Origin of the sequence: Streptomyces sp. NPDC001787 (assembly GCF_040297465.1) — a bacterium.
GTDB lineage: Bacteria > Actinomycetota > Actinomycetes > Streptomycetales > Streptomycetaceae > Streptomyces.
This window is the reverse complement of the sequence record NZ_JBEOZE010000007.1, coordinates 205,336-261,079: the sequence shown is the minus strand read 5'-3', so window position 1 is coordinate 261,079 and position 55,744 is coordinate 205,336. Positions and strand designations below refer to the sequence as shown.

At 72.4% G+C, this 55,744-nt stretch carries 55 protein-coding genes (1 of these 55 cut by a window edge); 14 read left to right on the top strand and 41 right to left on the bottom strand.

What is annotated here, in order from left to right; all coding sequences use genetic code 11:
• Both ABT170_RS13130 and ABT170_RS13125 read right to left on the bottom strand, forming a co-directional pair.
• Positions 1-477, bottom strand: the 5' portion of a protein-coding gene (locus ABT170_RS13130) for a methionine ABC transporter permease (protein WP_329945396.1). Its footprint begins 195 nt before the window's first position; 477 of the gene's 672 nt are visible here — the first part of the coding sequence; it begins with the start codon at positions 475-477; the stop codon falls past the left edge of the window.
• Complete coding sequence (locus ABT170_RS13125; protein WP_329945397.1) at positions 474-1,550, bottom strand: methionine ABC transporter ATP-binding protein; 1,077 nt, start codon at positions 1,548-1,550, stop codon at positions 474-476. Before ABT170_RS13125 ends, ABT170_RS13130 begins: the two co-directional genes overlap by 4 nt.
• 612 nt (positions 1,551-2,162) lie before the next feature.
• Between ABT170_RS13125 and ABT170_RS13120 the strand changes: the two genes are divergently transcribed.
• Entirely contained in the window at positions 2,163-2,522 is a 360-nt protein-coding gene (locus ABT170_RS13120) for a hypothetical protein (protein WP_266929263.1), read from the top strand.
• A gap of 2 nt (positions 2,523-2,524) precedes the next feature.
• Positions 2,525-2,953 (top strand): hypothetical protein, encoded by a 429-nt coding sequence (locus tag ABT170_RS13115; protein ID WP_351866564.1) that lies wholly within the window; start codon positions 2,525-2,527, stop codon positions 2,951-2,953.
• A gap of 87 nt (positions 2,954-3,040) precedes the next feature.
• On the opposite strand, the gene ABT170_RS13110 is transcribed toward ABT170_RS13115, so the two are convergent.
• From ABT170_RS13110 to ABT170_RS13100, 3 genes are all read right to left on the bottom strand, one after another.
• Positions 3,041-3,544, bottom strand: a complete 504-nt coding sequence (locus ABT170_RS13110; RefSeq protein WP_329945399.1) for a GNAT family N-acetyltransferase — start codon at positions 3,542-3,544, stop codon at positions 3,041-3,043.
• A gap of 46 nt (positions 3,545-3,590) precedes the next feature.
• On the bottom strand, positions 3,591-4,211 hold the full coding sequence (locus tag ABT170_RS13105; protein WP_351866561.1) for a sigma-70 family RNA polymerase sigma factor: 621 nt from the start codon (positions 4,209-4,211) through the stop codon (positions 3,591-3,593).
• Between the two features lie 133 nt (positions 4,212-4,344).
• A complete protein-coding gene (locus ABT170_RS13100) occupies positions 4,345-5,502 on the bottom strand; it encodes a glycerophosphodiester phosphodiesterase (RefSeq protein ID WP_329945401.1) in 1,158 nt (385 codons plus the stop codon).
• Between the two features lie 245 nt (positions 5,503-5,747).
• Here ABT170_RS13100 and ABT170_RS13095 point away from each other — a divergent pair, with 245 nt between their 5' ends.
• Positions 5,748-6,419, top strand: a complete 672-nt coding sequence (locus ABT170_RS13095; RefSeq protein ID WP_266929268.1) for a lysophospholipid acyltransferase family protein — start codon at positions 5,748-5,750, stop codon at positions 6,417-6,419.
• Between the two features lie 81 nt (positions 6,420-6,500).
• On the opposite strand, the gene ABT170_RS13090 is transcribed toward ABT170_RS13095, so the two are convergent.
• Together ABT170_RS13090 and ABT170_RS13085 are read right to left on the bottom strand one after the other, a co-directional pair.
• Positions 6,501-8,045 (bottom strand): MFS transporter, encoded by a 1,545-nt coding sequence (locus tag ABT170_RS13090; RefSeq protein ID WP_351866557.1) that lies wholly within the window; start codon positions 8,043-8,045, stop codon positions 6,501-6,503.
• Complete coding sequence (locus ABT170_RS13085; protein ID WP_329945403.1) at positions 8,042-8,593, bottom strand: TetR/AcrR family transcriptional regulator; 552 nt, start codon at positions 8,591-8,593, stop codon at positions 8,042-8,044. Before ABT170_RS13085 ends, ABT170_RS13090 begins: the two co-directional genes overlap by 4 nt.
• An 80-nt stretch (positions 8,594-8,673) precedes the next feature.
• Between ABT170_RS13085 and ABT170_RS13080 the strand changes: the two genes are divergently transcribed.
• Positions 8,674-9,198: an HAD domain-containing protein gene (locus ABT170_RS13080; protein WP_329945404.1), complete on the top strand. Its 525-nt coding sequence runs from the start codon at positions 8,674-8,676 to the stop codon at positions 9,196-9,198.
• A gap of 33 nt (positions 9,199-9,231) precedes the next feature.
• On the opposite strand, the gene ABT170_RS13075 is transcribed toward ABT170_RS13080, so the two are convergent.
• The 3 genes from ABT170_RS13075 to ABT170_RS13065 all read right to left on the bottom strand — a co-directional run bounded on the left by ABT170_RS13075 (position 9,232) and on the right by ABT170_RS13065 (position 13,052).
• Positions 9,232-10,203, bottom strand: a complete 972-nt coding sequence (locus ABT170_RS13075; RefSeq protein ID WP_351866554.1) for an aldo/keto reductase — start codon at positions 10,201-10,203, stop codon at positions 9,232-9,234.
• A gap of 127 nt (positions 10,204-10,330) precedes the next feature.
• Positions 10,331-11,770: an argininosuccinate lyase gene (argH, locus tag ABT170_RS13070; protein WP_329945406.1), complete on the bottom strand. Its 1,440-nt coding sequence runs from the start codon at positions 11,768-11,770 to the stop codon at positions 10,331-10,333.
• Positions 11,771-11,858: 88 nt separating this feature from the next.
• Entirely contained in the window at positions 11,859-13,052 is a 1,194-nt protein-coding gene (locus ABT170_RS13065; protein ID WP_329945407.1) for an argininosuccinate synthase, read from the bottom strand.
• A 148-nt stretch (positions 13,053-13,200) separates the two neighbouring features.
• Between ABT170_RS13065 and ABT170_RS13060 the strand changes: the two genes are divergently transcribed.
• Positions 13,201-13,824 carry a pyridoxamine 5'-phosphate oxidase family protein gene (locus tag ABT170_RS13060; RefSeq protein WP_351866550.1) on the top strand — a complete coding sequence of 208 codons (624 nt, stop codon included), beginning with the start codon at positions 13,201-13,203 and terminating at the stop codon, positions 13,822-13,824.
• 64 nt (positions 13,825-13,888) lie between these two features.
• The gene (locus tag ABT170_RS13055) at positions 13,889-14,590 is read left to right on the top strand and encodes a L,D-transpeptidase family protein (RefSeq protein WP_351866547.1); all 702 of its coding nucleotides are present in this window, start codon (positions 13,889-13,891) and stop codon (positions 14,588-14,590) included.
• Positions 14,591-14,616: 26 nt separating this feature from the next.
• Here ABT170_RS13055 and ABT170_RS13050 read toward each other — a convergent pair whose 3' ends face one another.
• The 7 genes from ABT170_RS13050 to ABT170_RS13020 form a co-directional block, all read right to left on the bottom strand.
• Entirely contained in the window at positions 14,617-15,153 is a 537-nt protein-coding gene (locus ABT170_RS13050) for an arginine repressor (RefSeq protein WP_266929278.1), read from the bottom strand.
• A gap of 25 nt (positions 15,154-15,178) precedes the next feature.
• Positions 15,179-16,375 carry an acetylornithine transaminase gene (locus tag ABT170_RS13045; RefSeq protein ID WP_351866543.1) on the bottom strand — a complete coding sequence of 399 codons (1,197 nt, stop codon included), beginning with the start codon at positions 16,373-16,375 and terminating at the stop codon, positions 15,179-15,181.
• Entirely contained in the window at positions 16,372-17,286 is a 915-nt protein-coding gene (gene argB, locus ABT170_RS13040) for an acetylglutamate kinase (RefSeq protein WP_329945411.1), read from the bottom strand. The genes ABT170_RS13045 and argB overlap by 4 nt, the downstream gene beginning before the upstream one ends.
• On the bottom strand, positions 17,283-18,437 hold the full coding sequence (gene argJ, locus ABT170_RS13035) for a bifunctional glutamate N-acetyltransferase/amino-acid acetyltransferase ArgJ (protein WP_329945412.1): 1,155 nt from the start codon (positions 18,435-18,437) through the stop codon (positions 17,283-17,285). The genes argB and argJ overlap by 4 nt, the downstream gene beginning before the upstream one ends.
• Entirely contained in the window at positions 18,434-19,462 is a 1,029-nt protein-coding gene (gene argC / locus ABT170_RS13030; RefSeq protein ID WP_329945413.1) for an N-acetyl-gamma-glutamyl-phosphate reductase, read from the bottom strand. The genes argJ and argC overlap by 4 nt, the downstream gene beginning before the upstream one ends.
• A 199-nt stretch (positions 19,463-19,661) precedes the next feature.
• Positions 19,662-21,203 (bottom strand): hypothetical protein, encoded by a 1,542-nt coding sequence (locus ABT170_RS13025; RefSeq protein WP_329945414.1) that lies wholly within the window; start codon positions 21,201-21,203, stop codon positions 19,662-19,664.
• A 428-nt stretch (positions 21,204-21,631) separates the two neighbouring features.
• Positions 21,632-22,330, bottom strand: coding sequence for an alpha/beta hydrolase (locus ABT170_RS13020; RefSeq protein WP_329945597.1), 699 nt, complete (start codon positions 22,328-22,330; stop codon positions 21,632-21,634).
• Between the two features lie 265 nt (positions 22,331-22,595).
• Between ABT170_RS13020 and ABT170_RS13015 the strand changes: the two genes are divergently transcribed.
• Complete coding sequence (locus ABT170_RS13015; protein ID WP_502970510.1) at positions 22,596-23,459, top strand: isocitrate lyase/PEP mutase family protein; 864 nt, start codon at positions 22,596-22,598, stop codon at positions 23,457-23,459.
• A 113-nt stretch (positions 23,460-23,572) separates the two neighbouring features.
• Here ABT170_RS13015 and ABT170_RS13010 read toward each other — a convergent pair whose 3' ends face one another.
• From ABT170_RS13010 to ABT170_RS12990, 5 genes are all read right to left on the bottom strand, one after another.
• A complete protein-coding gene (locus ABT170_RS13010) occupies positions 23,573-24,088 on the bottom strand; it encodes a DUF6630 family protein (protein WP_329945416.1) in 516 nt (171 codons plus the stop codon).
• Between the two features lie 203 nt (positions 24,089-24,291).
• Positions 24,292-24,789 (bottom strand): peptidylprolyl isomerase, encoded by a 498-nt coding sequence (locus tag ABT170_RS13005; protein WP_329945417.1) that lies wholly within the window; start codon positions 24,787-24,789, stop codon positions 24,292-24,294.
• A 56-nt stretch (positions 24,790-24,845) separates the two neighbouring features.
• Positions 24,846-26,033, bottom strand: coding sequence for a serine hydrolase domain-containing protein (locus ABT170_RS13000; RefSeq protein ID WP_351866534.1), 1,188 nt, complete (start codon positions 26,031-26,033; stop codon positions 24,846-24,848).
• A 95-nt stretch (positions 26,034-26,128) separates the two neighbouring features.
• Positions 26,129-26,704, bottom strand: a complete 576-nt coding sequence (locus ABT170_RS12995) for a histidine phosphatase family protein (RefSeq protein ID WP_351866531.1) — start codon at positions 26,702-26,704, stop codon at positions 26,129-26,131.
• 59 nt (positions 26,705-26,763) lie between these two features.
• A complete protein-coding gene (locus ABT170_RS12990) occupies positions 26,764-27,195 on the bottom strand; it encodes a GNAT family N-acetyltransferase (RefSeq protein WP_329945419.1) in 432 nt (143 codons plus the stop codon).
• Positions 27,196-27,590: 395 nt separating this feature from the next.
• On the opposite strand from ABT170_RS12990, the gene ABT170_RS12985 reads away from it, so the two are divergent.
• On the top strand, positions 27,591-27,800 hold the full coding sequence (locus tag ABT170_RS12985; protein ID WP_329945420.1) for a DUF1918 domain-containing protein: 210 nt from the start codon (positions 27,591-27,593) through the stop codon (positions 27,798-27,800).
• Positions 27,801-27,851: 51 nt separating this feature from the next.
• Here the strand turns inward: ABT170_RS12985 and ABT170_RS12980 are convergent, their stop codons facing one another.
• A complete protein-coding gene (locus tag ABT170_RS12980) occupies positions 27,852-29,132 on the bottom strand; it encodes a glycoside hydrolase family 10-like protein (RefSeq protein WP_329945421.1) in 1,281 nt (426 codons plus the stop codon).
• Positions 29,133-29,335: 203 nt separating this feature from the next.
• Here ABT170_RS12980 and ABT170_RS12975 point away from each other — a divergent pair, with 203 nt between their 5' ends.
• A complete protein-coding gene (locus ABT170_RS12975; protein WP_266929293.1) occupies positions 29,336-30,196 on the top strand; it encodes a 3-hydroxybutyryl-CoA dehydrogenase in 861 nt (286 codons plus the stop codon).
• Between the two features lie 98 nt (positions 30,197-30,294).
• Here ABT170_RS12975 and ABT170_RS12970 read toward each other — a convergent pair whose 3' ends face one another.
• The 8 genes from ABT170_RS12970 to infC all read right to left on the bottom strand — a co-directional run bounded on the left by ABT170_RS12970 (position 30,295) and on the right by infC (position 39,704).
• Positions 30,295-31,635, bottom strand: coding sequence for an NsdA family TPR-like regulatory protein (locus ABT170_RS12970; protein WP_329945428.1), 1,341 nt, complete (start codon positions 31,633-31,635; stop codon positions 30,295-30,297).
• A 423-nt stretch (positions 31,636-32,058) separates the two neighbouring features.
• Complete coding sequence (gene pheT, locus ABT170_RS12965) at positions 32,059-34,572, bottom strand: phenylalanine--tRNA ligase subunit beta (RefSeq protein WP_329945429.1); 2,514 nt, start codon at positions 34,570-34,572, stop codon at positions 32,059-32,061.
• Complete coding sequence (gene pheS / locus ABT170_RS12960; RefSeq protein ID WP_329945430.1) at positions 34,572-35,711, bottom strand: phenylalanine--tRNA ligase subunit alpha; 1,140 nt, start codon at positions 35,709-35,711, stop codon at positions 34,572-34,574. Before pheS ends, pheT begins: the two co-directional genes overlap by 1 nt.
• Positions 35,712-35,900: 189 nt before the next feature.
• A complete protein-coding gene (locus ABT170_RS12955; RefSeq protein WP_351866525.1) occupies positions 35,901-37,082 on the bottom strand; it encodes a sensor histidine kinase in 1,182 nt (393 codons plus the stop codon).
• Positions 37,083-37,282: 200 nt separating this feature from the next.
• Entirely contained in the window at positions 37,283-38,122 is an 840-nt protein-coding gene (locus ABT170_RS12950; RefSeq protein WP_266929298.1) for a TrmH family RNA methyltransferase, read from the bottom strand.
• Between the two features lie 115 nt (positions 38,123-38,237).
• Positions 38,238-38,621 carry a 50S ribosomal protein L20 gene (gene rplT, locus ABT170_RS12945; protein WP_003970214.1) on the bottom strand — a complete coding sequence of 128 codons (384 nt, stop codon included), beginning with the start codon at positions 38,619-38,621 and terminating at the stop codon, positions 38,238-38,240.
• Between the two features lie 106 nt (positions 38,622-38,727).
• Entirely contained in the window at positions 38,728-38,922 is a 195-nt protein-coding gene (gene rpmI, locus ABT170_RS12940; RefSeq protein ID WP_003970213.1) for a 50S ribosomal protein L35, read from the bottom strand.
• A gap of 119 nt (positions 38,923-39,041) precedes the next feature.
• Complete coding sequence (infC, locus tag ABT170_RS12935) at positions 39,042-39,704, bottom strand: translation initiation factor IF-3 (RefSeq protein ID WP_329945598.1); 663 nt, start codon at positions 39,702-39,704, stop codon at positions 39,042-39,044.
• Between the two features lie 387 nt (positions 39,705-40,091).
• Between infC and ABT170_RS12930 the strand changes: the two genes are divergently transcribed.
• On the top strand, positions 40,092-40,463 hold the full coding sequence (locus ABT170_RS12930; protein ID WP_266929299.1) for a DUF1844 domain-containing protein: 372 nt from the start codon (positions 40,092-40,094) through the stop codon (positions 40,461-40,463).
• 96 nt (positions 40,464-40,559) lie between these two features.
• Here the strand turns inward: ABT170_RS12930 and ABT170_RS12925 are convergent, their stop codons facing one another.
• From ABT170_RS12925 to ABT170_RS12910, 4 genes are all read right to left on the bottom strand, one after another.
• Entirely contained in the window at positions 40,560-41,273 is a 714-nt protein-coding gene (locus tag ABT170_RS12925) for an MIP family channel protein (RefSeq protein ID WP_351866520.1), read from the bottom strand.
• Positions 41,274-41,375: 102 nt separating this feature from the next.
• Positions 41,376-42,104: an SseB family protein gene (locus ABT170_RS12920; protein WP_329945435.1), complete on the bottom strand. Its 729-nt coding sequence runs from the start codon at positions 42,102-42,104 to the stop codon at positions 41,376-41,378.
• A gap of 90 nt (positions 42,105-42,194) precedes the next feature.
• Entirely contained in the window at positions 42,195-43,373 is a 1,179-nt protein-coding gene (gene mycP / locus ABT170_RS12915; RefSeq protein WP_351866517.1) for a type VII secretion-associated serine protease mycosin, read from the bottom strand.
• Positions 43,370-44,281: a hypothetical protein gene (locus ABT170_RS12910; protein WP_329945437.1), complete on the bottom strand. Its 912-nt coding sequence runs from the start codon at positions 44,279-44,281 to the stop codon at positions 43,370-43,372. The genes mycP and ABT170_RS12910 overlap by 4 nt, the downstream gene beginning before the upstream one ends.
• Before the next feature lie 807 nt (positions 44,282-45,088).
• Between ABT170_RS12910 and ABT170_RS12905 the strand changes: the two genes are divergently transcribed.
• Complete coding sequence (locus ABT170_RS12905) at positions 45,089-46,291, top strand: amino acid deaminase/aldolase (RefSeq protein WP_351866515.1); 1,203 nt, start codon at positions 45,089-45,091, stop codon at positions 46,289-46,291.
• Between the two features lie 71 nt (positions 46,292-46,362).
• Here the strand turns inward: ABT170_RS12905 and ABT170_RS12900 are convergent, their stop codons facing one another.
• From ABT170_RS12900 to ABT170_RS12885, 4 genes are all read right to left on the bottom strand, one after another.
• Positions 46,363-47,343, bottom strand: a complete 981-nt coding sequence (locus ABT170_RS12900) for a DUF2510 domain-containing protein (protein ID WP_329945439.1) — start codon at positions 47,341-47,343, stop codon at positions 46,363-46,365.
• Positions 47,344-47,385: 42 nt separating this feature from the next.
• Positions 47,386-48,174: a 3-oxoacyl-ACP reductase gene (locus ABT170_RS12895; protein WP_329945440.1), complete on the bottom strand. Its 789-nt coding sequence runs from the start codon at positions 48,172-48,174 to the stop codon at positions 47,386-47,388.
• Positions 48,175-48,180: 6 nt separating this feature from the next.
• Complete coding sequence (locus ABT170_RS12890) at positions 48,181-49,524, bottom strand: aldehyde dehydrogenase family protein (RefSeq protein ID WP_351866652.1); 1,344 nt, start codon at positions 49,522-49,524, stop codon at positions 48,181-48,183.
• Between the two features lie 100 nt (positions 49,525-49,624).
• Positions 49,625-50,986: a glutamine synthetase family protein gene (locus ABT170_RS12885; RefSeq protein WP_351866510.1), complete on the bottom strand. Its 1,362-nt coding sequence runs from the start codon at positions 50,984-50,986 to the stop codon at positions 49,625-49,627.
• Between the two features lie 74 nt (positions 50,987-51,060).
• On the opposite strand from ABT170_RS12885, the gene ABT170_RS12880 reads away from it, so the two are divergent.
• Positions 51,061-51,798 carry a FadR/GntR family transcriptional regulator gene (locus tag ABT170_RS12880; RefSeq protein WP_329945443.1) on the top strand — a complete coding sequence of 246 codons (738 nt, stop codon included), beginning with the start codon at positions 51,061-51,063 and terminating at the stop codon, positions 51,796-51,798.
• Between the two features lie 108 nt (positions 51,799-51,906).
• Positions 51,907-52,659, top strand: coding sequence for a gamma-glutamyl-gamma-aminobutyrate hydrolase family protein (locus tag ABT170_RS12875; RefSeq protein ID WP_329945444.1), 753 nt, complete (start codon positions 51,907-51,909; stop codon positions 52,657-52,659).
• A gap of 72 nt (positions 52,660-52,731) precedes the next feature.
• On the opposite strand, the gene ABT170_RS12870 is transcribed toward ABT170_RS12875, so the two are convergent.
• The gene (locus ABT170_RS12870) at positions 52,732-53,670 is read right to left on the bottom strand and encodes a LysR family transcriptional regulator (protein WP_329945445.1); all 939 of its coding nucleotides are present in this window, start codon (positions 53,668-53,670) and stop codon (positions 52,732-52,734) included.
• Positions 53,671-53,740: 70 nt separating this feature from the next.
• On the opposite strand from ABT170_RS12870, the gene ABT170_RS12865 reads away from it, so the two are divergent.
• Positions 53,741-54,925: a TDT family transporter gene (locus tag ABT170_RS12865; RefSeq protein WP_351866506.1), complete on the top strand. Its 1,185-nt coding sequence runs from the start codon at positions 53,741-53,743 to the stop codon at positions 54,923-54,925.
• On the opposite strand, the gene ABT170_RS12860 is transcribed toward ABT170_RS12865, so the two are convergent.
• Positions 54,864-55,571, bottom strand: coding sequence for a helical backbone metal receptor (locus ABT170_RS12860; RefSeq protein WP_351866503.1), 708 nt, complete (start codon positions 55,569-55,571; stop codon positions 54,864-54,866). The two genes, ABT170_RS12865 and ABT170_RS12860, sit on opposite strands and share 62 nt — an antisense overlap.
• Positions 55,572-55,744 lie beyond the last annotated feature (173 nt).

Sequence of the window (55,744 nt, the reverse complement as noted above, 5' to 3'; positions counted from 1 at the left end):
GATGAGCACGATGACGGTGGTGGTGACCCCGGAGACGAGCGAGGGCAGGGCCTGCGGCAGCAGTACCTTGCGGACGATCGTCGGGATCGATCCGCCCATCGACTGGACGGCCTCGACGAGCCCGTGATCGACCTCGCGGACCGCCGTCTCCACGAGCCGGGCGAAGAACGGGATGGCGCCCACGGCGAGCGGCACGATCATCGCCGTCGGCCCGATGAAGGTGCCGACGACCCAGGTGGTGAAGGGGATCAGGGCGATCAGCAGGATGATGAACGGCAGCGAACGGCCGATGTTCACGATCACGCCGATGACCTTGTTGACCACCGTGTTCCGGAGGAGCCCGCCCTTGTCGGTGAGGACCAGCAGGATGCCGAGCGGAAGTCCCACCAGCACGGTGACGACCGCGGACCACAGCACCATGTAGAGGGTGTCGACGGTGCCCTGGGTCAGCAGTGGCTGCATTTCGGACCAGGTCACTTGGCGACCTCCTTGGTGAGCGGGGCGGCGGCCTGTCCGGGTACGGCGTCCCGCGGTTCGGCGGCGGACTCCGTGTCCACGACCTCGGCACGCAGACCCTGCTCGCGCAGGAAGCCGATCGGGACGACGTTCTCCTCGAACCGGCCGGGCAGTTCGATGCGCATCCGGCCGATCTGGTTGCCGCCGACGGTGTCCATCGCCGCGCCGAGGATGGAGATGTCGATGTTGTACGTACGGGAGAGCTGGGAGATCACCGGCCGGCTCGCGGCCTCGCCGTGGAAGGTGACGTCGACGACCGTGCGGTCGGGTGCCGAGGCGCTGCCGCCGACCGGGAAGAGTTCATGGGCGAGTTCGGAGCCGGGGGTGGCGAGCAGTTCGCCGACGGTGCCGGACTCGACGATGCGTCCGCGCCGCATCAGCGCGGCGGAGTCGCAGACCGTCTTGACGACGTCCATCTCGTGCGTGATGAGCAGGACGGTGAGTCCCAGCTGCTGGTTGAGGTCGCGCAGCAGCGCGAGGATGGATCGGGTGGTCTCGGGGTCCAGTGCGGAGGTCGCCTCGTCCGAGAGCAGCACCTTGGGGTCGCCGGCCAGGGCACGGGCGATCCCGACGCGCTGCTTCTGGCCCCCGGAGAGCTGACCGGGGTAGGCCTTCGCCTTGTCGGAGAGGCCGACGAGGTCGAGCAGTTCGAGCGCCTTGCGGGTGCGGGCCCGGCCCGAGACGCCGAGGATCTCCAGCGGGAGTTCCACGTTGTCCTGGACGTTGCGCGAGGCCAGGAGGTTGAAGTGCTGGAAGACCATGCCGATACGGCTGCGCGCCTCGCGCAGTTCCCGGCCGGCGCGCCGGCCGCGGCCGGCGAGTGCGGTGAGGTCCTGGCCGGCCACCGTGACGGTGCCGGAGGTGGGCCGCTCCAGGAGGTTGACGCAGCGGATCAGGGAGGACTTACCGGCGCCGCTCTGTCCGATGACTCCGTGGACCTCGCCCTCGCGGACATGCAGGTCGACGCCGTCGAGGGCGGTGACCTCACGGCCGCGCGACTGGTAGACCTTCGTGAGGCCCGTAGTGGTGATCACAGGGGTTTCCGTCACTGTCGAGTGCGCGGCGCGGTGTCCGCCGGGCACGGGGCATTCGTCTGAAGAGACTCTTCGGGCTGGTCTGCCGGTGGGTCTCGGCATGGCTGGGCACGGCGGAGGGCCGGGCGGCGGCGCATGCTCGGGCGGGCTCGTTCCATTGGGTGCAAACGGCGCAGGCTCGGTCTCGCTTCGGGGCGCGAGGCTCAGGCGGGGGCCCTCAGAAGGCGCGCATTCGACACATACAACGAGCACCGGGCGTGCTGATCGCCTCGGTCGCAAGGGTGCGGCTGCTCGTCGTGGTCATGTCCCCCAGTAAAACAGACGTATCGCCTCCCCGAGCCAGGCTGTCCGGATAGCGGACAGTCGTGGATGGTCACGCCGTGCGGTCGGGGCCATGGCGCCGGTCTCCCCCGGAGAGGCTGTGACCTGCGCCGATACGGGGACTCCTCCTGCGCGGACGACCCCGTCGGCCGGGGCGGGGCCGGCGGCCGTGTGGCCAAGGCCACGATCCCGCGACCGCCGCCCCCCGTCGCGTACGCCCCGGGGCCCGGCGGCGGGCCCCTGCCCCGGCCCCCGCGCGGAGGGCCGGCACGTCCGTAATACCCTCGCTTCATGCTTGACGCCCTGACGGTCGCGGTCGCCGTGTCCGCGCTCGCCCTCGCCGCCTGGTGCGGATACGCCGCCTACCGGGACCAGCCCACGAAGGACTGGCACTTCATCGGGATGGCCATCGTCTCGGTACTGGCCCTGGCCCAGCTGTCGGTCGGGATCGTGCAGCTGGCCAGGGGCGAGCGGCCGGAACAGGGCATGACGATCTTCATCGCCTATCTGATCGGTTCCTTCGCGACCGTACCGGCGGCCGGATTCCTGTCGCTGACCGAGCGGACCCGCTGGGGCTCGGTGACGGTGGCGGCCGGCGCCGTCGTGCTGGCGGTGCTCGAAGTGCGGCTCTACGACATCTGGGGAAACTGACCGTGACCGACACCGAACGCCCCGAGGCTCCCGCGAAGCCGTCCTTCGAGCTGGGCACCGGGCCCGGACGGGTACTGGTCTGGTTCTACGGAGTGTTCACCGTGGCGGCCGCCTCCCGCTCGGTCGTCCAGACGATCCTGGACTTCGACAGGGCGCCGCTGGCCTATGTGCTGTCAGCCGTCGCGGCCGTCGTGTACGGCTTCATCACGTACTCGCTGGTGCGCGGCGGGGAGAAGGCCCGGAGGGCGGCGCTGGTGTGCTGCGCCGCCGAGCTCGTGGGGGTGCTCGTCGTCGGTACGTGGACGCTGGCGGAACCGTCCGCCTTCCCCGACGCGACCGTCTGGTCGGACTTCGGGATGGGTTACCTGTTCATCCCGGTGATCCTGCCGGTCACCGGGATGATCTGGCTGCGCCGCGCGAAGACCGTCTAGCGGCTCGCGCCTCGTACACCGGGCCCCTGCCGGGCCGGACGGACCCCGCACGGGCCCGATGGACCCGGAACGGGCCGGACGGACAGCTCAGGCGCTGGCCATGTAGGCCCGCGCGCCGGCGTCCTTCTCCAGCAGGATCATCCGCACCCCGTCCGCCCCGGTGGCGGCCCCCACCTGCGCGTAGCCCGCCCTGCGGTAGAGCCGCAGATTGTTCTCGCTGCGGTGGCCGGTGTGCAGCCGGAAGCGGGTGGCCGACCGGCCCTCGGCCAGGCCGGCCTCCGCGGCCCGCAGCAGACGCGCGCCGAGGCCGTGCCCCTGGAGCCGGGGATGGACGCAGAGCCTGGAGATCTGGCCCGTACCGTCCTGGTCGGTGAATCCGCGTACCGAACCGACCACTTCCTCACCCAGCCTGGCCACGAACACCACGTCCTCGGCGACTTCACCGCGCACCGATTCGAGGGTCTGGACGAGAGGGTCTATCCGGTAGTTGCCGTAGAGCTCCGCCTCGCTCTGAAAGCAGAGGTACTGAAGCTTGAAGATCTGCTCGACGTCCTGTGTGGTCGCCGCCGAGATGGTCACGCTCATGCCCATGTGTGCATGCCTCCCGCTCACCTGTCCGCCGGTTGTCTACCCGCTCCTATCCCCGCAGTTCAGGAGCGACAACCTCCGCCGCGAGCATTCTGCGCAGACATCCAAGGCAACGGGAACGCATCGGACCCAAACTGCCCTGTGACATACCCAACTCCCCTGCGATTTCCCGGTAGGTCGGATCCCCCGGAGCGAGCATCGCCTCCAGCATCCGGGAGCACCGCCGGGGCAGCCGGGCCACCGCCGCGCGCAGCGCCCGTCGTTCGGCGGCACGCAGCGCGGTGCGCTCGGGGCAGCCGGACGGGCCGGCGACGGGCTCCCTTCCGGCGTACGGGTGCTCGTGCCGGGCCCTGCGACGGGCCCGGCGGGCCTCCGCCCGTACGGAGTCGCGCACCCAGCGGGCGGAGTCGTCCGGCGGCCCCACCGCGGCCAGCCGCTCCATCAGCCGCAGCCACACGGCCTGTTCGAGATCGGCGGGGTCGACCGCGGCGGCGGGTGCCTCGGCCGTCGCCTCCGCGCGCACCAGGGGGTGCAGGGCGCGGACGACACGGGCGGCGGACGCGGCGGATGTCGCGGGCGCGGCGGGAGCGGCGGACGGACCGGATGCGGCGGATGCGGCGGATGCGGCGGATGCGGCGGATGCGGCCGGAGCATGATCATGAAGTGTCATGCCCCAGCGGACGTGCCCTGCCCGCACCCGGTTGCCGTGCGCGGGGAGCGCCACCCGACCGGGGCATGTCCGGCCGGGTGGCTGACGGCGGGCGCTGACGGCGGGGGTGCTCAGCGGCGCCGGAGCGGGTACGTCACTTCCCGGCGAAGTCCGCCGCCGCGAGCAGCGCGGTGTCCGGGTTGTCGGAGAAGATCCCGTCGATGCCGGTGGCGAAGTACGCCCGGTACGCGCCGAAGGCGTCGCCGTACGCGCTGGGATCGGTGCCCCGGCGGAAGTCGGCGGGCAGGAAGCTGTTCTCGTTGCGCATCGTGTACGGGTGGAGGACCAGGCCCTGCGCGTGCGCGTCCTTCACCAGAGCGGTCGGCGAGGTCAGCCGGCCGGAGGCGTCCTTCGGGATGACCAGGTCCAGCGTGGGGCCGATGCCCTGGGCGAAGGACGCCATCCACTTCAGACCGGCCGGCTCGACGAGGTCCGCGACCGTACGCGGGTCCCCGGCCTCCACGAAGTCCCAGGGGCGCTCCTTGGGACCGGACAGCAGGACGACACGCGGGGTGGCGACCAGCCGGGACAGCCGCTGGACGGAGCCGGGCTCGAAGGACTGGAGTACGAGCGGGGAGTTCGCGCGGTGGCGGTTGTAGCGGCGCAGCAGCCGGGCCAGCGGCTCCTCCAGGCCGAGGCCCAGTCCGCGGAAGTACGTGGGGTGCTTGGTCTCGACGTACAGCCAGACGGGCCTGCCGCGCCGGCGGCCCTCCTTGTCGGCCCAGCGCAGGACCTCCTCGAAGGTGGGGATCTCCCAGCGGCCGTCGTAGAGGGTGTTCTCCTGACGGGTGCCCGGGATGCGCTCCTTCGCCCGCAGCGTCTTCAGCTCGGCGAGGGTGAAGTCCTCGGTGAACCAGCCGGTGAGGGAGACCCCGTCGACCTTCTTGGTGGTCCTGCGGCTCGCGAACGCGGGGTGGTCGGCGACATCCGTGGTGGCGGTGATGTCGTTCTCGTGGCGGCACACGAGGTGGCCGTCCTTCGTCGGCACGAGGTCCTGCTCGACGATGTGCGCGCCCATGTCGAGCGCCAGCTGGTAGGAGCCGAGCGTGTGCTCGGGGCGGTAGCCGCTGGCGCCCCGGTGGCCTATGACGGTCGGCACGGGCAGGTCCCGGAAGGACCCGTGTCCATGGCCGTGGCCGCGGCCCCGCTCGGCGGCCTGGGCCGTACCGGACAGCCCGAGGGCCGCGGTACCGAGGACGGCCGCCCCCAGAAGGGTCCGCCGGCCGGGGCTCGTCCACTCACGCTCTGTCATGAATGCTCCTCGCATGTAATGTCTGGTACCTGTCGAGCGAGGGCCGATCGTAGGCAGCCGGGCCGTCCGCCCGGCAGCCCCGCGGCGAACATGGCGCAAACACGCGTCAACACCGCGTATCCGCTTCGTGAACCCGATGTGCGATCAGGCGGTACCCGCGAGTATCGTCCTCACCTGCACAGACCCGCATCCGCACAGACCCTCACCGCACCTCGGCCGGCCCGGCCACGACACCGGAGGAACCGTTGTCCCGACTCACGGTCATCAAGGCAGTGCTCGGACCGATCCTGCGCCTGATGTTCCGCCCGCAGGTGGAAGGCGCGAAGAACATCCCCGGGACCGGGCCGGTGATCCTCGCGGGCAACCACCTCACGTTCATCGACTCGATGATCATGCCGATCTGCTGCGACCGGCCGGTGTTCTACATCGGCAAGGACGAGTACGTCACGGGCAAGGGGTTCAAGGGCCGCCTGATGGCCTGGTTCTTCACCGGCTGCGGCATGATCCCGGTGGACCGGGACGGCGGACGCGGCGGCGTGGCGGCGCTGATGACCGGTCGCCGGGTGCTGGACGAGGGCCATGCCTTCGCGATCTACCCGGAGGGCACCCGCTCCCCCGACGGCCGCCTCTACCGGGGCCGTACGGGAATCGCCCGGCTGACGCTGATGACGGGCGCGCCGGTGGTGCCGTTCGCGATGATCGGCACGGACAAGCTCCAGCCCGGCGGCGCCGGACTGCCCCGTCCGGGCAAGGTCACGGTGCGCTTCGGTGAGCCGATGGAGTTCTCGCGCTACGAGGGCATGGACCGCGACCGCTATGTGCTGCGGGCGGTGACGGACTCGGTGATGGCCGAGGTGATGCGGCTGTCCGGCCAGGAGTACGTCGACATGTACGCCACGAAGGCCAAGGCCGCCTGAACCGTGAGCGAAAGGGCCCGCGACCCCTCAGGGGTCGCGGGCCCTTTCGCGTGAAGCCCGCGGACCGGCCTCCGCGGGCGGTCACGGGTGCTCGATGCCCTCCTCCAGCTTCTGGCCCCGCAGCAGGAACCAGGCGGCGACCGCGGTGGCCAGGAGCACCGAGGCACCGACCCCCGCGGCGAGCTGCAGCCCGTCGACGAACGATTCCTGGGCCACCGAGATCAGGGGGTCCGCCTGCCCGGCGGGCAGGCCGCCGGCCGCTTCGACGGCGCCGCCCAGGGATTCATGGGCGGCGGCCGCCGTGTCGGCGGGGATGCCCGGTGGGGTCACGAAGTCCTGGTAGACCCCGGTGACGATGGAACCGAGCAGCGCGATACCGAGGGCGGCGCCGAGTTCGTACGCCGTTTCGGAGACGGCGGACGCGGAGCCGGCCTGCTCCTTCGGCACGCTGGAGAGGATGACATCGGCGGTGACCGTGAAGGCGAAGCCGGCACCGACGCCGACGACCAGCAGCATGGCGCCGAGCATCGGGTACCCGGTGTCCTTGCTGAGCAGGGTCACGGACGCCAGGGCCAGCCCGACCGCCGCGAGTCCGCCGGAGACCACGGAGCGGACCGAGAAGCGGCGGGCCGCGAAGCCGGCCAGCAGACCGGCGGTCACCGCGCCGACGGCCGCGGGCAGTTCGGCGAGCCCGGCCTCCAGCGGGCCGCGGCCCTGGACCAGTTGCAGGAACTGGGAGAGGAAGAAGACCAGCCCGGACAGGCCGAGGATGGTCAGCAGGTCGGCGAGGACCGCGCCGGAGAAGCCCCGGTGGTGGAAGAGCCGCATGTCCAGCAGGGGCGCGGGCAGCTTCAGCTGCCGGCGGATGAACCAGGCGAGCGCGGCGACGCCGATGACGGCCGCCGCTGCGACCTCCCAGCTCGCCCCGTGCGCGGCCACCTCCTTGATGGCGTACACGACTCCGATCATGCCGATCAGGGAGAGCGCGACACTCATCAGGTCCCAGGGGCCCGGTGCCGGGTTCTTCGACTCGGGGATCAGCTTGATGCCGACGACCACGAGCACCGCCATGACGGGCAGGTTGATGAGGAAGACCGAGCCCCACCAGAAGTGTTCGAGGAGGAATCCGCCGACGACGGGGCCGACCGCCGCGCCCGCGGAGGCCATGGCACCCCAGATACCGATGGCGAGGCTGCGCTCGCGCGGGTCGTGGAAGAGGTTGCGGATCAGGGCCAGGGTGGACGGCATCAGGGTGGCGCCCGCGACACCGAGCAGCGCCCGGGCCAGGATCATCATCTCCGGGGTGTGCGCGTAGGCGTTGAGCACGGAGACCGCGCCGAACGCGACGGCGCCGATCAGCAGCAGCTTCTTGCGGCCGATGCGGTCACCGAGGCTGCCCATGGAGACGAGGAGTCCGGCGATGACGAAGGAGTAGACGTCACCGATCCAGAGCAGCTGGGTGCCGGTCGGTTCGAGGTCCTCGCTGAGGAACGGGGTCGCGAGGCCGAGGACGGTGGCATCGACGGCCACCAGCAGCACCGCGAGTACGAGCACGGCCAGGGCGATCCACCGCCCGGGACGTCGTACCGCGTCCACGGTGTCCTGGTACTGGTCGACGCTGGTCATTGCTCCACGCTCCGCCGTGCTCCGCCGAGCAGCAACTCGACGATCATGTACTGGAATTCCTGTGCGGCCACCCGTCCCACCTGGACGGACCAGGCGCCGCTGCCGATCAGCCCGTAGAGGGCCTCGGTCAGCCAGGCCGGGGTGAGATCGATACGGAACTCGCCGCGCTCCTGACCGCGCCGGAAGAAGGCGGAGACCCTGGCATCGAGCCGGTTCCAGCCCTCGTGGACCTCGTCGCCCTCGAAGAGCTGGTTCTCGGTGACGAGGAAGGACAGCAGTCCGGCTCCGGGCTCGACGGCCGCGACGAGGCGGCGCAGCCCCTCCTCGGAGGTGCCCTCGTCGAGGGCTGCGGCGTCCAGGGCCTCTTCGAATTCCCGGATCCCGAGGTCCTCCAACGCCTTCACCAGCGCGTCCCGCCCCGCGAAGTGGCGGTGAAGGGTGGCGCGGCCGATGCCCGCCGCCTTGGCGACCTCGTCCATGGTGGCGGTGGATTTGTGGGTCAGCAGGGTGGCGGCACTGCGCAGCACCTGCTCACGGTCGAGAGTCATGAGACAACCTTAACCCATACGAGACATTATCGTCTCATCCGCTGATGCCGGGGCCCGCGGGGAGTGGGCAGCATAAGGACATGAAGCCGCTGCTGCTGATCGACATCGACGGCCCGCTCAACCCCTACATGGCGCTGTCCCGCCGCGGAGCCCCGGAGGGATACCGCAGACACCTCATGCGCCCGACGGGGTGGACCGAGGGCCCCGCCCTGCCGGTCCTGCTCAAGCCGGAGCACGGCGGCGAACTGCTGGGCCTGGCGGCCGACTACGAACTGGTCTGGGCCACGACCTGGAAGAACGAGGCCAACGAGTGGGTCGGCCCGCTTCTCGGACTGCCCGAGCTGCCCTGCATCGACTGGCCCGAGATGCACGGCACCGGGCCGGACGGGACGTACTGGAAGACGCGGTACGTCGTCGAGTACGCGGCCGGGCGCCCGTTCGCCTGGGTCGACGACGAGATCACCGACCGGGACCGGGTGTGGGTGGGGGCCCACCACCCGGTCCGGGCGCTGCTGCGGTACGTCGACCCGCGGGTCGGCCTGGAGCGCGGCGACTTCGACGCGCTCGCCGGCTGGGCCGCCGCGGGCGCGCGGTCCGACGGGTGAGCGGCCGGAGCGGGTGAGCGGCCGGCGGACCGGTCAGCTCCAGGGCAGTGCCGCGCGGTGGCGCCAGTACGCCTCCGGCTCCTCCACCAGGGCGTCGAGCCGGTCGCGCCGCTCCTCGTCGAGGTCGACCACGGCGGCGTGCAGATTCCCGGAGAGCTGCTCCACGGTGGCCGCGCCGGAGAGGACGACGTCGGCCCAGGGCTGGTGCAGGATCAGCGCGAGGGCGACCGCGTCGCTGCCCAGGCCCTCCTCGTCGGCGATCTCCCGGATCACGGCGGGGGCGTCGGTCCCGGCGAGGCGGCCGTTGGCCATGCCCTCCTTGACGATCACGGTGAGCCCGGCGTCATGGGCCTCGGCGAGCGCCCCCGCGGCCGAGGTCTCCAGCGCGTTGAAGGTGGCCTGGACGGTACGGAAGAGGGGTTCGCCGTCGACCGTGACGGCGAGGGCGGCCCGGATCGCGTCGGCCTGGCCGGGGCCGCTGGTGGAGAGGCCGACGGTGACGCCCTCGGCGGCGAGCGCGGCGAGCCGCGCGTGCAGCTCCTTGTCGCCGAGCGCCGGGCTGTCGGCGGTCACCGAGTGGATCTGGTAGAGGTCGAGCCGGTCCCCGAGGAGTTCGCGGGTCTCGGCGCGCTGGCGTTCGTACATGGCCGGGCCGTGGTCCTTGACCTCGTGCGCCTCGGCGTCGACGCTCCAGCCCGCGGTGTAGGCGTAGCCCCATTTGCTGCCGACGACGACGTCCGTGGCATCGGGGTGCGCGGTCAGCCAGCCCGCGAGGAACTCCTCGGAGCGGCCGTAGGAGCGGGCCGCGTCGAAGTAGCGCACACCCTGGGCGTAGGCGGCGTCCAGCAGCTCATGGGTGCGGGCGCGCAGGGCGTCGACACCGCGGTCGGCGGGCAGGTCCCGGTCGCGGTGCAGATTGATGTAGCCGGGCCTGCCGACGGCGGCGAGGCCGAGCCCGATGTGAGCGGTCGGGGTCGTCGCGGCGGCCAGTGCGGCGAAAGGCATCGCGGGCTCCTCGTGTCGGGTTCCGTCACTCCTTCCCGACCAACGTAGCCCGCGATGCCGTTCGTACACCTGCTGTGGCCTGCCCGGGTGCCGCGGGGCGGCCGGACGGGGCCTTCCGGACCGGGCGCTACCGCCGCGCGGTCGCCCAGGCGTGCTGGGCCGCCAGGTCCGCCTTGACCTCGGCGAGCTGTACGGCGACGGCCGAGGGAGCCGTACCGCCCCGGCCGCTGCGGGAGGCGAGGGCGCCCTTCACATTGAGGACGGTGCGGACCTCCGGGGTCAGATGCGCGGAGATCTTCTCGAACTGCTCGTCGGTGAGCTGGTCCAGCTCGATGCCGTGCCGCTCGCACTCCTTGACGCACTCGCCCGCGACCTCGTGCGCGACACGGAACGGCACGCCCTGCTTGACCAGCCACTCGGCGATGTCGGTGGCGAGCGAGAAGCCGGCCGGGGCCAGCTCCTCCATGCGCTCGCGGTTGACGGTGAGGGTGGCCATCATGCCGGTGAAGGCGGGCAGCAGGACTTCGAGCTGGTCGCAGGAGTCGAAGACCGGCTCCTTGTCCTCCTGGAGGTCGCGGTTGTAGGCGAGCGGGAGGGCCTTCAGCGTGGCCATCAGGCCGGTCAGATTGCCGATGAGGCGGCCGGACTTCCCGCGCGCAAGCTCGGCGATGTCGGGGTTCTTCTTCTGCGGCATGATCGAGGAGCCGGTGGAGAAGGCGTCGTGCAGGGTGACGAAGGAGAACTCCTTCGTGTTCCAGATGATGACCTCCTCCGCGATCCGGGAGAGGTTGACGCCGATCATCGCGGTGATGAAGGCGAACTCGGCGACGAAGTCCCGCGAGGCCGTGCCGTCGATGGAGTTGGCCACCGAACCGTGCTCGAAGCCGAGGTCGGCGGCGACCGCCTCCGGGTCGAGGCCGAGCGAGGACCCGGCGAGCGCGCCGGAACCGTAGGGGGACACGGCGGTCCGCTCGTCCCACTGGCGCAGCCGCTCGGCGTCCCGGGTCAGGGACTGCGCATGGGCCAGCACATGGTGGGCGAAGAGGACGGGCTGGGCGTGCTGGAGGTGCGTACGGCCGGGCATCGCCACGTCCGGGTGCGCCTCCGCCAGGCCCACCAGGGCGTCCTGGAGCTCGGCGATCAGGCCGCCGATGATCCGGGCGTGGTCGCGCAGGTACATCCGGAAGAGCGTGGCGACCTGGTCGTTGCGGGACCGGCCGGCCCGCAGCTTGCCGCCGAGGTCCGGGCCGAGGCGCTCCAGCAGTCCCCGCTCCAGTGCCGTGTGGACGTCCTCGTCGGCGACGGTCCCGGTGAAGGACCCGTCGGCGACATCGGCCTCCAGCCGGTTCAGGCCCTCGGTCATCCGGGCCAGCTCGTCCTCGGTGAGCAGTCCCGCCTTGTTGAGGACACGCGCGTGGGCACGGGAGCCGGCGATGTCGTACGGCGCGAGCCGCCAGTCGAAGTGGACGGACGCGGACAGCTTGGCCAGCGCCTCGGCCGGGCCGTCGGCGAAGCGGGCGCCCCACAGGCGTACATCGCCGTTGCCGTTGCCGGTGCCGTTGCTCACTGCGTGCTCCTCGGAGAACAGGGGGTGGATGTGCGACCGCCTCCCCGCCGCGGAGGAACGGGGAGGCGGTGACGTAAACGGACCGGGGTCAGGCCAGGTCACGCTTGGCGGCGATCTTCGACGAGAGGCCGAAGATCTCGATGAAGCCCTGCGCCTTGGACTGGTCGAACGTGTCACCCGAGTCGTAGGTGGCGAGGTTGAAGTCGTACAGCGACTCCTCGGACCGGCGGCCCGTGACGACGGCGCGGCCGGCGTGCAGGGTCATCCGGATGTCGCCGGTGACGTGCTGGTTGGCCTCGTTGATGAAGCCGTCCAGGGCGCGCTTGAGCGGGGAGAACCACAGGCCGTCGTAGACCATCTCGCCCCAGCGCTGCTCGACCTGCCGCTTGTAGCGGGCCAGCTCGCGCTCGACGGTGACGTTCTCCAGCTCCTGGTGCGCGGTGATCAGGGCGATGGCGCCCGGAGCCTCGTACACCTCGCGGGACTTGATGCCCACGAGCCGGTCCTCGACGATGTCGATCCGGCCGATGCCCTGGGCGCCGGCCCGCTCGTTGAGCTGCTGGATCGCCTGGAGCACGGTGACGGGCCTGCCGTCGATGGCGACCGGCACGCCCTCCTTGAAGGAGATGACGACCTCGTCGGCCTCGCGGACAGCGGCCGGGTTCTCCGTGTACTCGTAGATGTCCTCGATCGGCGCGTTCCAGATGTCCTCCAGGAAGCCCGTCTCGACGGCGCGCCCGAAGACGTTCTGGTCGATGGAGTACGGGGACTTCTTGGTGGTCGCGATCGGGAGGTTCTTCTCCTCGCAGAAGGCGATCGCCTTGTCCCGGGTCATCGCGTAGTCGCGGACCGGGGCGATGCACTTCAGATCGGGGCCGAGGGCCGAGATGCCGGCCTCGAAGCGGACCTGGTCGTTGCCCTTGCCGGTGCAGCCGTGGGCGACGATGCCGGCGTTGTGCTTCTTGGCGGCGGCGACGAGGTGCTTGACGATGGTCGGCCGGGAGAGGGCGGAGACCAGCGGGTAGCGGTCCATGTAGAGGGCGTTGGCCTTGATCGCCGGGAGGCAGTACTCCTCGGCGAACTCGTCCTTCGCGTCCGCGACCTCGGCTTCGACGGCACCGCAGGCGAGCGCGCGCTTGCGGATGACGTCCAGGTCCTCGCCGCCCTGGCCGACGTCCACGGCAACGGCGATGACCTCGGCGCCCGTCTCCTCGGCGATCCAGCCGATGGCGACGGAGGTGTCCAGGCCGCCCGAGTAGGCGAGTACGACGCGCTCGGTCACGGGTTTCTCCTTACGGTGCAATCACTGATGGGTATAACTATGCAGTCCTCCGTATGCTTTGTCAAAACCGCAGGTCAGGGGTTTGCGGTCAGGACGCATGGCAGGAAATGCTCTCGCCGGTGAACCGCCGCCACAGATAATCGACGCCATGGGAAAAACACATGAACGCATCGAAGGACGGTTGAGAGCCTTCATCGAGGCGCAGCACATCTTCTTCACCGCGACCGCTCCCCTGGACGCCGACGGCACCGTCAACCTCTCCCCCAAGGGCGTGAGCGGTTCGTTCGCCGTCATCGACGAGACGACCGTGGCGTACCTGGACTTCGCCGGGAGCAACGCGGAGACCATCGCCCACCTCCGCGAGAACGGGCGCATCACGCTGATGTGGTGCGCCTTCCAGGGGCCTCCGAACATCGTGCGGGTGCACGGCCGCGGGGAGCCGGTCTTCCGGGACGACCCGCGGTTCGACGAGCTCCTCACCCACTTCCCCGGTGTCGACACCGCGCCGCACGGGCTGCGCGCGGTCATCCTCGTGCGGGCCGAACTGATCCGCGACACCTGCGGATTCGCGGTGCCCTACCTCTCCTACGACGAGGACCGGACGCTGCACGCGGACCGCTTCCGGCGTGAGGACGACGAAAGCCTCAGCGCGTACTTCGCGCAGAAGCAGGACATCGCCACCAGCATCGACGGGCTGCCGGGTCTCCCGCTGCCGCTGCCGCCGATGACCCCGCGGCCGGTGACGCCGGAGCCGGTGCCGCCCGCGCGGTGAGACGTTCGGCCGTACGGCGCAGGCCCGGTGGGGCGCGGGCACCGGGCACCGTACGGTCCGGACCATGCGCGGATCTCTGGTGACCTGTGGGGTACTGCTCGCCCTGGTGGGCTCGGTCGCGGCCGGGCCGGCGGACGGCCCGCCCCTCCCGGTGCGGCTGGCCGACACCGGCGGCGGCAGCCAGCTGATCACGGCCGAGGCTCCGGACGCGGGCTCCACCACCGGCACGGTGACCTGGTGGGAGCGGCGGCGGGGCCGGTGGGCGGCGGCCGGATCGGCGCCCGCCCGGTTCGGCGCGAAGGGGCTGGCCGAGGGCCGTACGCGGGAGCAGGGCACCGACACCACGCCCAGCGGGCTGTACCGCCTCCCGTACGCCTTCGGGATCGCGCCGCCGGCACCCGGGACGGCGTACCCCTACCGCCGCGTGGGCGAGCGCTCCTGGTGGTGCCAGGACAACGCGGCACGGGCCTACAACCGCTGGGTGGAGCCGCTGCCGGCGGACTGCCGGGCCGGCGAGGCCGAGCATCTGGTCGCCTACGGGGCCCAGTACGCCCGCGCGCTGGTCATCGGCTTCAACTACGACCGGCCGGTACGGGGCCGGGGCGCCGGGATCTTCCTCCATGTGAACGGGCGCGGGGCGACGGCGGGCTGCGTCTCCGTGCCGGCCGACGCGATGGACCGGATCCTGGCCTGGGCGGACCCGGCCCGCCGTCCGCACATCGCGATCGGAACCTCCTCGGGCCCGACCGCGATCACCCGGTACTGAGACGCCGCCGTCCGGCCCGGACCGGCTCAGCGGTCGTTCTGGGCCAGCCGCAGCAGATGGTCCGCGAGCGCCTGGCCGCCGTTCGGGTCACGGCTGATCAGCATCAGGGTGTCATCACCCGCGATGGTCCCCAGGATGTCCTGCAGTTCGGCCTGGTCGATGGCCGAGGCGAGGAACTGGGCCGCGCCCGGCGGTGTGCGCAGCACCACGAGGTTGGCCGAGGCCTCCGCCGAGATGAGGAGTTCGGCGGAGAGCCTGCGCATCCGCTCCTCCTTGGCCGAGCCGCCCAGCGGCGCCTGCGGGGTACGGAATCCGCCCTCGCTCGGCACCGCGTAGATCAGCTCGCCGCCGGTGTTGCGGATCTTGACCGCGCCCAGCTCGTCGAGGTCCCGGGAGAGCGTCGCCTGAGTGACGCTCAGCCCGTCGTCGGCCAGCAGTCTGGCCAGCTGGCTCTGGGAGCGCACCGGCTGCCGGTTCAGGATGTCCACGATCCGGCGGTGGCGGGCGGTGCGGGTCTGCGGCACGGAGGGCCCGCCGTGCTCGGATTCCTGCGCCTCGGTCATCGTCGTCGCCTCATTCTCCGGATCGTCATTCTCCGGATCGTCCGTCCCCGTATGCCGCGTCGAGAGCGCCCGGCAGAATCCGCAGGAACGCGTCCACCTCTTCGTCACCGATGATCAGCGGCGGCATGAGCCGTACGACATCGGGGGCGGGCGCGTTCACCAGGAGTCCGGCTCCCTGGGCCGCCTGCTGCACCTGCGGTGCGAGGGGTCCGGTGAGCACGATACCCAGCAGCAGTCCGGAGCCGCGGACGTGGGAGACCAGGGGGTGTCCCAGTCCCTCGACCTCTTCGCGGATCCGCTCGCCGAGCCGCTTGACGTTGTCCAGGGCGCCGTCGGCGGAGAGGGTGTCCAGGACGGCGAGTCCGGCGGCGCAGGCGATCGGGTTGCCGCCGAAGGTCGTGCCGTGCCGGCCCGGCGTCAGCAGGTCGGCGGCCGGGCCGAACGCGACGGTGGCGCCGATCGGCAGTCCGCCGCCGAGCCCCTTGGCCAGGGTGACCACATCGGGCTCGACACCCTGGTGGGCCTGGTGCTCGAACCAGTGGCCGCACCGTCCGATGCCGGTCTGCACCTCGTCCAGGACGAGCAGGGTGCCGGTGGCCCGGGTGATCTCGCGGGCGGCCTCCAGATAGCCCTTGGGGGGCACGACCACGCCGTTCTCGCCCTGGACGGGCTCGATGATCAGCAGCGCGGTGTCGGTGGTCACCGCCGCCTTCAGGGCCGCCACGTCCCCGTACGGCACATGGATGACCTCGCCGGGCAGCGGCAGGAAGGCGTCACGCTTCCCGGGCTGGCCGGTGAGGGCGAGCGCGCCCATCGTCCGGCCGTGGAAGCCGCCGTCGGTGGCGACCATACGGGTACGTCCGGTGAGCCGGCCGATCTTGAAGGCGGCCTCGTTGGCCTCGGCGCCGGAGTTGGCGAAGTACACCCGTCCGGTCCGGCCGAACAGCTGGAGCAGCCGCTCGGCGAGGGCGACGGGCGGTTCCGCGATGAAGAGGTTGGAGACGTGCCCGAGTGCGGCGACCTGGGCGGAGACGGCCTCGACCACCGCGGGGTGGGCGTGGCCCAGCGCGTTCACCGCGATGCCGCCGACGAAGTCGAGGTACTCGGCGCCGTCCGCGTCCCAGAGGCGGGCGCCGGAGCCGCGCGCCAGGGACAGCTGGGGGGTGCCGTAGTTGTCCATGAGCGCGCCCTGCCACCGCTTCGAGAGCCCGGCGTTGGTCATGCTTCCCCCTGTGTCGTGTGCGGTGCGTCGGGCACGACCATCGTGCCGATTCCCTCGTCGGTGAAGATCTCCAGCAGGATCGAGTGCTGGACCCGGCCGTCGATGACCCGGGCGGTCTCGACCCCGTTGCGTACCGCGTGCAGGCAGCCCTGCATCTTGGGGACCATGCCGCTGGAGAGGTCGGGCAGGAGCTTCTCCAGCTCCGAGGCGGTGAGACGGCTGATCACGTCGTCGCTGTGCGGCCAGTCCTCGTAGAGGCCCTCGACATCGGTGAGGACCATGAGGGTCTCGGCGTCCAGCGCGGCGGCGAGTGCGGCGGCCGCGGTGTCGGCGTTGACGTTGTAGACGTGGTTGTCGTCGGCGGAGCGGGCGATGGAGGAGATGACCGGGATCCGGCCGTCGTCCAGCAGCGCCTGGATGGCCCCGGTGTCGATGGCGGTGATCTCGCCGACCCGGCCGATGTCGACGAGCTCGCCGTCGATGGTGGGCCGGTGCTGGGTGGCGGTGATGGTGTGGGCGTCCTCGCCGGTCATTCCGACGGCCAGCGGGCCGTGCTGGTTGAGCAGCCCGACGAGTTCGCGCTGGACCTGTCCGGCCAGCACCATCCGTACGACGTCCATCGCCTCGGGCGTGGTGACGCGCAGTCCGGCCCTGAACTCGCTGACCAGGCCCTGCTTGTCCAGCTGGGCACTGATCTGCGGGCCGCCGCCGTGCACGACGACGGGCTTGAGGCCGGCCTGCCGCAGGAAGACGACGTCCTGGGCGAAGGCGGCCTTCAGCTCCTCGTCGACCATGGCGTTGCCGCCGAACTTGATGACGACGGTCCTGCCGTTGTGCCGGGTCAGCCAGGGCAGCGCCTCGATGAGGATCTGCGCCTTGGGGAGCGCGGTGTGCTTGCGGGCCGTACTCATGAGCTGTACGCGCTGTTCTCGTGGACGTAGTCCGCGGTGAGGTCGTTGGCCCAGATGACGGCCGACTCGCCACCGGCGGCGAGGTCGGCGGTGATCGTGACCTCCCGGTAGCGCATGTCGACGAGGTCGCGGTCCTCGCCGACGCCGCCGCTCCTGCAGACCCAGACACCGTTGATGGCGACGTTGAGCCGGTCGGGCTCGAAGGCGGCCTTCGTCGTGCCGATCGCGGACAGGACACGGCCCCAGTTGGGGTCCTCGCCGTGGATGGCGCACTTGAGGAGGTTGTTACGGGCGATGGAGCGGCCCACCTCGACGGCGTCGTCCTCGCTCTCGGCGTTGATCACCTCGATCCGGATGTCCTTGGAGGCACCCTCGGCGTCGCCGATGAGCTGGCGGGCGAGGTCGGCGCAGACGGCCCGTACGGCCTCGGCGAACTCCGCCTTCTCCGGGGTGATCCCGCTCGCCCCCGAGGCGAGCAGCAGCACGGTGTCGTTGGTCGACATGCAGCCGTCGGAGTCGACCCGGTCGAAGGTGGTGCGGGTGGCCTCGCGCAGCGCGGCGTCGAGACCGGGCGCGTCCACGTCGGCGTCGGTGGTGAGGACGACCAGCATGGTGGCGAGGCCGGGGGCGAGCATGCCCGCGCCCTTGGCCATGCCGCCGACGGTCCAGCCCTCGCCGCCCGCGACGGCCGTCTTGTGCACGGTGTCGGTGGTCTTGATGGCGATGGCGGCCTTCTCGCCGCCGTGCTCGCTGAGGGCCGCGGCGGCCTTCTCGATGCCCGGCAGCAGCTTGTCCATCGGGAGCAGCAGACCGATGAGCCCGGTCGAGGCGACCGCGATCTCGCCCGCGCTGTGCCCGCCGAGGACCTCGGCGGCCTTCTCGGCGGTGGCGTGGGTGTCCTGGAAGCCCTGGGGTCCCGTACAGGCGTTGGCGCCACCGGAGTTGAGGACGACGGCGGTGACTTCGCCGCCCTTGAGCACCTGCTCCGACCAGAGGACCGGGGCGGCCTTGACGCGGTTGGAGGTGAAGACGCCCGCGGCGGCGCGACGCGGCCCGTTGTTGACCACGAGGGCCAGGTCGGGGTTACCGCTCTCCTTGATTCCGGCGGCGATGCCCGCCGCCGAGAATCCCTGTGCTGCCGTGACGCTCACGGTGCCACTCCGATCGTGGAAAGACCTGTGCCCTCGGGAAGTCCGAGTGCGATGTTCATGCTCTGCAGGGCGCCGCCGGCGGTGCCCTTGGCGAGGTTGTCGATGGCGCTGATCGCGATGATCCGGCCGGCCGCCGCGTCGTGGGCGACCTGGACCTGGACGGCGTTGGAGCCGTACACGGACGCGGTGGCGGGCCACTGCCCCTCGGGGAGGAGGTCGACGAACGGCTCGTCCGCGAACGCCTTCTCGTAGGCCTCGCGTACGGCCTCGGCGTCCACGCCGGGCTTCGCCCTCGCGCTGCACGTGGCGAGAATGCCGCGGGGCATGGGCGCGAGGGTCGGGGTGAAGGAGACGGTGACCGGCTCCCCGGCGGCGGCGCTGAGGTTCTGGATCATCTCCGGCGTGTGCCGGTGGACGCCGCCGACACCGTACGGGGTCATGCTGCCCATGACCTCGGAGCCCAGCAGATGGGGCTTGGCCGCCTTGCCCGCTCCGGAGGTGCCGGAGGCGGCGACGACGACGGCCTCGGGCTCGGCGAGCTGTGCCGCGTACGCGGGGAAGAGCGCGAGGGAGACGGCGGTCGGGTAGCACCCGGGCACGGCGATGCGCCGGGCCCCTTCCAGCGCCGCCCGGCCACCGGGCAGCTCGGGCAGGCCGTAGGGCCAGGTACCGGCGTGCGGGGAGCCGTAGAACTTCTCCCAGTCGGCCGCGTTCCCCAGCCGGAAGTCCGCGCCCATGTCGACCACGAGGGCCTCGTCACCGAGCTGTTCGGCCACCGCGGCCGACTGCCCGTGCGGGAGGGCGAGGAAGACCACGTCGTGCCCGGCGAGGGCTTCGGCGGTGGTGGGCAGGAGCACCCGGTCGGCGAGCGGACGCAGATGGGGCTGGAGCGGGCCGAGGCTCTGCCCCGCGTTGGAGTGGCCCGTGAGGGCGCCGATCTCGACCTCGGGGTGGGCCAGCAGAAGGCGCAGCAGCTCCCCGCCGGCGTAACCGCTCGCCCCTGCCACTGCCGCACGTACCACCATCGGTATCCTCCTCGTCGATGGCATGACTATACGCAGTGCCGCACTTTTATGCAAAGAATTTCCGGGGCGGTACGGGAGCGGCGCCGGGCCCGGACATCGCGTCCGGGCCCTTCAGTGTTCCAGGCGGCCCGCCCGAACGTTCCCGACGGCCCGTCGGACCCGTGCGCGGCCGGTCGGCGTTCGCCCGGTATTCGGCGGGTCATCGGCCCCCGGCCGGCTCCAGGCGCTCGCTCCGCGCGGCCCGCATCAGATACCCGTGGTGCTTCGCGCACAGGTCCGCCGACACCTCGTGCGCGATCCATTGCGGCCGGACGGGCAGGAAGCGGCAGTCCGCGCCCTTGAGGTACGCCACGTAGTGATCCAGCCCCGCCGTGAACTTCCGGACGTCGCGGACCAGGGACCGCAGGAGGACCCGGTGCCGCTCCCGCAGCGACGGGCACAGGTCGAGGATGCTGCGATGCCAGGTGTCGCACTCGTTGATCCCGCACGCGTCCACGAGCTTGAGGAACGCGAGCTGCCCTTCGTCCCGCACATCGACCGAGCCGTTCGCCGCCTTCAGCCAGGCCGTCATCTCGCGGGCCAGGGCGACGTGGTCGCAGCAGTCGCAGGCCACCAGCAGCTCCGGGTCGGCCACCACGGTGGCGAGGTACTCCCGCTGGGTCCGCAGCAGCGTGGGCAGGGTGTCGGAGTCCTTCCAGCTCGTCGCCAGCGCGGCCTGTGTACGCTCCGGCATCCCCCGGAACACGAACCGGTGGCGCTGGCCCAGCCAGACGTAGTGGCTCCACAGGGCCCAGGCGTCCGTCTCGGCCGGGGACCACGCGTCGTCGCGGATCCGCTCCACCGCCCAGCCGACCGCGCCCCGGGCACCGGACTCGCAGAGGGTGTCGAGGAGATTGCGCTCCCCGCACATGGCCTCGTCCACGATGTCGACACTGCTGCAGATGATCATCACTCCGAGGCGGGCGACCACACTGCGCGCGAACTCCTCGCAGTCGGACTCGACATCGCCGAGGATTCCGAAGTTGACGAGTTCGGAGCCCAGCAGGATCGGCAGCGCGTCCACTCCCGCGGGCAGGGCGACATCGCACAGCCAGTGCGCGTCCACCCGTCCGCCGGAGTCCACGCCCTGACTGAGTCCGAGGCACACCGCCTCCTCCGCGTCACGCACCCGGCCCGGCAGCGTCGTCTCCCGCTGCACCTTCAGCCAGTCCGCGTATCCGTAATGGTCCCCGCCCTGATAGTCACACGCCCAGCCCAGGCCCAGCCGCGATGCCGCCCAAAGATCCGAACGGTCGCGGGCGAGTGGGAATCCGCTGGTCAGCACCAGAATCGCGCATTCGCCGACATGGTCGGCGCACAACTCCGGAGCGGGCCGCAGAAACGGATTCCTGCCGAGCAGCGAAATCCTTTCGCCACCTCCGGGATATTCGAAGTGACTTTCCCGGTGCCACTCCCGCAGCACATCACCCACCACTTTGAGAACGCTGCCCAGAATCGCCGCCTTGGTAATCCCGGAAGCATTCTCGTTCCCCGCCCTCAGCAGATCCTCCAGAAAGGCGCCACGACTGGATTTCTCGGGAATCTCCGCCGCCCGGTACGCGGCGGCCAGCCAGCGCCCGCCGCACTCCGCGCACACCATGTCCCGCCCGTGACCGCAGCCGCAGAACCCGGACGGCGCTGCCGGAACATGCGAACCGAGCGCCGCGAAGTATCCATAGGCCGTACGGATCAGGGAATCCACGCCGGCCACCTCACCGAGAGGCGCCTGGAATTGTGCGCCGAAATCCGCCGCCCGCTCCCCGGCGTGAGCGCATACGGCGAAAATCGGCCAACTCTGATGACTCATATCTGCTACCACCCGGAAATTTCGGCCTTCCGCACGCGCATGCCGCTACGTTGAGCCCGCATGCGCCCTCTCACCCGGGGGCGGCGCAGTGCCGACGACAGCCCGGGCGGGCCGACACACAGTGTGAGAGCGCGCCCGGCAATCTGACCAGGCGTGACATAGGCGCAGAAAGATCGAACTACGGCGCGCTACCCGCGCGCTCCCCCCACGCGCCACCCTCGGTTCTCCGTGGTCCGCGCAGGACGAACGGTCACGCGCCGGCGGGAACGGATCAGGACGGCCGGTCCGGCAGGTCCCGTTCGGGAGGTCTCAGCCGGGAGGTCTCAGCCGGTGCCTCGGTCGTCGGCCGCGGCCTCGATGAGGTCGGCGACGGCCCCGGGCCGGGAGGCCAGGGACGCGTGGCCGGCGGCGAGTTCGACGGTCCGCCGGGGGTTCATGCGCGCGGCCATGCGGCGCTGGTTGTCGGGGTGGATCATGCGGTCCTCGGTGGAGACCTGGTACCAGGAGGGCTTGGCCCGCCAGGCCGGAGCGGTGACGGCGTCGCCGAAGGTGGAGGCGAGCGGGGCCTTCTGGGTGACGGCCATGACCCGGGCCTCGTCGGCGGGCAGATCCTGGCAGAAGCTCTCGTGGAACTTGTCCTGGGCGACCCACAGATAGCCGTCCGAGTCCGGGGCGAGGTTGTCGGCCGCGGCGGGCGGGTGTTCCTGGGTGATCCCACCGGGGCTCTCACCCGCGTCCGGGGCGAACGCGGCGATGTAGACGAGCCCGGTGACCTGGGGCAGGTCGCCCGCCTCGGTGATGACCGCGCCGCCGTACGAGTGGCCGACCAGCAGGACGGGGCCCTCCACCTGGCGGACCATCCTGCGGGTGCGCTCGGCGTCCTCGGCCAGCGAGGTGAGGGGCATCTCCACCGCCCGGAGCGAGCCGTGACCGCGCCGGTCCAGCTCGGTGATCACATGCCCCCAGTGGGCGGCCCCGCCCCAGAATCCATGGACCAGGACGATCGTGGGTCCGTCCGTCATCTCCACGCACCAACTCTCCGAGGGGGTTCCGCGACACGTGCCGCCCACGCTAGGACCGGCCCGCCGCCCCTGCCATCCGAGAGGCGCGTGCCCCCGCGCACAGGGGCCCGGGGCGGGGACCCAAGGACGCGCGGCGGTGATAAGCGGCGTCGCGCCCGTGGCGGGCCCGGCGGCCCCGCCAATGGAGGTGCGCGCCCGAAGGGCGGCGGGAGAGAATGCCCCGTTCCGTCCGGGCCCGCACGGAGCGGGCCCCTGAGCCGAGGAAATGATCACTATGACGTCCCTTCACGACCACGCGCGCCGGCTCCGCTCGCTGCATGTGCCGGGCAGGCCGCTGGTGCTGCCCAACGCCTGGGACGTGGCCTCCGCTCGGCTCGTCGAGGCGGCCGGTGCCGCGGCCGTCGCCACCACCAGCGCGGGCGTGGCCTGGTCGCTGGGCGCGGCCGACGGCGACCGGCTGGACCGCGATGCGGCGCTCGGGCTCATCTCCCGGATCGCCGCGGCGGTCGACGTCCCCGTCACCGCCGATATCGAGAGCGGCTTCGCCCGGACCCCGGCGGAACTCGCCGACACCATCGCCGGCGTGCTCGACGCGGGTGCGGCCGGTGTCAATCTGGAGGACTCGCTCCGGACCGGGCCACACCTGCTGCGGCACCCGTCCGAGCAGGCGGAGCGCATCGCGGCGGCGCGGTCCGCCGCGGACGCGGCGGGGGTGCCGCTCTTCCTCAACGCGCGGATCGACACCCACCGGCTGCGGGCCGCGCAGCCGGACTCCTGGCTGCGCGAGACCCTGGACCGGGCGCGCGTCTATGTCGAGGCGGGCGCGGACGGGGTGTTCGTCCTCGGCGCGTTCGACGAGGAGACGGTGTCGGCCCTGGCCGAGGGCGTACCGGCGCCGCTGAACCTGCTGACCGGACCCGGTGCGCTCCCCGTCCCCGCGCTGGCGAAGCTCGGGGTCGCCCGGGTCAGCGCGGGATCCGCGATCGCCGAGGCCGCCTACGCCGTGGTCTCCCGCAGCGCGCGTGAACTCCTCACCAGCGGTACGAGCACGGCATTCGCCGACGGGCTCCCGTACGAGACCGTCAATGCCGCGATGACCGGCCGTACCGCGGCCTCCCCCCAGGCCTGAGGGCCCTCCCGCGGGCCACCCTGGTCCCACGGACCCACGGGTTCACGGGCTCACGGGCTCACGGACCCACGGGTTCACCAGTTCACCGGTTCACGGGCGACGGGCGACGGTCGTCACGCGCCGGGGCTCAGGACGGTGAATCCCGCGCTCCTGGCGAGCGCGGTCAGCTCCTGGGCCCGCGCGGCACGCACGATCACCACGGGATAGCAGTCGGACTCGATGTCGAGGACGGCCGTCGCGGCCCCGACCTCCCGGTAGTGACGGCCGCACACCTCCAGGAAGTCGAAGGTCGGCAGGAGCATCTCGTCGGCGTCGAACAGCACCCAGGGGTCGACGGACGGGCGGGACTCCAGTCGGCCGAGCGCGGAGCGGATCTCGCCGGGGTCCTCTTTCCAGTCGAACTCCGCGAGCAGCCCGTTCTCGGTGAGCGCGTCGATGAGCGCTATCCAGGCGAGGTTCGCGACGGGCTCGTCGATGCCCCGGTCCTCAAGCCCGTCCGCGTGGTCGCGGAGGTAGCCGGCGGGGTCGTCATGGGCGTACAGCGCGCGCTCGGCGACTGCCGGACAGGCGGGCGCCAGCAGGGCGGCGATGGCTTCGAGGGACGTACGGACGGCGTCGGTGCCGGACATGGTGCGGACTCCTTCGGCAGCCGGGCGGCTGCGGCCTGGACACGGATGCGGACACCCCGTTCGGCGTCCGGGAGGCACCCTTCCACACGGGTACGACAACGGGCCGGGCACAGCCCGGCCCGGCCGCCCGGGGCGAGGCGCCGGCCGACGGTGCTACGTCGGCCGGCCGGCTCGGCCGCGGGCCCGTACAGGTCCTGGAAGGGTCAGAGAACGCCGCAGTCGGCGATGGTGACCTTGGCGCGGGTACGGCCGTTCGGCGTGCCCAGGCTCTCGATCCTGCGGACCAGCTCCATGCTGTCCTCGCCGTCCACCTCGCCGAAGACGACGTGCTTGCCGTCCAGCCAGGAGGTCACGACGGTCGTGATGAAGAACTGCGAACCGTTGGAGTTCGGTCCGGCGTTGGCCATCGACAGCAGACCGGGACGGTCGTGGGTGAGCTTGAAGTTCTCGTCGGCGAACTTGTCGCCGTAGATGCTCTTGCCGCCCGTGCCGTCGCCCCGGGTGAAGTCGCCGCCCTGGAGCATGAAGTCCGGAATGACCCGGTGGAAGGAGGAGCCCTTGTAGCCGAAGCCCTTCTCGCCGGTGGCCAGGGCACGGAAGTTGTCCGCCGTCCTGGGCACGACGTCGTCGAACAGGTTGAAGTTGATCCGCCCCGCGGGCTCGTCGTTGATGGTGATGTCGAAGAAGACCTTGGTTGTCATGGAGACATCCTCACACTCCTGACAACCACAGGTGAAACCCGGGGACGGCCGATGAATCACCGAGCCGGACTCCGGGGCCGCCCGCCCGGCCGCAGGAGCGCCGCGTACACCGCCTCGACCAGCGCTCTCTTGCGCGGGTCGTCCACGATGCGCGTACCCATACGGTTCATGACATAGCCGAGCGCGACTCCGGCCTCCGGGTCCGCCAGGCCGCAGGAGCCGCCCGCGCCGTCGTGGCCGACCGCCGCGGGGTTGGGGCCGTACGAGCGGTTCGGGCCGCTCAGCCACAGGCCGAGTCCGATCTCGGTCTCATGGGCGAAGCCGGGGCCGAGCACCAGGTCCCGGCAGCTGCCCTGGCCCTCGCGGACCCGTTCGGCCGCCCTCCCGGACAGGACGCGGTGGCCGGCCGTACTGCCGCGTCCGGCGACGATGCCGTACAGGGAGGCGACCGCGCGGGCCGTCCCGTGGCCGTTGGCCGCGGGGATCTCGGCGGACCGCCACCGCGCTGTGCCGGCCACGGCCGCACCGGTGGCGGGGTTGGCGAGGGAGGCGATGGCCACCGGCCGCATCCGAGCGAAGTGCTCGCTCCCCTCATCCCTCCGGGGCTTCGACTGGACGAGTTCGGCGACGCGGTCCGTGTCCTCCTCCGGGAGCCCGAAGGTGAAGTCGATGCCGAGCGGCCCGGTGATCTCCCGCCGCAGGAACTCCCCGGGCATCAGCCCGCTGATCCGGCGGACCACCTCACCGACCAGGAAACCGTAGGTGAGCGCGTGGTAGCCGGACCGGGTGCCGGGCTCCCACCAGGGTTCGGTGGCCGCCAGCCGGGCACAGGTCAGCTCCCAGTCGTACAGCTCCGCCAGGGTGTGCGGCTCCCGGAGTCCGGCCAGGCCGGCCCGGTGCGAGAGAAGGTGGCGTACGAGGACGGATCCCTTGCCGGCGGCGGCGAACTCCGGCCAGTACACGGCGACCGGCGCGTCCAGGTCGAGCAGGCCACGGTCGGCCAGGAGGTGGGCGCAGAGGGCCATGGGCCCCTTGCCGGTGGACCAGACGTTGACGAGGGTGTCCCGCTCCCAGCGGCGGGTCCCGGCCGCGTCCGCCCAGCCGCCCCAGAGATCGGCCACCGGTGCCCCGTCGACCAGGACGGTGACGGCCGCACCCAGCTCGCCGCGCTCCGTGAAGTTCCGCTCGAACGCCTCCCGCACCGCGGCGAACCGTTCGTCGCAATGCCCCTGGATCTGCGGCACCCTGGCCTCCTCGTCCGGGGCCCACGCCCGCGGGAGCCCTGCTGCCCGTAACGTACCGACCGGTCGGACCGGAACAAAGGCACCGGCGCGGCAGGTCAGCCGGCACCGGCTTCGAGGTTCACGTTCCAGCGGCCCGGGAGACCGGTCAGCCTGAGGGTGGAGAGCGGGCGGACGTCCACGTTCCAGTACGCCGGCGGCGGGGCGTTCAGCGCGTAGACCAGGGCGGCACGGATCACCGCCGGTTCGGCGACCGCGACGATGAGACCGTCGAGGGCGGGGCGGGTGTCCAGCCAGCCCCCTATCCGCGAGATGAAGGCGTGCAGCGATTCACCGCCGTGCGGGGCCGAGCGCGGGTCGGCGAGCCAGGCGTCGACGGCGGCCGGTTCACGGGCGGTGACCTCGGCCAGGGTCAGACCCCGCCAGCGGCCCATGTCGCAGTCCCGGAGGGCGGGCTGCGCCATCGGCGCGAAGCCGAGCGCGTCGCCGGTCGCGCGACTGCGCGGGGTGGGCGAGCAGTAGCGCAGTTCGGCCCTGCCGAGTGGCACCAGGGTGTGCGCGACCAGCTGGATCTCGTGCCAGCCGGCGTGGTCGAGCGGCCGGTCGTCGTCGAAGCGCTCGGCCAGCAGGGAGGAGCTGCGCGCCGCGGCGACCAGGCAGAATCGAACACTCATGGCGGTGATCGTGGGGCCGAACGCCACGCCGGTCAAGGGGGCGGACCCGGGGTGCCGGATCAGGCGGGCCGGAGGGACATCCACTTCTCCGGGTTGTCCAGTCCGGTGAAACCGACCTTCTCGTACACACCGTGGGCGTCGTCGGTGGCCAGCAGCAGCCGTCGTACGCCGGTGGGGGCGAGGTGGTCGCGGACGGCCTCCACTATCCGGGTGCCCAGACCGTGGCCGCGGGCCGAGCGGTCGACGTACACATCGCAGAGCCAGGCGAAGGTGGCCCGGTCGGTGACGACCCTGGCGTAGGCGACCTGTTCGCCCGACGCGGAGTCGTACGCGCCGAAGTTCAGCGATCCGGCGATGGCCCGGTCCTGGTGCTCGCGGGCGCGTCCCAGCGCCCAGTAGGTGTCGGTGGAGAGCCAGTGGTGGATACGGGCCGGGTCGAGCCGGCCGGGGTCGGAGGAGATCTCGTAACGGTGCTCGGGAGTTTCGCTCATGGCCGGAGGCTATCGCCCCGCGCGGGACGGGCGAAGAGCCCCGAGCGGGCGGTGCGCGGCCCGCGAACGCCCTCCGCGATCCCCGCCCGGCGGTGTCCGTCCTCCCCGGCCTGTACGTCCGGTCGCCCGGGGATGGCGCAGGCCGGGCCGCCCCGGGCCGGTCGGCTCCCGCTCTCACAGCCGCCGCCGACCTGGCGCGGTCCTTCTCCCCGCTCGGCCCGCCGCTCGGCCTTCCCGCTCGGCCTTCCCGCTCGACGGGACGGCGCCGGTGACCGCACCGGTCGCGGCGGTGGCCGTGCTCGTCCGTCTCGCGGCCACCCGGCGCGGGAGGCGATCCCGGCGTACGGTCATAGACTTGTCGACATGGATCACCATCCGTGAGGAGGTCACTCCCGATGGAGGCACACGCCGGCGACCGGCTGCTGACGCACGGCAGGACCGTGGGGCAGCACGACCGTGTCGCGGAGATCATCGAAGTGCTCGGCGACGGGGGTGCTCCCCCGTACCGTGTGCGCTTCGCGGACGGACACGAATCACTGGTGTCACCCGGGCCCGACAGCGTCGTGCAGCACACCGCGGCGGAGCAGGACCGGGAGCCGTACTAGAGGGGCAGGGGCCGGGGGCGCGTGCCCGCGGCCCCGGCCCTCCCCGCCGGTTCAGCCGTCGGCGCTCGGATAGTGATCGGCCGCCACGCGCGCCAGCGCGCCGATGCGGTCGGCCAGTACGGCCCTGCCCGAGAAGAAGATGTGCCCGCCGACGCCGTCGAGGTCACGGGCGAAGGTCAGGTGGCGGGACAGCTCGGCCGGATCCTGCCAGGCCGCGGGCTGGGCCGGGTCACCGGCCTTGTAGAGCGCCTCCCCCACATAGAGGTCGACGCCCGTGCCCCGTACGGTCTCGTTCCACCAGGGCAGCAGCTTGGCGTAGTCGGCTGCGGCGAACCCGAGGTTCCAGTAGATCTGCGGGCAGATGTAGTCGATCCAGCCTTCCTTGATCCACTTACGGGTGTCGGCGTACAGGTCGTCGTACGTCTCCACACCGGCCCGGGTGTCCGAGCCGCGCGGGTCGCTCGCCGCGTTGCGCCACACCCCGAAGGGGCTGATCCCGAACCGGACCCCCGGCTTGACTGCCTTGATCCGCTCGGCCGTCTCCCGCACCAGCCGGTCGATGTTGTCGCGGCGCCAGGCGGCCCGGTCCGGGAAGCCCGCGCCGTGGCGCGCGTACGCGTCGTCGTCGTCGAAGACCTGGCCGGCCACCGGATAGGGGTAGAAGTAGTCGTCCCAGTGGACCGCGTCGATGTCGTACCGGCGCACCGCGTCCAGCATCGCGTCCTGGACGAAGGCGCGGACCTCGGGCAGCCCCGGGTTGTAGTAGAGCTTCCCGCCGTACGGCAGGATCCAGTCCGGGTGCAGCCGTGCCGGGTGGGTGGCGATGAGCCTGGAGGGATCCGTGTGGTTCGCCACCCGATACGGGTTGAACCAGGCGTGCAGCTCCAGTCCGCGGGCGTGCGCCTCGCGCACCGCCGTACCCAGCGGGTCCCAGCCCGGGTCCTTGCCCTGTACGCCGGTGAGGCACTGGGCCCACGGTTCGTACGGTGAGGGCCACAGCGCGTCGGCGGTGGGCCTGACCTGAAGCACCACGGTGTTGAGCCGGAGCGCGACGGCCCTGTCCAGATACCCGGTCAGCTCGGCCTTCTGCTCCGCCACCGTACGGCCCGGCGCGGAGGGCCAGTCCAGATTGGCGACCGTGGCGATCCACATGCCGCGCAGATCGTTCCGCGCCACTGCGCGGCGGCGCCCACCGGCCCTGTGCGGCTTCGGGCCGCGCTCCCTGTCGCGGGCCGCCGCACCCGGTGACGCCGCGGCGTCACCGCCCGCCGTCGTCGCGGCGATCAGCGCGACCGCGCCCGCCACGAGCGCTCTTCTCCCCAGATGCCTCATTCCCTGCACCCGCCACCTCTCTGCCTCTTCGTACGCGACCGGTAGCACTGCGTGACGCACATCATGCCCTCTGGCAGCCGGTTGACCCGCGGACCGGCGGGGCCGCGTCGCGGAGTAACGTCGGGGGGTCGAGGCGCGGGCACCGGAATCACACGGGACCCTGCGATACGGAGAACGGCGAAAGGCACGAGGTGACGGACTCTATGGCCGACATTGCACGCGTCGGGGTGGTGGGCTGTGGCCAGATGGGCGCAGGTATCGCGGAGGTGTGCGCACGCAGCGGCCTCGAAGTGAAGGTGGCCGAGACCACCGGCGAGGCGCTGGAGATCGGCCGCACCCGGCTGCACAACTCCCTCTCGAAGGCCGCCGAACGCGGCAAGATCACCGAAGCCGAGCGGGACGAGACCCTCGGCCGGCTCAGCTTCACCACCGACCTCGGCGAGTTCGCCGACCGCGATCTCGTCATCGAGGCCGTCGTGGAGAACGAGCAGGTCAAGACCGAGATCTTCCAGGTGCTCGACCAGGTGGTGACCCGGCAGGACGCGATCCTGGCGTCCAACACCTCCTCCATCCCGCTGGTGAAGCTGGCCGTCGCGACCTCGCGTCCCGACCGGGTCATCGGCATCCACTTCTTCAACCCGGCCCCGGTGCAGAAGCTCGTCGAGCTGATCCCGGCGCTGACCACCTCGGACGAGACCATCGCGCGCGCCGAGTCGGTCGTCCACGACGTGCTCGGCAAGCACGCGATCCGCGCCCAGGACCGGTCCGGTTTCGTCGTGAACGCGCTGCTGATTCCGTATCTGCTCTCCGCGATCCGGATGTTCGAGTCGGGCATCGCCAGCCGCGAGGACATCGACAACGGCATGGAGCTCGGCTGCGCCCACCCGATGGGTCCGCTGAAGCTCGCCGACCTGATCGGTCTGGACACGGTGGCCTCGGTGGCCGACTCGATGTACGCCGAGTTCAAGGAGCCGCTGTACGCCGCTCCCCCGCTGCTCCAGCGCATGGTGGACGCCGGCCGCCTCGGCCGCAAGACGGGCTCGGGCTTCTACCCGTACGCCTGACCCTCCGTACGCGGGCCCGACGCTCACCGCGCCGGGCCCGCCGGGGCACCACCCCGGCCCGGCCCCGAGGGGCACTCGTGGCGGAGCGGGCGGAAGGGCTACAGCGGCACGCGCAGTGCCCCGTCGATCATCTCGGCGCTCCGCGCGGCGTCCGGACAGCCGCTCGCCGCCAGTTGCTCCCGTACCGAGGACAGCCGGTCGCGCAGCCGCCGGGAATCCATGCCCCGGGCCCTCTCGGCCATGTGCACGGCGGTGCACGCCGCCCGGTCGGCCTCGCCCTGAAGGAGTTCCAACCGGGTCAGCATGGCGAGGCGGTGCACCATGCCCCGGTCGTGCGCCGGGGCTCGCACCGCGGTGACCGCGTGCTCCCGGGCGGCCGACAGGTCTCCCAGGCCGAGCAGCGCCTCCGCCACCTGCACATCGACCAGACCCGGCTGGACATATCCCGTCTCCTCCGGCTCCCGGCCGGGGCTGATGCGCTCCGCCCGGGACTCGGCGCGCCGGATGCACGCCCGGGCCCCGGCGGAGTCGCCGAGGCGGGCGTAGGCCTTCGCCTGCATCGCGTACAGATCGGCGGCCAGCGCCGGGGTGATGTGCGCTCCGGCGGCCCGCAGCGCCGCCTCCGCGAAGGCGATCGAACGCCGGTAGTCGGCCAGGAACAGCGACTGGTTGACCAGCAGCGCGATCACATAGCCGCCCAGACCCCGGTCCCCGCTCGCCTTGGCCAGCCGCAGCGCCTGGTGGAAGTAGCGCTGCGCCGGGCCATGGGCGTCGGAGTCGTAGGCGCAGATGCCCGCGACGGCCACCAGACCGGCCGTCGCCCGGTGCAGCCGGCGGCCCAGCGCGTCGCCGCAGCCGCCGCGCAGCAGGGGCGCCGCCTCGGCGTTGAGGAAGCCGACGACACGGGAGCGGGTCACGATGCCACCCGCCCTGCGGTACATCTGCTCGTAGTGGTCGCGGGCCGCCCTGAGCATCACGATGCCGGCCGCGGTCACCCGGACCGGTCCCGGCCGGGAGACATCCGTGTCCTCCGGCGGGTTCTCCCACTCCCAGACCGGCATCACCGCGGCCGTGCCGGTGACCGCGGGTGCGGTGGCGAGGTGCGGGCGGTGCTGTTCGTCCCCGCGCCACAGTGTGGTGGCCCGGTCGACGAAGCAGGACAGTGTGGTGCCGTGCGGCGCGGCGCCGGGGCCGGAGCGCCCCATGCCGATGTCGTCGAGCGCGACCGGGCGCCGCAGTCTGGCGCCGAGGACCTCGCAGATGAGGTCGGGCACCTGGCCGCGCGGGCGTTGCCCCTTGAGCCAGCGGGACACCGCCGTGTGTTCGTAGCGCAGGTTCAGGCCGCGGGCCAGGCCCGCCCGGTTGATGTGTCCGGCGAGCCCCGCCCGGGACACACCTGCCTCGTCGATCAGGGATTCGAGCAGGATGTTGGGCTCCATTGCCCCCCCCATGGTGCGTGTCGCAATGACCCTAGTGGAGCATGGTTCACACGGGGTGTGAACGGAATGCCCGAACCATCCTGCTGTGCGCCCTGTCGCTCCCCGTCCCGGATCGGTTGACTTGGTCGTCCCCGCCGGAGGCGGCCGGGTCGTCGGCTCCCCCTCGTACAGACGACGACCCGCACCCGCGCCGTCCGCCCTGCCGGCCTGCCCGACACTCCGTGGCCGGACGGACGGCGCCGGACCGCACGACCCACTGCCCAACGAAGAGGAGGGTGGCTGCGGAACGAAGCCGGAACCGAGTTCCTCCCGGTTCCGCCTCCGGGTCCGCGTGCGGTCCCCACGCCGCTCGGCGGGACATGAGGGAGGGGCGTAACCGGTGCACCGGTTACGCCCCTCCCCGCTGTGCGGCCGTGCTGTGCGTCAGGCGCCGCGCAGCACCGCGCCGGTGCGCTCGGCGGCCAGGGCGACCGCGCGGTCACGGGCGGCCGAGGCCTCCTCGACGGTCAGCGTGCGGTCCGCGGCGCGGAACCGCAGCGCGTACGCCAGGGACTTGCGGTCCGCGCCGATCTGGTCACCGGTGAAGACGTCGAACAGCCGCAGCGATTCGAGGAGTTCACCCGCTCCCTCACGCAGGGCGCGCTCCACCTCGGCGGCGGGCACGTCCTGGGCGACGATCAGCGCGACGTCCTGGGTGGCCACCGGGAAGGTGGAGATCCGGGGCGCCTGGAGCGCGCCGTCGACGGCCTGCTCCAGGACGTCGAGCTCGACCTCCATGGCGCAGGTCCGCTCGGGCAGGTGGAGCTCCTTGATGACGCGCGGGTGCAGTTCGCCCGCGTGACCGAACAGGGTCTCCTCGCCGTTCACCGTGACGAACAGCGCGGCGCAGCGGCCGGGGTGCCACGGCTGGTGCTGGTCGGCGCGGACGATGAGCTCGACGCCCGCCTCACGGGCGATCGCCCGCGCGGCCTCGACGGAGTCCGCCCAGTCGGCGAGGCGGCCCTTGCCCCACCAGCCGGCCTGCTCGCGGGCGCCCGCGAGGACCACGGCGGCGCGGCGCGGCTGACGCGGCAGTGCGGCGTCGAGTGCGGCGATCTCCTCGGCGGAGGGCCGCCGGTCGACGGGCAGCCGTACGGCGCGGGTCTCCTTGCCGGTCGGCCGGAAGACCAGCCCGGTCTCGAAGAGCGCGAGGTCGTGGCTGCCGCGGCCGTCGTTGCGCCGCAGCGCGCCGAGGAGGCCGGGCAGCAGCGTGGTGCGCAGTGCCGGTTCCTCGTCGGACAGCGGGTTGACGAGCTTGACCGTACGCCGGCGGGCGTCGTCCTCGTCCAGTCCGAGCTGGTCCAGGACTGCGTCGCCGATGAACGGGTAGCTCAGCGCCTCGACGTAGCCCGATCCGGCGAGCACCCGGCCGATACGGCGGTGCAGCCGCTGGCGGTCGGTGAGCCCGCGGCCGGACGGCGGCGTCGGCAGGGTGGACGGGAGGTTCTCGTACCCCTCCAGCCGGATGACCTCTTCGGCCAGGTCGTTCGGCTCGCTCAGGTCGGGACGCCAGGACGGCACCGTGACGATGAGCTCGTCCTGCCCGTAGACGTCGCAGCCGACCTGCTGGAGGCGGCGCACGACGGTCTCACGGCCGTAGTCCATACCGGCGACCCGGTCGGGGTGGTCGGCCGGCATCGCGATGGTGCGGGGCGCCGAGGGGGCGCTGATCTCCGTGACACCCGCCTCGGCGGTGCCGCCGGCGACGAGGACCAGCAGGTCGACGGTGCGCTGCGCGGCAGCGGCGGCGGCCTGCGGGTCGACGCCGCGCTCGAAGCGCTTGGACGCCTCGGAGGACAGCTTGTGGCGGCGCGCGGTCCGGGCGATCGAGATCGCGTCGAAGTGCGCGGCCTCGATGACGACCTCGGTGGTGTGGCTCTCGCCGTTCCGGGCGTCGGCGATCTCGGTGTTGGCGCCGCCCATGACACCGGCGAGACCGATCGGCCCGCGGTTGTCGGTGATGACCAGGTCCGCGGCGTCCAGCACCCGTACGGTGCCGTCGAGAGTGGTGAGCTTCTCGCCCTGCTGGGCGCGGCGCACCCCGATCGGCCCGTCGACCCGCGTGCGGTCGTAGGCGTGCAGCGGCTGGCCGAGCTCCAGCATCACGTAGTTGGTGATGTCGACGGCCAGCGAGATCGGGCGCATCCCGGCCTTCTGCAGACGGCGCTGCATCCAGATCGGGGAACGCGCCTCGGGGTCCAGACCGGTGACGGTACGCGCGGTGAAGCGGTCGCAGCCGATCGGGTCGGCCACCTTGACCGGGTAGCCGTACGCGTTCGGCGCGGGCACGTCCAGGAGCGCCGGGTCACGCAGCGGAAGCCCGTAGGCGATGGCCGTCTCACGGGCGACACCGCGCATGGACAGGCAGTAGCCCCGGTCCGGCGTGACGGCGATGTCGAGGACCTCGTCGACGAGCTGGAGCAGCTCGATCGCGTCGGTACCGGCCTCGTGCTCCGGCGGCAGCACGATGATGCCGTGGGTGCCGTCGTCGCCCATCCCGAGCTCGTCGGTGGAGCAGATCATGCCGTGCGAGGTCCTGCCGTACGTCTTGCGTGCGGCGATCGCGAAGTCGCCGGGCAGCACGGCGCCGGGCAGGACCACGACGACCTTGTCGCCGACGGAGAAGTTACGGGCTCCGCAGACGATCTCCTGCGGCTCACCGGTGCCGTTGGCGGTGCCGACGTTCACCGTGCAGAAGCGGATGGGCTTCTTGAAGCCCTCCAGCTCCTCGATGGTCAGGACCTGTCCGACGACCAGGGGGCCCTTGAGGCCGGCGCCGATCTGCTCGACGGTCTCGACCTCCAGGCCGACGGCGACGAGCTTGGCCTGTACGTCACGGCCGGTTTCCGTCGCCGGCAGGTCGACGTACTCCCGCAGCCAGGAAAGCGGGACGCGCATCAGATCTCCATCCCGAACGGCCGGGTGAACCGGACGTCACCCTCGACCATGTCTCGCATGTCTTCGACGTTGTGGCGGAACATCAGCATCCGTTCGATGCCGAACCCGAAGGCGAATCCGCTGTACTTCTGAGGGTCGACACCGCAGGCGACGAGCACCTTGGGGTTGACCATGCCGCAGCCGCCCAGCTCGATCCAGCCCTCGCTGCCGCAGGTGCGGCAGGGGCGGTCCGGGTTGCCGACGGACTCGCCGCGGCAGACGTAGCAGACCATGTCCATCTCGGCGGACGGCTCGGTGAACGGGAAGAAGTTCGGCCGCAGCCGGGTCTTCATGTCCGGCCCGAAGAGCGCCTGGACCATGTGGTCCAGGGTGCCCTTGAGGTCGGCCATGGTCAGGCCCTCGTCGACCGCGAGCAGCTCGATCTGGTGGAAGACCGGGGTGTGCGTGGCGTCGAGCTCGTCGGTGCGGTAGACCCGCCCCGGGCAGACGACGTAGACGGGGGGCTTGCGCTCCAGCAGGGAGCGGGCCTGGACCGGCGAGGTGTGCGTACGCAGGACGACACCGGACTCGTCGCCCGTGGTCGGCCTGCCCTCGGGCGTGGTGCCCTGGACGAAGAAGGTGTCCTGCATCTGCCGGGCCGGGTGGTCGGGCACGAAGTTCAGGGCGTCGAAGTTGAACCACTCCGCCTCGGCCTCGGGGCCCTCCGCGATCTCGTAGCCCATGGCCACGAAGACGTCCGCGACGCGCTCCATGATGGTCGTGAGCGGGTGGCGGGCGCCGGCCGGAGTCCGGTCGTAGGGCAGCGTGACATCCACCGCCTCCTCGACCAGGACCCGGGCGTCGCGCTCGGCCTCCAGCTCCGCCTGGCGGGCGGCCAGGGCCTTGGAGACGGCGCCGCGGGCCTGGCCCACGCGCTTGCCCGCCTCGGCCTTGGCCTGCGGCGGCAGGGCTCCGATCTCGCGGTTGGCGAGGGACAGCGGCGAGGTGCCTCCGGTGTGCGCGGTCTTCGCCTGGGCGAGCGCGTCGAGGTCGCCCGCGGCGGCGAAGGCGGCGAACGCCTCGTCCCGCAGGCGCTCGATCTCTTCCGGTTTCAGTGCCTCGACCTCGACTGGGTCGTACGACTTGTTCGGTGCCGACATCTCTTCCCGTGCTTCCGATTGGCTGATACTGCTCTTACCGGGGGATACCCCCGGACCTCCGTGGCTCCGCTCGACGCCTGGAGGACACAAAGGTGCCAATGGTCGAGTCTAAAGGCCGCGCGAAGCGGAGGGGGCCCGCGGGCCGGTCGGGCCCGCCCGTCGCCCCCGCCGCCCGGTCCGACGGTTCTGCTAGCTCAAGTAGCCCGGAGCGCTCACGGGCAGAATAAATCGGAACTCCGCGCCGCCGCCGGGCCCCCGGCCGACGGTGATCGTGCCGCCGTGGGCCTCGACGATGCCCTTGACGATGTACAGGCCCAGGCCGGTCCCGCCGCGCTTGCTGCCCCGCCAGAAGCGGGTGAAGACGCGGCCCATCGACTCCTCGGGGATGCCAGGACCTTCGTCGCTCACGGTGACCTCCGTCCCGGTCTCGTCGTTGTTCGCCGGCGCGGGTGCGGGGGCGATCTCAATAGTGACGGTTCCCTCGCCGTGACGCACCGCGTTTTCGAGCAGGTTGCCGAGCACCTGGTCGACCTTGTCGGGGTCGGCCCACAGGTCGGGCAGCGGCTGCCGGGTGCGGACGAGGAAGCGGTCGGGCGCCTGGCCGTTCGCGGTGAGGGCCTGGACGTGGCGTTCGACGGCGGCGGAGATGTCGACGGGCTGACGGCGCAGTTCGAGGCGGCCGGAGTCGATCCGGGAGATGTCGAGCAGTTCGGCGATGAGCCGGGTGACGCGGCCCGCGTCGGCGTCGACGGTCTCCAGCATGAGCCGCTTCTGGTCGTCGGTGAACCGCTCCCACTTGGCGAGCAGCGTCGCGGTGAAGCCCTTGACCGAGGTCAGCGGGGAGCGCAGCTCATGGGCGACCGTGGCGATCAGCTCGGCGTGGCTGCGTTCGGTACGGCGGCGGGCCTCGGTCCCGCGCAGGGAGACCACCACCCGGCGCACCGGGCCGGTGGGCCGTTCGCGTACGTACCGTGCGGAGACCAGGACCTCACGGCCACCGGGCAGCAGGAGATTGCGCTCGGGCTGTCCGCCCCGGGTGGCGAGGCCCCCGTAGGGGTCCGTCAGGGACCACCAGCGCTTCCCCTTGAGGTCCTCCAGGGGCAGCGCGTGCTCCAGGGACCGGCCGAGTGCGGCGGCGGCGGGGGTGGCGGTGATCCGGGCGGCGGCGGCGTTGAAGCAGATGACCCGGCCGCTCTCGTCGGCGACGACGAGGCCGTCGGGGAGGTCGTCCGGGTCGACGCCGGGAAGGAGGCCCCGGAGGTCACCGCCGTTGTCCGTGGTGTCCGTGATGTCCGGGCCGGTGCCGTCCCGGTCCGCGCCGGTGCGCACGACCGCCTTGTGTGCCTGACGCGGACTCATGCCGACAGCCATATTCCCGTACCCCACCTCTCGAACCGGTGCAGTGGGCCCCCGAGTTCGTCACCCTACTAGTCGTCGGGGAACGAGCGACACCCTGCGGGGGCGCACTCGGCCGGTGCGCCGGTGGCACGGGCCCGGACCGTGGCCGGTAACCGTCGGTGAACACATGTGCACCGGTTCCGGGGGTACCGCGGGCAGGCGGGTACGGCCGCTCAGGCGGTACGGCGGGGGCGCTGCGCCCGTGCGGAGGCGTACAGACAGACGGCCGCGGCGGTCGCGAGGTTCAGGCTCTCCGCCTTGCCGTGGATGGGTACCCGGACCACGGCGTCGGCCAGTGCGCGGGTCTCCTCGGGGAGGCCCCAGGCCTCGTTGCCGAAGACCCAGGCGGTGGGCCCGCCCATGGTGCCCGCGTCCAGCTCGTCGTCGAGGTCGTCGGCCCCCGCGCCGTCGGCGGCGAGGATCCGCACCCCCGCGTCCCGCAGTCCGCGCACGGCGTGCTCGACGGGGACGCCGACGGCGACCGGCAGATGGAACAACGACCCGACCGACGCCCGTACCGACTTCGGGTTGTAGAGGTCCACCGAGGCATCGGTGAGCACGACCGCGTCGGCGCCCGCCGCGTCGGCGCAGCGCAGCACCGTACCGGCGTTCCCGGGGTCCCGTACGTTGGCGAGCACGGCCACCAGCGTGGGCTTCGCGGCGAGGATCTGTTCGAACGGCGAGTCCAGGAAGCGGCAGACGCCGATCAGACCCTGCGGGGTGACGGTCTGCGACACATCGGCCAGTACCTCGCTGTCGGCGAGGTGCACCCGGGCGCCCGCGGCGTGGGCGGCCTCGACGATGTCGGTGTAGCGCTCGGCCGCCTCGACGGTGGCGAACAGCTCGATGAGCGTCGGCTCGCCGTCGCTGCCCCGGTGGCCGGCGGCCTCGCGCACGGCCTGCGGCCCCTCGGCGATGAACCGGCGCTCCTTGCCGCGGAAGTTTCGCTTGGCCAGCCGCCGGGCGGCGGTGACACGGGGCGAGCGCGGGGAGATCAGTTCGGGGGTGCCCATGGTCGGCGGCGAGCCTCTCTGCGTACGGAGGTGGGGTTCAGGTGGTGCAACGCACCGGACCCGCAGACGGTGTACGCCTGCGGGTCCGGCTCGGTACCTGGAAGAGCGGCCTGGGTCAGGCGGCCTTCGGGGCGTTGACGTCGCTCGGGAGGGCCTTCTGGGCAACCTCGACGAGGGCGGCGAACGCGTTGGCGTCGTTGACCGCGAGCTCGGCCAGGATCTTGCGGTCCACCTCGATGTTGGCGGCCTTCAGACCCTGGATGAGGCGGTTGTACGTCATGCCGTTCTGGCGGGCAGCGGCGTTGATGCGCTGGATCCACAGCTGACGGAAGTCGCCCTTGCGCTTCTTGCGGTCGTTGTAGTTGTAGACCAGGGAGTGGGTGACCTGCTCCTTGGCCTTGCGGTACAGGCGCGAGCGCTGACCGCGGTAGCCGCTGGCGGCTTCGAGAATTGCCCGGCGCTTCTTGTGGGCGTTGACTGCCCGCTTGACGCGTGCCACTTGTTAACTCCTTGTAGCGGGGCCGTGGTTGTCCTCACACGGCCCGGAAACGAATTGGTCCCGGTGTGATCGAGGTCGCGCCCCCGGATTCACCGGGGGCCGGACCTCACTTGCCGAGAAGCTTCTTGATCTTCTTGGCGTCGGCCGGAGCCACGACGACCGTGCCGGTCAGCGAGCGGGTCTTCTTGGACGACTTGTGCTCGAGCAGGTGGCGCTTGCCGGCCCTCTCGCGGAGCACCTTGCCGGAGCCGGTGATCTTGAAGCGCTTGCTGGCACCGCTGTGCGTCTTGTTCTTCGGCATCGCGCCGTTCTCTCCTCGTCAGTGGCGCCCCTCACGGTGCGGGCACCGGACTGCAGGGGCGTCAGATCTCTATGGGATTCCGCGGGGACCCGGGGCGCCTGGATGGCGGCCCCCGAAGGTCACGCCTCGGAAGGTGTCTCGTTCGGAGCCTCGGCGGCCGCGGCCGGGGCCTCGGCAGCCTCACCCTCGGACTCGGCGTCGGGCGCGTAGCCCTGACGCTCCGCCTTGCGGGCGGCCTGGGCCTCACGGGCCTCGGCCATGGCTTCGGTCTTCTTCTTGTGCGGGCCCAGAACCATGATCATGTTCCGGCCGTCCTGCTTCGGGTTGGACTCGATGAAACCGAGGTCCTCGACATCCGAAGCGAGACGCTGGAGCAGACGGAAGCCCAGCTCGGGGCGGGACTGCTCACGACCACGGAACATGATCGTGATCTTGACCTTGTCGCCCTGCTTGAGGAACCGGACGACGTGACCCTTCTTGGTGTCATAGTCGTGCGGGTCGATCTTCGGCCGGAGCTTCATCTCCTTGATGACCGTGTGCGCCTGGTTCTTGCGCGCCTCACGGGCCTTCATGGCCGACTCGTACTTGAACTTCCCGTAGTCCATGAGCTTGCACACGGGCGGACGGGCGGTCGCCGCCACCTCGACCAGGTCGAGGTCGTACTCCTGTGCGAGTTCCAGGGCCTTGGCAAGCGGAACAATCCCGACCTGCTCGCCGCTGGGACCGACAAGTCGCACCTCGGGAACGCGAATCCGGTCGTTGATGCGGGGCTCGGCGCTGATGGATCCTCCTCGGTAGCACCACGCGACCGCCTGGCGGACAGCCGCGTAACGTCTGTTTCGTCAGACCAACCGAGCCGGAACATCAAAAATGCCCCGGACGGGACACAGGCGGGGCTCCTGGAAATACCGGAACACCGCCGCGGTCAACCGCGGGGCGCATCGGGCGGCTCCATCGTCCGTACGGAACGATGGTCGCCACCTGACCGGTGACCCGCTGTCCTTCGAGGACAGCCAGGTGGGAGATCGGAGCCTCCACTTGTGGGCCGGGCACATAGATGTCCGGCCGGTCGTTACACAAGGTTAGCAGCCCGATGGCGGGTGCGCTAATCCCCCGGCTCCGGGCTCCCGCGGGCGGTGACGTCCGGGCCTGGCCTTATCGTGTGGGGCATGAGTGACGCGACCCCCAGCACCGGTTCTCCCGCTTCTCCCGGCTTCGACGACATGGCCCGCGACATCGCGGAGGTCCCCGCGGTCGAGGTGATCGTCACGGTCGCCGTCAACCTGATGAGCGCGGCCGCCGTGAAGCTCGGCCTGACCGAGGAGGGCGAGCAGCACAAGGACCTGGACGAGGCGCGCAAGCTGGTCCAGGCGCTGGCCGGCCTGCTGGACGCGAGCACCACGGAGATCAGCACCTTCCACGCCTCCCCGCTGCGGGACGGCCTGAAGTCGCTCCAGCTGGCGTTCCGCGAGGCGTCGCTGGTACCGGACGAGCCCGGCCAGGGCCCCGGCGAGAAGTACACCGGCCCGGTCTACGGCTGACCGCTCCCCCACGATCCACCGCGCGGGCCCGCCCCCCCTTCACCGGAGGCGGGCCCGCGCTTCGCGTCCGGGCCGGGGCGGCGCCCCCTTCCCCGCTCAGCCGGTCCCGCCGAGCCCGGCGGCCTCCTGGGCCGGCACCGGATGGGTCAGCCGGTGCGCGTACGCCGCGACAGCACCGCCGACCAGGGGCGCCACGATGAACAGCCACAGCTGGGAGAGGGCCGCGCCGCCCGCGAACAGGGCCGGTCCGAGGCTCCGGGCCGGGTTGACCGAGGTACCGGTCAGCGGGATGCCCACCAGGTGGATCACCGCGAGGGACAGCCCGATGGGGAGCCCGTCGAAGCCGACGACCGCGACCTTGTGGGTCACCGCGAGCACCACGAACACCAGCAGGAAGGTCAGCACCACCTCGGCGAGGAAGGCCCCGCCCAGGTTGATCCCGACGGCCGACCGGTCGTCGTAGCCGTTGCTCCCGAACGCGCCGCTCGTCCTCAGCCCCGGAACCTGCTTCGCGAGCAGGAAGAGCAGGGCCGCACCCACGATGGCGCCGAGGAACTGGGCCACCCAGTACTCGATGGCCGTCCGGAGGTCGATCCGACGGGCCACGAGCATCCCCAGCGTGACCGCGGGGTTCACATGGCATCCGGAGATCGGGCCCAGCGCGTAGGCGAGCGCGAGCAGGGTGAATCCGAACGCGAGGGCGATGCCCACCGTCCCGATGTACTCGACGGCGAGCACCGCCGATCCGACGGCGAAGAAGACCAGCAGCAGCGTGCCCAGGAACTCCGACACCACTGTCCGCGTCTGCATACAACCACCTCGCGAGATCTGGGTTGATCGGCAGGTTTCAACCGATTTCCCGTCAATTCTCACGGTGTGGAGCGAGATGCGCGCGTTGAGCCGTTCGGGCGATCAGCGAGTGAACAGCGGGACACCCTCGGTGGCCGTCCCGGCGGGCAGCAGCGCCAGATCGAGGCCGCGTACCAGCCTGGCCCGCAGGACCTCGCTGGCCGACAGCGCCTCGGCGACGCGGCGGGCCGCCTCGGCGGGCACGGCGTCCGGCGCGAGAACCAGCGCGAGGGTGCCGTCGGCCCGGCCCGGCCCCAGGTGGGCACGGACGACCGCGGGTTCGGCGGCGACGGTGTCACGTACCGCCGCGACGACCGCCGGGTCCTGGAGCGGGTCGGTACTGGTGCGGTTCTCGGCCAGCGCCAGCAGTGCCGGGCCGGTCAGCTCGAACGCGACGGGCCCCGCGAGATCCAGCACCACGGTGTCGGCCTTCTCGTGCGCGGCGGCCTGGAGCGCCTGGTGCAGGGGTACGGCGACGGGGCGGGCCTCGGGGTCCCAGCGGGCCAGCGAGGCGGTGGAGGTGAAGGCGGGCAGCGCGCGCCGGTCACCGGCCTGGAGCGTGGGCACCGCCATGTCGCTGGTCTTCTCGCGGCGCAGCCCGTTCTCGTCCTCCTCGACCTCGCCGAGGACGGCGACCACGGGAACGAGCAGCCGGGCGCCCCGGAGCGCTTCGAGGACCGGGCCGAGTGCCGTACGGTCCTGGGACCAGACGGCGAGCGCCGCCGTCAGTGCGGGAGCGGCCGTGCCGTCGTCGTCGGAGAAACCGGGGTCCGGAATGTTCTTGAGCGCCACGGGACGAGCGTAGTCCCTGCCTCCCGCCGCCCCGACAACAGGTCGCGGCGGGACATCCGGGCCCGGGATCGGGGCGGCGGCCCCGGCCGGTCAGCGGCGTCCGCCGGGCGCCCTGCCCCGCCACAGGACGACGGCCACGGCCAGCAGGACGGCGCCGAGGCCGCCCGCGGCCGGGGCCAGCCAGTTCACGGGGCCCGGTTCCCGGTGCGGCGGGGTGGGGCCCGGTCCGAAGTACTGCTCGCGGTACCCGGTGGCGGCGGACCGGGCGCTCAGATCGGCGGGGCGCAGCCGGGAGCCGGTCTCGATGGCCTCGGCGGGGTCGACGATGCCGTAACCGCGGGCGTCGTCACGGCCGTTGGCCGGGGCGTCGCGGGCGGTGTCCGCGAGGAGCTTCTTGATCTGGGCCGGTGTGAGCCCGGGGTGGGCGGCGCGGACGAGGGCGACGGCGCCGGAGACGAAGGCCGAGGCGGCCGAGGTGCCCCACTCGATGTAGTACTTGCGGTTCGGGTTGGCGACGACGATGTCGACGCCGGGCGCGCTGACGGTGGCGTACCAGCGCCTGGTGGAGAACGAGGCGTGCGTGCCGTGCTTGTCGACGGCCGCGACCGCGATGACCCCGGGGTAGGCGGCCGGGTAGGAGACCCGGTCCCCCTTCTCGCCGCCGTTGCCCGCCGAGGCGATGACGGAGACGCCCTTGCCCAGGGCGTACTGGATCGCGGCGTCCTCGCCCGGCTCGGGGTGCGCGGACTTGCTGTCGTCGCCCAGGGAGAGGTTGATGACATCGGCGCCGTGGTCGGTGGCCCAGCGGATGCCCTCGGCGAGCGCGGTGCCGCGGGACTTGCGGGCCTTGGCACGGGACGGGTCGTTGGACTCCAGGATCACCCGGACCGGGAGGATCCGTGCCTCCGGGGCGATGCCGAGGATGCCGTCGCCGCGCCCCGGCCCCCGTCCGCGGCCCGCGATGATGCCGGCCATCGCGGTGCCGTGCAGGGCCCAGGCCGCGTCGCCCCGGCCGGCGCCGAAGCCGATGAGGTCCTTGCCGGGGAGTACCTGTCCGGCGAGGTCGGGGTGCGTGTTGTCGACCCCCGTGTCGAGGACGGCGACGGTGATGCCCTTGCCCCTGGTCGTCTGCCAGGCCCGGTCGGTGTGCAGGGCCGCCAGTCCCCACTGCTGGTCGCGGATGGCGTCCGCCCGTGCGGGGGCGGCGGCGGAGAGCGCGAGGACGGTGGCGGCGCAGGCCGCGGCGAGGACACGGCGGCGTCGGGTCATTCCGGCTTCTCCGTGAGGTCGGTGACGGTCCCGCGCAGCCCGCGCTCGACCTGGTCCGCCACGCCCTTCGCCTCGTGCCCGAGCCCGGCCTGGGCGACGGCGGTCGTCGCACCGGCGGCCGTGGCCTCGGCGACGGGCTGCGGGTCGGCGACGGCGCGCCCGTCCGCGAAGCCGGAGACGGCGAACACGACGACGGGCAGTTCGGTCAGGACATGGACCGTCCAGCTGGCGCGCTGCCCGTCGCGGAAGGCCGCGGCGACGGTCCCCTCGACGGCGTACGCACGGGGCATGAGGTCCTTGCGCGCGCCGAGGCGCTGTTCGGTGAAGCGGGTGGCGAGCGCCCCCATGCCTTCCGCGGAGGCCTCGGTGAAGATCATCCCGACCGTGGTGACGCTGCTGCGGGTCGCGTCGGTGTACGTGGCCCGCACCAGGCGCTCGCAGCCGACCGGGCGCAGGGTCGTCAGGAGCAGGGGGTCGATCCCCTTGGCACAGCCGCTGTCGGGGGCGACGGCGATCCGGGTCCAGACCCGGTCCGTGCCGCCCGGCCCCACGCCGATGCCCTTGAGGGTGCGCGGGAAGAGGGTGTCGACGGGGACGGTGTGCCAGACGGTCCGGCCCGTGGCGTACGCGCTGCGGGTGCCGGGTTCGGCCGAGGAGTCGCCGGTGAGCCAGGTGCCGGTGACAGCGCCGCCGATCAGCCCGAGACCGAGGACGACGCAGGTCGCCGCCGCCGCGGTCCTCCCCCGGCGCCGGGGGCGCACGGGGCGCAGCCGGGTCGTCGTCTCCGCGGGCGTCTCGGGGAAGCCGTAGCGGGGCGGTACGGGGTAGGGGGCGTGGTACGCGGGCAACGGGCCGTGGTGGGGGCCGCCGGGCGCCGGCGCGGTGCCGGGGCGGGGGGTGAGGTCCACCGCACCGACGGGTCTGCGCCGGGGTGCGGGCGGCGCGGGCGGCGGCACGGCGGGGTGCGTGGGCACCTGCGGCTGCGGCTGCGGCTGCGGCTGCGGCTGCGGCTGCGGCTGCGGCTGCGGCTGCGGCTGCGGCTGCGGCTGCGGCTGCGGCTGCGGTGACCATGCCGGACGCGGTGACTGTCCCGGCTGCGGGGCCGGGCGCCGGGGTGCGGGCGGTACGGGGCGCAGCCGGGCGGTGGTCTCGGCGGGAGCGGGAGCGGGAGCGGGAGCAGGAGCCGGGGTGGTGGCTGGTGCTGAGGCTGAGGGGGCTGAGGGGGCCGGTGCGGCGGCGGGCGGGGGCCCGGCGGCGGTCCGCGGGGGCGGCGGTACGGGCGGAGCCGCCGGGGCGGGCGGCGCCGGTGCCGGTCTCGGAGGTGCCGGCGGAGCCGCGGCGGGCTGGTGTGCGGCCGGCGGAGCCGCGGCGGGCGGAGGTGCCGCGGGCGGGGCCGGCGCGGGGGCCTGTCCGGGCCGCGGCTTCACCGGGGCCGGCGGCGTCGGGACCCCGGGCTCGGCTGCCGGTGCGGGCGGCGGAGCGGCCGGACGGGGCGGCACGGGAGCGCGCTGCGCTTCGGTACTCATCCGGCCCGCCCCCTGGTTCACGTCCCCGTACCGTCCGCGGATCACCGTCACAGGCAGGCCCGTGGGTTCGCGCGTGCCCGTCACTCTACGGGCTGGGAGGCGACGGAGGGCAACGGGACGCCACGCCCGGGGGGATCTGCCCCGATCGTCCCCCTACCCAGCGGTACGGGTGTCTGGCAAGCTGCGGCCATGACTGCCCGCGCCACTGACCGGGCCCGGTACGACCGGGCCACCGCCCATCTCGACGCCCCGATCGCGGTGGTCGATCTGGAGGCCTTCGACGCCAACGCCGACGATCTCGTCGCCCGGGCCGGGGGGAAGCCGATCCGGGTGGCGAGCAAGTCGGTGCGCTGCCGGGCCCTGCTGGAGCGGGTGCTCGCGCGTCCCGGGTTCGCCGGGATCATGTCGTTCACGCTGGCGGAGTCGCTGTGGCTGGCGCGGGCCGGTTTCGAGGATGTGCTGCTGGCCTACCCGTCCGCCGACCGCACCGCGTTCGCCGAGCTGGCCGCCGACCCGAAGCTGGCCGCAGCGGTGACGGTGATGGTGGACGACCGGGCGCAGCTGGAGCTGATCGACGCGGCGCGGTCCGGCGGGCGGGAGGAGATCCGGGTCTGTCTGGAACTGGACACCTCGCTGCGTCTGCTGGGCGGCCGGGTCCGGGTCGGCGCACTGCGCTCGCCGCTGCGCTCGCCCGCCGAGCTGGCGGAGCTGGCCCGCGCGGTCGCCCGCCGCCCGGGATTCCGGCTGGTGGGCCTGATGGCGTACGAGGGCCATGTCGCCGGGGTCGGCGACGCGGTCGCGGGGAGTCCGCTGCGGTCCCGGGCGATCCGGCTGATGCAGTCCGCGGCCCGCAGGGAACTGGCGGTCCGCCGTGCCGAGGTGGTGCGGGCGGTCCGGGCGGTGGCACCCGGCCTGGAGTTCGTGAACGGCGGAGGCACGGGCAGTGTGCAGCACACCGCGGCCGAACCCGCGGTGACGGAGATCGCGGCCGGGTCGGGGCTGTATGTGCCCCGGCTGTTCGACAACTACACGTCGTTCACCGGCCGTCCGGCGGCGCTGTTCGCGCAGCCCGTGGTGCGCAGGCCCGGGGTGGGTGTGGTGACGGTGCTCGGCGGCGGTTATCCGGCGTCCGGCGCGGCCGGGGCGGACCGGCTGCCCGTGCCGTATCTCCCCGAGGGGCTGCGCTACGACCCGCAGGAGGGCGCGGGCGAGGTGCAGACACCGCTGCTCGGCGCCCCGGCGGACGATCTGCTGATCGGCGACAAGGTGTGGTTCCGGCACGCCAAGGCCGGTGAGCTGTGCGAGCGGTTCGAGGAGCTCCGGCTGATCGAGGGCGACCGGATCACGGCGACCGTCCCGACGTACCGGGGCGAGGGCCGCACCTTCCTCTGACCGGCGCTCGCGGCGGCGGCGCCGCGCACGGCGGTACGCGGAGGGACGAGGTACGCGGAGGTACGCGGGGTTCAGGGCGCGATCGAGCTGCCGACCCCTCCGCCCGTCCCGCTGTCGCCGACCGGGCGGATGCCCCGGGTGATCGTGTCCATGAGCGAGAGCGGCAGGTCCTTGCGTCCGGCGTCGAACGCCATGCGGACCAGGACCGGTGTCTCGCTGCCCACCGCCGAGGGGAAGGCCACCGACTGCACCACGCCGCCGGGGCCCTTGCCGGTGGTGACCTGCCAGCGCACCAGGTAGCCGGTACGTCCCGCCACGCTCACCGGCTCGGACCTCAGCACCTTGTGCGACACGATCCCGCCGTGGACGCGCCGGCCGACGAGGTTCTCCTCGTACACGCTGTCCGCGGCCGTGGTGATGTCCTGCTCGGCCAGCGCCTCGGGGGTGGTGGCGTCGGTGCGGCTCGGGGTGCGGGTGGTGACGGTGCCGTGGTAGCAGGAGGCCCCGGAGTCTCCGGGGCAGGAGTAGGAGCCGATGGTCCGCATGGTGATCGCGTCATCGACGGTGCTCTCCGGTTTCTCCCAGCCCACGGGGACCGGCAGGGTGATCCCGTTGAGCTGATCGGTGAGGGTGCCGGGGTCCTCGTCCGGTGGGTCGCCGGGGGCGGTCGTGCCGCCGGAGGCGGTGGCCGGCGCGGTGGCGGGCGGTGCCGAGCCGCTGGACACCACCGCCGGGCCCGTACCGCTGTCGTCGCCGCCCAGCAGCACGGCCGCCGTGACGGCCACCCCGGCGATCACCAGCCCGGACAGGGCGACCGCCAGGATGCGGGTACGGGCCCCGCCGCCCGGGGGCGCGCTGCCGCCGGTCCGCTGCCGCGGCAGCACGGGAAGCGGCGGGGGCCCGAACGACTGTGCCGCGTAAGGCTGTTGCGGACCAGGCGGCGCGGCAGCGAGCGGGCGGGTGTGCGCGGTCCAGGCCGTGCCGTCCCACCAGCGCTCGGTGCCGGGCGCGCCCGCGTCCGGGTACCAGCCGGGCGGTGTCGCGTGACTCATGCCCCCACTCTAGGGTCCGGGTGCGACAGGCCGCGCGGGCTGTCAGACCGGGGTCACATAGGCCCCGGAGATGCCGCCGTCGACCAGGAAGTCGGTGGCGTTGACGAAGGAGGAGTCGTCGCTGGCCAGGAAGGCGACGGCGGCCGCGATCTCGGTCGCCTCGGCGAAGCGGCCGAGCGGGATGTGGACGAGCCTGCGGGCCGCGCGCTCCGGGTCGGCGGCGAACAGTTCCCGCAGCAGCGGGGTGTTGACCGGCCCCGGGCACAGGGCGTTGACCCGGATGCCCTCCCGGGCGAACTGCACGCCGAGCTCCCGGGACATGGCGAGCACGCCGCCCTTGGAGGCGGTGTAGGAGATCTGGGAGGTCGCGGCGCCCATCCTGGCCACGAAGGACGCGGTGTTGATGATGGAGCCTCGGCCCTGGCGGCGCATGTAGGGCAGGGCGGCCTTGCAGCAGAGGTAGACGGAGGTGAGGTTGACGTCCTGGACGCGCTTCCAGGCCTCCAGGCCGGTGGTGAGGATGGAGTCGTCCTCGGGCGGTGAGATGCCCGCGTTGTTGAAGGCGATGTCGACGGAGCCATAGGTGTCGTACGCGGCCTTGAAGAGCGCCTCGACCTGCCCGGGGTCGGTGACGTCGGCCCGGACGAAGAGGCCGCCGGCCTCCTCGGCGGCGGCCCCGCCCGCGGCGGCGTCGATGTCGGCGCAGACCACATGCGCCCCTTCGGAGGCCAGCCGGCGGGCGGTGGCCAGGCCGATCCCGCTGCCCGCTCCGGTGATGACGGCGGTGCGGCCGACCAGTCGGCGGCAGATGCTCTCGTTGTCGTTGCTCATGCGGGTTCAGGCCTCCGTGCTGAGGAAGACGTTCTTGGTTTCGGTGAAGGCGGTCAGGGCGTCGGGGCCCAGTTCGCGGCCGAGGCCGGACTGCTTGCAGCCGCCGAAGGGGGTTCCGTAGCGGACGGCGGAGTGGGAGTTGACGGACAGGTTCCCGGCCCGGACCGCCTGGGCGACGCGCAGGGCGCGGCCCACGTCGCGGGTCCACAGGGAGCCCGCGAGGCCGTAGTCGGTGGCGTTGGCGAGCCGGACGGCGTCGGCCTCGTCCTCGAAGGGGAGGACGACCGCGACCGGGCCGAAGACCTCCTCGGTGGCGACGGGCGCGTCCGGGGCGACATCGGTGAGGACGGTCGGCGGGAACCAGAAGCCGGGGCCCTCGGGGGCGCTGCCCCGCAGGGCCGGCGCGTGCCCGGGGACGTAGCCGCGGACCCGTTCCAGCTGGGCCCGTGAGATCAGCGGTCCCATCTGGGTCCTCTCGTCGGCCGGGTCCCCGACGACGACCGCGGCGAGGGCGGGGGCGAGCAGTTCCAGGAAGCGGTCGTACGCGGGGCGCTGGACGAGGATGCGGGTGCGGGCGCAGCAGTCCTGGCCCGCGTTGTCCAGGAAGGACATGGGGGCGGCGGCCGCGGCGGCCTCGATGTCGGCGTCGGCGAAGACGATGTTCGGGCTCTTGCCGCCGAGTTCGAGGGTGAGCCGCTTCACCCGGTCGGCGCACTTGGCCATGATCTGCTTGCCGACCCGGGTGGAACCGGTGAAGACGATCTTGGCGACGCCGGGGTGCTCGACCAGGGCGTCACCGGTCACCGCGCCCGCTCCGGGCAGCACCTGGAAGAGGTCTTCGGGAAGGCCCGCCGCCCGCCCGATCTCCGCCAGCCGCAGGGCCGTGAGCGGGGTGGTCTCGGCGGGCTTGAGGAGTACGGCGTTGCCCGCGGCGAGGGCGGGCGCCACGCCCCAGGCGGCGATCGGCATGGGGAAGTTCCACGGGGCGATCACGCCGACGACGCCGAGGGGTTCGAGCAGGGTGAAGTCGATTCCGCCCGCCACCGGGATCTGCCGGCCGGTCAGGCGCTCCACTCCCCCGGCGGCGTAGTCGAGCAGGTCGCGTACGTTGCCCGCCTCCCAGCGGGCGTTGCCGAGCGGGTGTCCCGCCTCGGCCGTCTCCAGCCGGGCCAGGGACTCGGTCTCGGCGTCGACCGCTGCCGCGAAGCGGCGCAGCAGGCGGGCGCGGTCGGCCGGGGCCAGGGCGGCCCAGGTGCGCTGGGCGGCGGCGGCCCGGGTCACGGCGGCGTCCACCCCGGCCCGGGTGGTGGCCGGGACGGTGGCGAGGTGTTCCCCGGTCGCCGGGTTCAGTACGTCGTGGGCGTCGGGGGCGTCGGGCGTGTGGTGGACGCCGGGCGTGTGGGGACGGGCGTCGGGAGAAGCGGGGCGGTGGTCGGTGGTCACGTGTTCCTCACAGGCGTTCGAAGGAGCGGCGGAGCTCCCAGTCGGTCACCGCGGCGTCGAAGGCTTCGAGTTCGACGCGCGCCATGTTGCGGTAGTGCCCGACGACCTCGTCGCCGAAGGCGGCACGGGCCACTTCGCTGTGCTCCCAGAGTTCGGCGGCTTCCCGGAGGGTGGTGGGGACCCGCTCGTATCCGGAGGTGTAGGCGTTGCCCCCGCAGCCCTCGGGCAGTTCCAGTTCCTGTTCGACGCCGTGGAGTCCGGCGGCGATCAGACCGGCGACGGCCAGGTACGGGTTGACGTCGCCGCCGGGCAGCCGGTTCTCGAAGCGCATCGAGCGGCCGTGGCCCACGACGCGCAGGGAACAGGTGCGGTTGTCATGGCCCCAGGCGACCGCGGTCGGGGCGAAGGAGCCGGGCTGGAACCGTTTGTAGGAGTTGATGTTCGGGGCGTGGAGCAGGGTGAACTCGCGCAGCGCGGCGAGCTGTCCGGCGAGGAAGTGGCGCATCAGCGGGGACATGGCCCCGTCGTCGCCCGCCATGACGTTGCGGCCCCCGGCGTCCTGGAGCGAGAGGTGGATGTGGCAGGAGTTGCCCTCGCGCTCGTTGAACTTGGCCATGAAGGTGAGCGCGACACCTTCCTGGGCGGCGATCTCCTTGGAGCCGGTCTTGTAGACCGCGTGCTGGTCGCAGGTGACCAGTGCCTCGTCGTAGCGGAAGACGATCTCGTGCTGGCCGGGGTTGCATTCGCCCTTGGCCGACTCCACGGTGAGGCCGGCGCCCGCCATCTCGTTGCGGATCCGGCGCAGCAGGGGCTCGATACGGCCGGTGCCGAGGACCGAGTAGTCGATGTTGTACTGGTTGACCGGTGTCAGACCGCGGTAGTTGCGGTCCCAGGCCTGCTCGTAGGTGTCCTTGAAGACGATGAACTCGAGTTCGGTGCCGACGTGGGCGGTGAGGCCGAGTCCGGCGAGCCGCTCCAGCTGGCGGCGGAGGATCTGGCGGGGGGCCGCGACGACGGGCGATCCGTCCTCCCAGGCGAGGTCGGCGATGACCATGGCCGTGCCCTCGTTCCACGGGACGCGGCGCAGGGTGCCGAGGTCGGGGCGCATGGCGAAGTCGCCGTAGCCCCGGTCCCAGGAGGACATTCCGAAGCCGTCGACGGTGTTCATGTCGGTGTCGACGGCGAGCAGATAGTTGCAGCCCTCGGTGCCGTGTTCCATGACCTCGTCGAGGAAGAAGGCGGCGGCGAACCGCTTGCCCTGAAGTCTCCCCTGCATGTCGGGGAAGGCGAGGACGACGGTGTCGATCTCACCGCTCGCGACGAGGACGCGCAGTTCCTCGATACCGAGCGGGGGTGTTCGCACTGCCACGGGATACTCCTCCTTCGGCCGGACGGAAGCCTTAAGGTATGGGATGAGACCTTTGAAAGAAAGGGAAACGGAACGTGACCGAGGAATCCGGTGAGCATCCGGCGGCGGCCCGCCTGAGGCCGGTGCTGCGGCCCGTCCGCGCGGGCAACGGCTTCGAGGAGGCCCTGGAGCAGATCCTCCAGGTGATCCGGCTGGCCCTGGTGGCCGGCGGCGAACGGCTGCCCGCGGAACGGGAGCTGGCCGAGCTGCTCGGGATCAGCCGGGTCACGCTGCGCGAGGTCCTGAAGGTGCTCCAGGAGCAAGGCCTGGTGGAGAGCAGGCGCGGCCGTTACGGCGGCACGTTCGTGACACCGCGCACCGGCACGGCCGGCGAGGACGAACTGCGGCGCCGGGTGGCGGAGGTGGACATGGAGGACGTGCTGCGCTTCCGCGAGGTCCTGGAGACCGGGGCGGCCGGACTCTGCGCCGCGCACGGGCTGACCGGCGAGGGCGCGGACCGGTTGCGCGGGGCACTGGCGGCGACACACGAGACACCTCTGCCCGACTACCGCCGGCACGACACACTGTTCCACCTGACGCTGGCCCGGCTTTCCGGTTCGCCGTCGCTGACCGCCCAGTACGCGGCGGTCCGGGCCACGGTGAACGACCTGCTGGACTGCATTCCGCTGCTCGTGCGCAACCTGGAGCATTCGCAGCATCAGCACACGGTTCTCGTCGAGGCGGTCCTGGACGGGGACGAGGAGGCGGCACGCGCGGTGATGCGTGAGCACTGCGCCGGAACGGCGGCGCTGCTGCGCGGCTTCCTGGCCTGACCGGAGGATCGGCCCGGTCTCCTTGCCGCACCGCGCCGAGACCCTAAGGTATGCGGTGACACCATTGACTTCGGCCCGCTGAACGCGGCCTACCGAAGGGACCGCACCATGCCCGAACCCCTCATCGGCATCACCACCTATCTGGAGTCCGCGGCCAGGTGGGGTGTCTGGGAGCTGCCCGCCGCCGTCCTCCCCGCCGCGTACCCGCGTCTGGTGCAGCGGTCCGGCGGGCTGGCCGTACTGCTCCCGCCGGACTCCCCCGAGCGGGCCGCGGCCACCGTGTCCCGGCTGGACGCGCTCGTCGTGGCGGGCGGCGCCGATGTCGGGCCCGAGCTGTACGGGGCCGAGCGCGACCCCCGGACCGGGCCGCCGGCCCGGGAGCGCGACGCCTGGGAGAAGGCCCTGCTCGACGCGGCGCTGGAGTCCGGAATCCCGGTGCTCGGGATCTGCCGGGGCATGCAGCTGCTGAACGTGGCCCTGGGCGGCACTCTGGTCCAGCACATCGACGGCCACGCCGGTCCGCCCGGCACGACCGGGATCCTCGGCGAGCATGTGGTGACACCCGTGCCCGGTACCCGCTACGCCTCCGTGGTCGCCGGGCAGTGCGCCGTACCGACCTACCACCACCAGGCCGTCGAGCGGCTGGCCCCGGCGCTGGTGGCCTCCGCCCACGCGGTGGACGGCACCGTCGAGGCGGTCGAACTCCCCGGTCCGCAATGGGTACTGGGCGTGCAGTGGCACCCGGAGATGGGCGAGGACTCGCGAGTGGTGCGGGCGCTGGTGGCGGCCGCCTCGGCGGCGGTGCCGGACCGGCGGCGGGCCGGCCCCACCGCCCTGGTGGCGGCACCCGGCCGGGCCTGACGTCCCCCGGGAGGCGCGGGCGGATGCCGGGGGCCGGCGGGACCGGTCCGCGCGGCGGCCCGGCCGGCCCGTTCAGACGCCCGGGGCGCCGGAGTCCGGCCGGGTGAGGGACAGCAGGTCCCGGGCCGGTCCGGTGGGCCGGTGACCGGAGGGCCATACGGCGCGCAGCTGGCGTCGGAGGCGTACGCCCGCGACCGGGACCTTCACCAGGCGGCGGGCCGACAGCTCCTCGCCCAGCGCCAGTTCGCTGAGCACACAGGGGCCCGCGCCGCTCTCCGCCGCGCCCTTCACCGCGGTCGTGGAGGAGAGCTCCAGCAACGGCTGCGCGAGCCCGCCGTGCGGGGCGAGCGCGGCGTCCAGGACCTGCCGGGTGCCGGAGCCGTGCTCCCGCAGGATCAGCGGGGTCGCGGCCAGTTCCACCGGCAGCAGCGGCGTCCGGCGGCGGGCCCAGGGGTGGGAGGGGGCGACCACGACCACCAGGCGGTCGTGCGCGATGACCGTACCGTCCAGGCCCTCCGGTATCGACAGTCCCTCCACGAACCCCAGATCGGCCTCACCGGTCACCAGCCGCCGGGCGACCGCCGCCGAGTTCCCCGCGACGAGGGACACGGCGGTGTCCGGCCGCTGGGCGCGCAGCGCGATGAGCCAGCCCGGCAGCAGGTACTCCGCGATCGTCATGCTCGCCGCGACCCGCAGCCGCGAGTCCCGGCGGTCACGCAGCGCCTGGGCCCCCGCGTCGAACGCCTCCGCGGCCTCGACGACCCTGCGCGCCCAGTCGGTGACCAGGGCGCCCGCGTCCGTCAGCCGGGAGCCGCGCGGGGAGCGGTCCAGGAGTGCGACGCCGAGCTGCCGCTCCATCGACCGGATGCGGCTGGAGGCGGCGGGCTGGGTGACACCGACGTCCCGGGCGGCCCGCCCGAGGCTGCCGTGCCGGGCCACGGCGAGCAGCAGCTCCAGCGCTCCGAGGTCGGGAACCCGGTGGGACAGGGGTACGTGTTCATCGCTGGGCATAAAGCCAGCTTATGACCTCATAGGGACGGACTCCCTGGTGGGGAGCGGTGGCGCGGCCAAGAATCGTGGCATGGCCATCTTTCCGCAGACCCAGGCAGAGCCCCAGCCCCGGACGCCGTCGTCCTCCCCGTCCGACGCCTCCCGCCCGGCCGCCCTCCGGCTGCCGTCCCTGCGGCACATCGGCCCCAATTGGTACGCCTCCGTGATGGGCACCGCGATCGTCGCGAGCGCGGGTGTCGCGCTTCCCCTGGACGTGCCGGGCCTGCGGACCGTGTGCACCGTCGTGTGGGCGCTCTCCGCGCTGTGGCTCGCCACCGTCCTGGTGGCCCGCACGGGGCACTGGATCCACCACCGCGACCAGGCCCGCGCCCATCTCCTGGACCCGGCCGTCGCCCCGTTCTACGGGTGCCTGTCCATGGCCCTGCTCGCTGTCGGCGGGGGCACCATGGTGGTCGGCAAGGACGTCATCGGTGAGCAGGCCGCGCTCGTGGTGCACGCGGTGCTGTACGTCGCGGGCACCCTGATCGGTCTCGCCGCCGCGGTGGCCGTCCCGTATCTGATGGTCGTACGCCACCGGCTGGAGCCCGGCAGCGCCTCGCCCGTCTGGCTGCTGCCGCTGGTGGCGCCGATGGTCTCCGCCTCGCTCGGCGCGCTGCTGGTGCCCGAACTGCCCGCGGGCCAGTGGCGCGGGACGCTGCTGATGGCCTGCTACGCGATGTTCGGGCTGTCCCTGCTGGCCACGCTGGTGGTGCTCCCGACCGTGTTCGCGCGGCTGGTGCACCAGGGGCCGCTGCCGCTCGCGCTGACGCCGACGCTGTTCCTGGTACTGGGTCCGCTGGGCCAGTCGACCACCGCGGTCAACCAGCTGGCCGATGTGGCGCCGGGAGCGGTCGGTGCCCCCTATGCCTCGGCCTTCGGCGCGTTCGCCGTGCTCTACGGGGTGCCGGTGATGGGGTTCGCGCTGCTGTGGCTGGCGCTGGCCCTCGCGATGGTGGTGCGGGCGCTGCGGGCCGGGATGACGTTCGCGATGACGTGGTGGGGATTCACCTTCCCGGTCGGTACGTGTGTGACCGGGGCCGCCGGACTGGCCCGGCACACCGGGCTCGACGCCTTCACCTGGCTGGCCGTCGCGCTGTATGTGTTCCTGGTGGCCGCCTGGGCGGTGGCCGGGGCGCGGACGCTGCGCGGGCTGGTCAGCGGAGCGCTGCTCGCAGCACCGCGGGCGCCTCGGCCAGTGACGGCCCGTACCACGTGAGGTGGCGCCCGTCGACGAGTGCGGCGGGCAGCGCGGGGAAGGCCTCGGGCCCGTCGTCGGCGGTGAAGCGGTAGGGCTCGTCGGGCAGCACGACCAGTTCGGCGCCGGACGCGTTCAGCTCGGCGAGCGGGATACGGGGGTAGCGCTCGGCGTGGTCCGCGTAGACATTGCGCACCCCCAGGCGGGCCAGCAGATCACCGGCGAACGTGTCACGGCCGAGCACCATCCAGGGTCTGCGCCAGACGGGCACGACCGCCGGGCGCGGGGCTCCCGGCGCGGGGACCGCCGCCCAGGCGGCCTCCGCCTCGTCCAGCCAGCGGGGCCGGCCGAGGCCGCAGCCGGTGATCAGCACCCGTTCCAGCTCGGCGAAGGCCTCGTCGAGGGTGCGGATCACGGTGACCATGACGTCGAGCCCGGCCTCCCGCAGCGCGGCGAGGTCGGGGGCGCGGTTCTCCTCCTCGTTGGCGATGACCAGGTCCGGGCGCAGCGCGGCCACCGCCGCCACGTCGGGGTTCTTCGTGCCGCCGATGCGGGTGGCGGCCAGGCCCGGCGGATGGGTGCACCAGTCGGTGACCCCGGCCAGCAGCCCGGGTGCGGTGACGGCGACGGCCTCGGTGAGCGAGGGGACCAGGGAGACGACGCGCACGGGCGGGGCCTTTCTCGGACGGACGTACGGCGGCGGGCCGGTGAGTCCCGCCGGTCAGCGGGGGTCCGGGGACCGTCCAGCGCGGTCAGCGCGGTCAGCGCGGTCAGCGCGGTCAGCGCGGTCAGCGCGGTCAGCGCGGTCAGCGCGGTCAGCGCGGTCAGCGCGGTCAGCGC

Coding starts and splice junctions, on each gene's coding strand:
- ABT170_RS13085 (WP_329945403.1), bottom strand. CDS start 8,593: ATGACTCTCGACCGTGAGCAGGTGCTGCGCAGTGCCGCCACCCTGCTG.
- ABT170_RS13055 (WP_351866547.1), top strand. CDS start 13,889: ATGCGCGGATCTCTGGTGACCTGTGGGGTACTGCTCGCCCTGGTGGGC.
- ABT170_RS12990 (WP_329945419.1), bottom strand. CDS start 27,195: ATGAGCGAAACTCCCGAGCACCGTTACGAGATCTCCTCCGACCCCGGC.
- ABT170_RS12925 (WP_351866520.1), bottom strand. CDS start 41,273: ATGCAGACGCGGACAGTGGTGTCGGAGTTCCTGGGCACGCTGCTGCTG.
- ABT170_RS12975 (WP_266929293.1), top strand. CDS start 29,336: ATGGCCGACATTGCACGCGTCGGGGTGGTGGGCTGTGGCCAGATGGGC.
- ABT170_RS12870 (WP_329945445.1), bottom strand. CDS start 53,670: ATGCCCAGCGATGAACACGTACCCCTGTCCCACCGGGTTCCCGACCTC.
- ABT170_RS12900 (WP_329945439.1), bottom strand. CDS start 47,343: ATGAGTCACGCGACACCGCCCGGCTGGTACCCGGACGCGGGCGCGCCC.
- argC (WP_329945413.1), bottom strand. CDS start 19,462: ATGGTGGTACGTGCGGCAGTGGCAGGGGCGAGCGGTTACGCCGGCGGG.
- ABT170_RS13015 (WP_502970510.1), top strand. CDS start 22,596: ATGATCACTATGACGTCCCTTCACGACCACGCGCGCCGGCTCCGCTCG.
- ABT170_RS13105 (WP_351866561.1), bottom strand. CDS start 4,211: ATGACACTTCATGATCATGCTCCGGCCGCATCCGCCGCATCCGCCGCA.
- ABT170_RS12905 (WP_351866515.1), top strand. CDS start 45,089: ATGACTGCCCGCGCCACTGACCGGGCCCGGTACGACCGGGCCACCGCC.
- ABT170_RS13020 (WP_329945597.1), bottom strand. CDS start 22,330: ATGACGGACGGACCCACGATCGTCCTGGTCCATGGATTCTGGGGCGGG.
- ABT170_RS13110 (WP_329945399.1), bottom strand. CDS start 3,544: ATGGGCATGAGCGTGACCATCTCGGCGGCGACCACACAGGACGTCGAG.
- ABT170_RS12955 (WP_351866525.1), bottom strand. CDS start 37,082: ATGGCTGTCGGCATGAGTCCGCGTCAGGCACACAAGGCGGTCGTGCGC.
- argB (WP_329945411.1), bottom strand. CDS start 17,286: ATGAGTACGGCCCGCAAGCACACCGCGCTCCCCAAGGCGCAGATCCTC.
- ABT170_RS12985 (WP_329945420.1), top strand. CDS start 27,591: ATGGAGGCACACGCCGGCGACCGGCTGCTGACGCACGGCAGGACCGTG.
- ABT170_RS12865 (WP_351866506.1), top strand. CDS start 53,741: ATGGCCATCTTTCCGCAGACCCAGGCAGAGCCCCAGCCCCGGACGCCG.
- ABT170_RS13045 (WP_351866543.1), bottom strand. CDS start 16,375: ATGACCAACGCCGGGCTCTCGAAGCGGTGGCAGGGCGCGCTCATGGAC.
- pheS (WP_329945430.1), bottom strand. CDS start 35,711: ATGTCGGCACCGAACAAGTCGTACGACCCAGTCGAGGTCGAGGCACTG.
- pheT (WP_329945429.1), bottom strand. CDS start 34,572: ATGCGCGTCCCGCTTTCCTGGCTGCGGGAGTACGTCGACCTGCCGGCG.
- mycP (WP_351866517.1), bottom strand. CDS start 43,373: ATGACCCGACGCCGCCGTGTCCTCGCCGCGGCCTGCGCCGCCACCGTC.
- ABT170_RS13060 (WP_351866550.1), top strand. CDS start 13,201: ATGGGAAAAACACATGAACGCATCGAAGGACGGTTGAGAGCCTTCATC.
- ABT170_RS12930 (WP_266929299.1), top strand. CDS start 40,092: ATGAGTGACGCGACCCCCAGCACCGGTTCTCCCGCTTCTCCCGGCTTC.
- ABT170_RS13005 (WP_329945417.1), bottom strand. CDS start 24,789: ATGACAACCAAGGTCTTCTTCGACATCACCATCAACGACGAGCCCGCG.
- ABT170_RS12895 (WP_329945440.1), bottom strand. CDS start 48,174: ATGAGCAACGACAACGAGAGCATCTGCCGCCGACTGGTCGGCCGCACC.
- ABT170_RS13090 (WP_351866557.1), bottom strand. CDS start 8,045: ATGACCAGCGTCGACCAGTACCAGGACACCGTGGACGCGGTACGACGT.
- ABT170_RS13075 (WP_351866554.1), bottom strand. CDS start 10,203: ATGCCTTTCGCCGCACTGGCCGCCGCGACGACCCCGACCGCTCACATC.
- ABT170_RS13120 (WP_266929263.1), top strand. CDS start 2,163: ATGCTTGACGCCCTGACGGTCGCGGTCGCCGTGTCCGCGCTCGCCCTC.
- ABT170_RS13010 (WP_329945416.1), bottom strand. CDS start 24,088: ATGTCCGGCACCGACGCCGTCCGTACGTCCCTCGAAGCCATCGCCGCC.
- ABT170_RS13080 (WP_329945404.1), top strand. CDS start 8,674: ATGAAGCCGCTGCTGCTGATCGACATCGACGGCCCGCTCAACCCCTAC.
- ABT170_RS13050 (WP_266929278.1), bottom strand. CDS start 15,153: ATGACCGAGGCGCAGGAATCCGAGCACGGCGGGCCCTCCGTGCCGCAG.
- ABT170_RS12980 (WP_329945421.1), bottom strand. CDS start 29,132: ATGAGGCATCTGGGGAGAAGAGCGCTCGTGGCGGGCGCGGTCGCGCTG.
- ABT170_RS13100 (WP_329945401.1), bottom strand. CDS start 5,502: ATGACAGAGCGTGAGTGGACGAGCCCCGGCCGGCGGACCCTTCTGGGG.
- ABT170_RS12995 (WP_351866531.1), bottom strand. CDS start 26,704: ATGAGTGTTCGATTCTGCCTGGTCGCCGCGGCGCGCAGCTCCTCCCTG.
- rpmI (WP_003970213.1), bottom strand. CDS start 38,922: ATGCCGAAGAACAAGACGCACAGCGGTGCCAGCAAGCGCTTCAAGATC.
- ABT170_RS12970 (WP_329945428.1), bottom strand. CDS start 31,635: ATGGAGCCCAACATCCTGCTCGAATCCCTGATCGACGAGGCAGGTGTG.
- ABT170_RS12875 (WP_329945444.1), top strand. CDS start 51,907: ATGCCCGAACCCCTCATCGGCATCACCACCTATCTGGAGTCCGCGGCC.
- ABT170_RS12950 (WP_266929298.1), bottom strand. CDS start 38,122: ATGGGCACCCCCGAACTGATCTCCCCGCGCTCGCCCCGTGTCACCGCC.